General features: G+C 65.3%; 49 protein-coding genes and 1 pseudogene (1 of these 50 only partly in view). 34 read left to right on the top strand and 16 right to left on the bottom strand.

Features of this window, described 5'->3' with window-relative positions; genetic code table 11:
- Positions 1–330 precede the first annotated feature (330 nt).
- A complete protein-coding gene (locus ACHQ4I_RS27805; protein WP_420774802.1) occupies positions 331–1,062 on the top strand; it encodes a hypothetical protein in 732 nt (243 codons plus the stop codon).
- 837 nt (positions 1,063–1,899) lie between these two features.
- Here ACHQ4I_RS27805 and ACHQ4I_RS27800 read toward each other — a convergent pair.
- The 6 genes from ACHQ4I_RS27800 to ACHQ4I_RS27775 form a co-directional block, all read right to left on the bottom strand.
- Complete coding sequence (locus ACHQ4I_RS27800) at positions 1,900–2,154, bottom strand: hypothetical protein (protein WP_420774801.1); 255 nt, start codon at positions 2,152–2,154, stop codon at positions 1,900–1,902.
- Positions 2,155–2,209: 55 nt separating this feature from the next.
- A complete protein-coding gene (locus ACHQ4I_RS27795; RefSeq protein ID WP_420774800.1) occupies positions 2,210–2,788 on the bottom strand; it encodes a TetR/AcrR family transcriptional regulator in 579 nt (192 codons plus the stop codon).
- 152 nt (positions 2,789–2,940) lie between these two features.
- A complete protein-coding gene (locus ACHQ4I_RS27790) occupies positions 2,941–3,105 on the bottom strand; it encodes a phosphopantetheine-binding protein (RefSeq protein ID WP_420774799.1) in 165 nt (54 codons plus the stop codon).
- Positions 3,106–3,263: 158 nt separating this feature from the next.
- Positions 3,264–3,698: a hypothetical protein gene (locus ACHQ4I_RS27785; protein WP_420774798.1), complete on the bottom strand. Its 435-nt coding sequence runs from the start codon at positions 3,696–3,698 to the stop codon at positions 3,264–3,266.
- Between the two features lie 111 nt (positions 3,699–3,809).
- The gene (locus ACHQ4I_RS27780) at positions 3,810–6,266 is read right to left on the bottom strand and encodes an FtsX-like permease family protein (protein ID WP_420774797.1); all 2,457 of its coding nucleotides are present in this window, start codon (positions 6,264–6,266) and stop codon (positions 3,810–3,812) included.
- The gene (locus ACHQ4I_RS27775; RefSeq protein ID WP_420774796.1) at positions 6,263–6,964 is read right to left on the bottom strand and encodes an ABC transporter ATP-binding protein; all 702 of its coding nucleotides are present in this window, start codon (positions 6,962–6,964) and stop codon (positions 6,263–6,265) included. The genes ACHQ4I_RS27780 and ACHQ4I_RS27775 overlap by 4 nt, the downstream gene beginning before the upstream one ends.
- A 162-nt stretch (positions 6,965–7,126) precedes the next feature.
- Here ACHQ4I_RS27775 and ACHQ4I_RS27770 point away from each other — a divergent pair, with 162 nt between their 5' ends.
- Entirely contained in the window at positions 7,127–7,432 is a 306-nt protein-coding gene (locus ACHQ4I_RS27770; protein WP_420774795.1) for a hypothetical protein, read from the top strand.
- Between the two features lie 313 nt (positions 7,433–7,745).
- On the opposite strand, the gene ACHQ4I_RS27765 is transcribed toward ACHQ4I_RS27770, so the two are convergent.
- Positions 7,746–7,955, bottom strand: coding sequence for a transposase (locus ACHQ4I_RS27765; protein ID WP_420774794.1), 210 nt, complete (start codon positions 7,953–7,955; stop codon positions 7,746–7,748).
- Positions 7,956–8,212: 257 nt separating this feature from the next.
- On the opposite strand from ACHQ4I_RS27765, the gene ACHQ4I_RS27760 reads away from it, so the two are divergent.
- Both ACHQ4I_RS27760 and ACHQ4I_RS27755 read left to right on the top strand, forming a co-directional pair.
- Entirely contained in the window at positions 8,213–9,430 is a 1,218-nt protein-coding gene (locus ACHQ4I_RS27760) for an oxygenase MpaB family protein (protein ID WP_420774793.1), read from the top strand.
- Positions 9,431–9,573: 143 nt separating this feature from the next.
- Positions 9,574–10,245 carry a TetR/AcrR family transcriptional regulator gene (locus tag ACHQ4I_RS27755; RefSeq protein WP_420774792.1) on the top strand — a complete coding sequence of 224 codons (672 nt, stop codon included), beginning with the start codon at positions 9,574–9,576 and terminating at the stop codon, positions 10,243–10,245.
- Positions 10,246–10,307: 62 nt separating this feature from the next.
- On the opposite strand, the gene ACHQ4I_RS27750 is transcribed toward ACHQ4I_RS27755, so the two are convergent.
- Positions 10,308–10,859, bottom strand: coding sequence for a dihydrofolate reductase family protein (locus tag ACHQ4I_RS27750; RefSeq protein ID WP_420774791.1), 552 nt, complete (start codon positions 10,857–10,859; stop codon positions 10,308–10,310).
- Positions 10,860–11,208: 349 nt separating this feature from the next.
- Here ACHQ4I_RS27750 and ACHQ4I_RS27745 point away from each other — a divergent pair, with 349 nt between their 5' ends.
- Complete coding sequence (locus ACHQ4I_RS27745; RefSeq protein ID WP_420774790.1) at positions 11,209–11,712, top strand: hypothetical protein; 504 nt, start codon at positions 11,209–11,211, stop codon at positions 11,710–11,712.
- A gap of 264 nt (positions 11,713–11,976) precedes the next feature.
- On the opposite strand, the pseudogene ACHQ4I_RS27740 reads toward ACHQ4I_RS27745, so the two are convergent.
- Both ACHQ4I_RS27740 and ACHQ4I_RS27735 read right to left on the bottom strand, forming a co-directional pair.
- A pseudogene (locus tag ACHQ4I_RS27740) lies at positions 11,977–12,256 on the bottom strand (sigma factor-like helix-turn-helix DNA-binding protein); the annotation flags it as partial.
- 203 nt (positions 12,257–12,459) lie between these two features.
- Entirely contained in the window at positions 12,460–12,699 is a 240-nt protein-coding gene (locus ACHQ4I_RS27735) for a hypothetical protein (RefSeq protein WP_420774789.1), read from the bottom strand.
- Positions 12,700–13,852: 1,153 nt separating this feature from the next.
- Between ACHQ4I_RS27735 and ACHQ4I_RS27730 the strand changes: the two genes are divergently transcribed.
- From ACHQ4I_RS27730 to ACHQ4I_RS27715, 4 genes are all read left to right on the top strand, one after another.
- Positions 13,853–14,737: an SCO6745 family protein gene (locus tag ACHQ4I_RS27730; protein WP_420774788.1), complete on the top strand. Its 885-nt coding sequence runs from the start codon at positions 13,853–13,855 to the stop codon at positions 14,735–14,737.
- A gap of 259 nt (positions 14,738–14,996) precedes the next feature.
- Positions 14,997–15,710, top strand: coding sequence for a DUF8020 domain-containing protein (locus tag ACHQ4I_RS27725; protein WP_420774962.1), 714 nt, complete (start codon positions 14,997–14,999; stop codon positions 15,708–15,710).
- A gap of 173 nt (positions 15,711–15,883) precedes the next feature.
- On the top strand, positions 15,884–16,564 hold the full coding sequence (locus ACHQ4I_RS27720) for a TetR/AcrR family transcriptional regulator (RefSeq protein ID WP_420774787.1): 681 nt from the start codon (positions 15,884–15,886) through the stop codon (positions 16,562–16,564).
- Positions 16,565–16,752: 188 nt separating this feature from the next.
- On the top strand, positions 16,753–17,412 hold the full coding sequence (locus ACHQ4I_RS27715) for a TetR/AcrR family transcriptional regulator (RefSeq protein WP_420774786.1): 660 nt from the start codon (positions 16,753–16,755) through the stop codon (positions 17,410–17,412).
- Here the strand turns inward: ACHQ4I_RS27715 and ACHQ4I_RS27710 are convergent.
- Entirely contained in the window at positions 17,409–18,362 is a 954-nt protein-coding gene (locus tag ACHQ4I_RS27710; protein ID WP_420774785.1) for a right-handed parallel beta-helix repeat-containing protein, read from the bottom strand. The genes ACHQ4I_RS27715 and ACHQ4I_RS27710 overlap by 4 nt on opposite strands.
- Positions 18,363–18,796: 434 nt before the next feature.
- Complete coding sequence (locus tag ACHQ4I_RS27705) at positions 18,797–20,146, bottom strand: MFS transporter (RefSeq protein WP_420774784.1); 1,350 nt, start codon at positions 20,144–20,146, stop codon at positions 18,797–18,799.
- Between the two features lie 209 nt (positions 20,147–20,355).
- Here ACHQ4I_RS27705 and ACHQ4I_RS27700 point away from each other — a divergent pair, with 209 nt between their 5' ends.
- Entirely contained in the window at positions 20,356–21,483 is a 1,128-nt protein-coding gene (locus ACHQ4I_RS27700) for an enolase C-terminal domain-like protein (protein ID WP_420774783.1), read from the top strand.
- On the opposite strand, the gene ACHQ4I_RS27695 is transcribed toward ACHQ4I_RS27700, so the two are convergent.
- Both ACHQ4I_RS27695 and ACHQ4I_RS27690 read right to left on the bottom strand, forming a co-directional pair.
- On the bottom strand, positions 21,484–23,430 hold the full coding sequence (locus ACHQ4I_RS27695; protein WP_420774782.1) for a glycoside hydrolase family 15 protein: 1,947 nt from the start codon (positions 23,428–23,430) through the stop codon (positions 21,484–21,486).
- An 81-nt stretch (positions 23,431–23,511) separates the two neighbouring features.
- Entirely contained in the window at positions 23,512–24,402 is an 891-nt protein-coding gene (locus ACHQ4I_RS27690) for a DUF5996 family protein (protein ID WP_420774961.1), read from the bottom strand.
- A gap of 419 nt (positions 24,403–24,821) precedes the next feature.
- Between ACHQ4I_RS27690 and ACHQ4I_RS27685 the strand changes: the two genes are divergently transcribed.
- The 9 genes from ACHQ4I_RS27685 (at position 24,822) to ACHQ4I_RS27645 (ending at position 33,654) form a co-directional block, all read left to right on the top strand.
- Entirely contained in the window at positions 24,822–26,039 is a 1,218-nt protein-coding gene (locus tag ACHQ4I_RS27685; RefSeq protein WP_420774781.1) for an acetyl-CoA C-acetyltransferase, read from the top strand.
- A gap of 29 nt (positions 26,040–26,068) precedes the next feature.
- Positions 26,069–26,821, top strand: a complete 753-nt coding sequence (locus ACHQ4I_RS27680) for an SDR family oxidoreductase (RefSeq protein WP_420774780.1) — start codon at positions 26,069–26,071, stop codon at positions 26,819–26,821.
- Positions 26,822–26,831: 10 nt separating this feature from the next.
- The gene (locus tag ACHQ4I_RS27675) at positions 26,832–27,815 is read left to right on the top strand and encodes an NADPH:quinone oxidoreductase family protein (RefSeq protein WP_420774779.1); all 984 of its coding nucleotides are present in this window, start codon (positions 26,832–26,834) and stop codon (positions 27,813–27,815) included.
- 43 nt (positions 27,816–27,858) lie between these two features.
- A complete protein-coding gene (locus ACHQ4I_RS27670) occupies positions 27,859–29,052 on the top strand; it encodes an acyl-CoA dehydrogenase family protein (RefSeq protein ID WP_420774778.1) in 1,194 nt (397 codons plus the stop codon).
- Complete coding sequence (locus tag ACHQ4I_RS27665) at positions 29,049–30,161, top strand: acyl-CoA dehydrogenase family protein (RefSeq protein ID WP_420774777.1); 1,113 nt, start codon at positions 29,049–29,051, stop codon at positions 30,159–30,161. Before ACHQ4I_RS27670 ends, ACHQ4I_RS27665 begins: the two co-directional genes overlap by 4 nt.
- Positions 30,162–30,192: 31 nt before the next feature.
- A complete protein-coding gene (locus tag ACHQ4I_RS27660; RefSeq protein WP_420774776.1) occupies positions 30,193–30,516 on the top strand; it encodes a putative quinol monooxygenase in 324 nt (107 codons plus the stop codon).
- Between the two features lie 33 nt (positions 30,517–30,549).
- Positions 30,550–31,551 (top strand): NADP-dependent oxidoreductase, encoded by a 1,002-nt coding sequence (locus tag ACHQ4I_RS27655; RefSeq protein ID WP_420774775.1) that lies wholly within the window; start codon positions 30,550–30,552, stop codon positions 31,549–31,551.
- 15 nt (positions 31,552–31,566) lie between these two features.
- A complete protein-coding gene (locus ACHQ4I_RS27650) occupies positions 31,567–32,193 on the top strand; it encodes a TetR/AcrR family transcriptional regulator (protein ID WP_420774774.1) in 627 nt (208 codons plus the stop codon).
- 165 nt (positions 32,194–32,358) lie between these two features.
- Complete coding sequence (locus tag ACHQ4I_RS27645; protein ID WP_420774773.1) at positions 32,359–33,654, top strand: hypothetical protein; 1,296 nt, start codon at positions 32,359–32,361, stop codon at positions 33,652–33,654.
- 90 nt (positions 33,655–33,744) lie between these two features.
- Here the strand turns inward: ACHQ4I_RS27645 and ACHQ4I_RS27640 are convergent, their stop codons facing one another.
- The gene (locus ACHQ4I_RS27640; RefSeq protein ID WP_420774772.1) at positions 33,745–34,176 is read right to left on the bottom strand and encodes a hypothetical protein; all 432 of its coding nucleotides are present in this window, start codon (positions 34,174–34,176) and stop codon (positions 33,745–33,747) included.
- Between the two features lie 249 nt (positions 34,177–34,425).
- Between ACHQ4I_RS27640 and ACHQ4I_RS27635 the strand changes: the two genes are divergently transcribed.
- From ACHQ4I_RS27635 to ACHQ4I_RS27600, 8 genes are all read left to right on the top strand, one after another.
- Positions 34,426–35,658: an NsdA family TPR-like regulatory protein gene (locus tag ACHQ4I_RS27635; RefSeq protein WP_420774771.1), complete on the top strand. Its 1,233-nt coding sequence runs from the start codon at positions 34,426–34,428 to the stop codon at positions 35,656–35,658.
- Positions 35,659–36,218: 560 nt separating this feature from the next.
- Complete coding sequence (locus tag ACHQ4I_RS27630) at positions 36,219–36,815, top strand: toll/interleukin-1 receptor domain-containing protein (RefSeq protein ID WP_420774770.1); 597 nt, start codon at positions 36,219–36,221, stop codon at positions 36,813–36,815.
- Positions 36,816–36,818: 3 nt separating this feature from the next.
- A complete protein-coding gene (locus ACHQ4I_RS27625) occupies positions 36,819–37,139 on the top strand; it encodes a hypothetical protein (protein ID WP_420774769.1) in 321 nt (106 codons plus the stop codon).
- A gap of 81 nt (positions 37,140–37,220) precedes the next feature.
- The gene (locus tag ACHQ4I_RS27620) at positions 37,221–37,505 is read left to right on the top strand and encodes a LuxR C-terminal-related transcriptional regulator (protein WP_420774768.1); all 285 of its coding nucleotides are present in this window, start codon (positions 37,221–37,223) and stop codon (positions 37,503–37,505) included.
- Positions 37,506–37,829: 324 nt separating this feature from the next.
- The gene (locus ACHQ4I_RS27615) at positions 37,830–38,522 is read left to right on the top strand and encodes a vWA domain-containing protein (RefSeq protein WP_420774767.1); all 693 of its coding nucleotides are present in this window, start codon (positions 37,830–37,832) and stop codon (positions 38,520–38,522) included.
- Complete coding sequence (locus tag ACHQ4I_RS27610) at positions 38,519–39,460, top strand: PP2C family serine/threonine-protein phosphatase (RefSeq protein WP_420774766.1); 942 nt, start codon at positions 38,519–38,521, stop codon at positions 39,458–39,460. Before ACHQ4I_RS27615 ends, ACHQ4I_RS27610 begins: the two co-directional genes overlap by 4 nt.
- A gap of 3 nt (positions 39,461–39,463) precedes the next feature.
- Positions 39,464–41,413, top strand: coding sequence for a hypothetical protein (locus ACHQ4I_RS27605; protein ID WP_420774765.1), 1,950 nt, complete (start codon positions 39,464–39,466; stop codon positions 41,411–41,413).
- A gap of 19 nt (positions 41,414–41,432) precedes the next feature.
- Positions 41,433–41,786 (top strand): hypothetical protein, encoded by a 354-nt coding sequence (locus ACHQ4I_RS27600; RefSeq protein ID WP_420774764.1) that lies wholly within the window; start codon positions 41,433–41,435, stop codon positions 41,784–41,786.
- 54 nt (positions 41,787–41,840) lie between these two features.
- Here ACHQ4I_RS27600 and ACHQ4I_RS27595 read toward each other — a convergent pair whose 3' ends face one another.
- Positions 41,841–42,098 carry a hypothetical protein gene (locus ACHQ4I_RS27595; RefSeq protein ID WP_420774763.1) on the bottom strand — a complete coding sequence of 86 codons (258 nt, stop codon included), beginning with the start codon at positions 42,096–42,098 and terminating at the stop codon, positions 41,841–41,843.
- 741 nt (positions 42,099–42,839) lie between these two features.
- Here ACHQ4I_RS27595 and ACHQ4I_RS27590 point away from each other — a divergent pair.
- The 7 genes in view from ACHQ4I_RS27590 to ACHQ4I_RS27560 are tightly spaced (at most 7 nt apart) and all read left to right on the top strand, a layout consistent with a single transcriptional unit that may run on beyond the window.
- Positions 42,840–49,667 (top strand): SDR family NAD(P)-dependent oxidoreductase, encoded by a 6,828-nt coding sequence (locus tag ACHQ4I_RS27590; RefSeq protein WP_420774762.1) that lies wholly within the window; start codon positions 42,840–42,842, stop codon positions 49,665–49,667.
- Positions 49,660–54,156 (top strand): beta-ketoacyl synthase N-terminal-like domain-containing protein, encoded by a 4,497-nt coding sequence (locus ACHQ4I_RS27585; protein WP_420774761.1) that lies wholly within the window; start codon positions 49,660–49,662, stop codon positions 54,154–54,156. The genes ACHQ4I_RS27590 and ACHQ4I_RS27585 overlap by 8 nt, the downstream gene beginning before the upstream one ends.
- Complete coding sequence (locus ACHQ4I_RS27580; RefSeq protein WP_420774760.1) at positions 54,153–54,491, top strand: phosphopantetheine-binding protein; 339 nt, start codon at positions 54,153–54,155, stop codon at positions 54,489–54,491. Before ACHQ4I_RS27585 ends, ACHQ4I_RS27580 begins: the two co-directional genes overlap by 4 nt.
- Before the next feature lie 7 nt (positions 54,492–54,498).
- Positions 54,499–55,236, top strand: a complete 738-nt coding sequence (locus ACHQ4I_RS27575) for an alpha/beta fold hydrolase (RefSeq protein WP_420774759.1) — start codon at positions 54,499–54,501, stop codon at positions 55,234–55,236.
- Positions 55,229–56,068 (top strand): alpha/beta fold hydrolase, encoded by an 840-nt coding sequence (locus ACHQ4I_RS27570; protein WP_420774758.1) that lies wholly within the window; start codon positions 55,229–55,231, stop codon positions 56,066–56,068. Before ACHQ4I_RS27575 ends, ACHQ4I_RS27570 begins: the two co-directional genes overlap by 8 nt.
- The gene (locus ACHQ4I_RS27565) at positions 56,065–57,231 is read left to right on the top strand and encodes a glycosyltransferase (protein WP_420774757.1); all 1,167 of its coding nucleotides are present in this window, start codon (positions 56,065–56,067) and stop codon (positions 57,229–57,231) included. Before ACHQ4I_RS27570 ends, ACHQ4I_RS27565 begins: the two co-directional genes overlap by 4 nt.
- Positions 57,228–57,671, top strand: the beginning of a protein-coding gene (locus tag ACHQ4I_RS27560; protein WP_420774756.1) for a GHMP family kinase ATP-binding protein. Its footprint extends 648 nt past the window's final position; the window shows 444 of its 1,092 coding nt (coding positions 1–444); its start codon is at positions 57,228–57,230; its stop codon lies beyond the right edge, outside the window. The genes ACHQ4I_RS27565 and ACHQ4I_RS27560 overlap by 4 nt, the downstream gene beginning before the upstream one ends.

Here is a 57,671-nt window from a genome sequence, read left to right as displayed (position 1 = left end):
AGTCGACAATCTCCTCGGTCGCATCAGGACGGGGTCCTTCGCTGCCTGTTCCTGGTTCTCCGGCGAAATTGTCAGTGATCAAGTGCTCGATCGTTATCGGCATTCAGACGCGGGATGCCGACTCGGGCAATGATTCCCATTGGGTCGATCAGGCAAACATGCCAGATCCACTATGCATCCGGCGTTGCCGTACCTTTGGTCGCGACGTGTCGGGCAGAAACTCCTACCGCGGATAGATGTATGGCAAGCTGTGCCGATCCCGAGTGAATGTAGGGCTGGAACAGACGAGCGGACAGCAGCCTGTTCGCTGTCGCCCTACACTCGACGCACATGCATGCTCTCGACGGAGGTGATCGGCGGTTGAACCCCAGGGATCCGCGCGACCAGCACACTGCACGTTACGAAACCGGTTATCAGCCTGGGAACTACAGAGACCCCGCGTACAGCCAGGATCACGGATACGGCCAGGATCACGGATACGGCCAGGATCATGGATACGGCCAGGATCATGGACACGGCCAGGACCAGGGATACGGCCAGGACCAGGGATACCGCCCAGACCACGGATACCGCCCAGACCACGGATACAGCACGGATCAGCAGTCCGATTACCCGAACCGCCAGTCTCGGTCACACCAGGGGCCGGACGTCAACATCGGTACGTTCGCTGGTGGTGTGTTCGCGGCGGCGGTGGTGACCGCACTCGCGGCCTGGCTGTGCGCCTGGATCATCGAGATCATCGCCAACCGAGTGACAGAGAGCGGCAAGCTCGGGGTGTGGAATCCGATGGCCCAGGACGCGTACTGGTTCGCGGCCGTGGCCTTCATGTGCGCGCTGCTGGCCGGGGTGCTCTGGTATCTGCTGCGCCTGGGCACTCCGTCACCGGAATTGTTCTTCAGCTGGATCGTGGGAATCCTGACCGCCGCGGCAGTGATCATTCCACTGGCACTGTCCAGCCACCTCTGGGTGGGTATCTCCACCGCGGTCGAACATTTGGTGATCGGGCTCCCGATTCTCAGCATGGTGCGCATGGTGGGCGCGAAGAGCGTCGTAAACCGGTGAGGAACGGACGACTCGTTCAGAATTTCTGGCGTACCTAGACGAATACCGCGTGGCGCTTGCCGAATGGTCCGCCCCTGCATCGGTGGCGACACTGGACGGCAACGGTGGATCCGCTGATCGGGAGCATCGACATCCCGCGCGGGGACGGCGGCGTGCACGGGCGCCGATCTGGCAGCGTGCAGCACGCGCTATGCGACGCTGGATGTGCTACTCGCACCAGGGACCCGCTCCTAGATCGTTCTGGGTGCGGGTCCTCCGCATGTGGGGCAGGTCGTCCGGCGGTGTCGACCTCGGCGTCGGCCGCGTGGTCCTTATTCTGCGAACGCGGTGCGGCTGGCCCGGTTGCATGTCCTGTTCGACTGCGGGATCCCCGCAGTCGAACACCCGGCGGGAGGTTGCGACCCCGCGTCGGCGCTGCTCGTACGCCAACTTTTGGAAACCCCGTGCCGGTCGCGAATTTCGGCGGCTTCGCACCATGATGGACGGGAGTCCTCACGGTCTTCGTTTTCCAGTACGCTCCGTCTGGACCTAAACGGACTGTATGGATAATGCAGGGGGCTGCGTGCTTGGAGTCCATTCACCATGGATGCGAGAAGCCTTGAGGGCGAAAGGTTTTGCTATGCGAGTCAATGTTCTCGTGGCGACGGCAGCGGTGGCGTGCGCGGCGGCTGGAATCGGCACGGCCGTGGCCTCGGCCGCGCCGCAAGAGGTGTTCGCTACGTGGGAGGTCGGGGTGCATGGCGTCGGCGGCCATAGCGGGGGCAACCTGCAGACCGACGGCACCGCGATCGGCAGCGGAGCGTTGGTACGCCAGATCAATGGCGTCACCGACACCAGTCAGATCGAGGCGGTCAGTTGGCAGCGGCGGACTCGGGTCCGACCGCGATGGAAGAGTGTTGCGCCGTGTGTGGCGGCCAGTCGGCTGTGCAGGGCACGGCCTCCGAGCAACAGCACCCCGACCTTGATCAGCAGCTTGACGATCAGGCCGATACCCGCGCAGACGTCAGCCCAGCTGAAGTCGGCGACCGGCGTGCCGCCCAGTCCGACCTGGATGCCGACCGCGAGTACGCCGACCAATTCGATCCACGCCATGCGGTGATCGGTCGAGGCTTCGGCGTCGCCGGATGTGGGGGTATGGAATACGAAATCAGCGCGCGGGCCGCAGACCGGCCAGGGTCAGCGAAACGAGTCGCTGAACCGCCTCGGGTTCGGTCATCGCTGTCGCCGCGCCGAGTGCGTGGCGGCAATAGTCGGCCAATTCACCTGGATCGACATCGCCGCGCACCGCGCCTTCAGCCCGGGCCGCCGTGATCAGATCGGCGAGGAGTGTGCGCAGATGAGCATCGGCGTGTGCGACATGGTCGTCGTGGTGCACGATGTGCGCGAGTTCGGCCTCATGTCGCTTACGCGCCTGGAAGTTGTGCATCGCGCAGGCCAGCAGACCGGCTGCGAGCCGCTCGGGGGCGCCGTCGATACCGGCCATGATGTCGGTGAGTTCGTCGAGGTGTGCCGCGACTTCCCGCTCATGCCAGGCGATCAGGATGGATTCGACATCGGGAAAGTATTTATAGAGCGTCGCCCGGCTGATACCGGTGGCGTCGGCGATCTGTGACATCGTCACCGAGCGCAGGCCGCGGTCGAGCACCAGTTGGGAGGTCGTAGCCAGGATCGCTTCGCGCACTTCACGACGGTGGGTCTCGATCGTCGTGTTCCACAATCTCGGCATATCTGAATGATACGAGACGGACATGGTAAATACAGTCCGTCTCTGATCAAACGGACTGTACTCTAAAATATTGATGCGAGCTGGAGAGGGGGGCCCGCATCAACTCTCGGGTCGGGTGTGTCGAGCCCACGCCGCCAGCGTGGGCTCGGCAATCAGCTCATCGAGTTGACAACGCGCATCATCCCGAGCGAATCGAAGCCCGGCTCGATCAGGTCGGTGTCGTCCTGGATGGTCGCCGGTTCGACGTCCAGGTGAGTAGCGACCAGTGCGCGGAACTCGGCGAGGGTGGGTGGCTGACGGGTGGTGTTGGGCGACATGGCTATTCGACCACGCGAGGCTGAGATCCGCGGCCCGGAGCCGCTCCGGAAATAACCGGTCGAACTATCCTGAGCCGAAACAGCTGGCCGGGCCGAAACAACTGAGCGTCGCTACCAATTCGGAATTGGTAGCGACGCTCAGTTGTTTCGGCGAAATGTCAGGGCAGCAGGGTAACCTTTCCTGCGATATCGGATTCCGGTTCTGCATTGGCGCAAATGCCGTCATCGGCGAGGGAGACGCCGAGTTCGGGCCCCCCGTCGGAGGAATGCAGGACGATGCAACGGACGCCCGAGATTTCACCCTCCAACTCGACGTGGATCCCATAGGTGTTCGGCGACAAGGCCGTCCAGCTCACCGCCCTGATCCGCGAGGTGATCGCGCCACCGGTCGAGGAGTGGTGGGCCAACTCGCCGCTGCCGGTCGCGGACCCGTCGCTGAACAGGCTGCCGCCCGCCCGCCCCCCGGCATCCCTGGCCTCCACATTCCAGGTGGCGATTCTGGTGGTCGGCGCTGCCGCGGCGTCGGTCGAGTCCAGTCCGACCATTCCGAATGCCAGTGCCAGCGTGGTCGCGGCAAATACGCGAATGTTCATGTGTGCCTTTCGATGTGAATTATTTTATCGGCCTCGTTATCGCGATTCTGTGACGTGGCCGACGGCACTGATAATACGATATGTCTCTATTTGAAACGAAGTGTCTCGTGTTTACAGATAGGCCAGCGCCTCACGGACAGTGATTCGGGAGGCGCGGCTGGCGGCCGCCTCGGTGGCGAGGATCGCCCCGAGGATCACCAGGATCGTCCAGATTCCGACGGCGGCCAGCGAGACCCGGAAAGGCAGCGGAGCCTCCATGAACAGATTGCCGAGACCCGCACCGAGCAGCGCCGTCAACCCGAGGGTGGGCAGCACCGCCAGGATCAGGCTGGCCACAGCCAGACCGAGCCCCTCCGCGACGACAATGCGCCGCACGACCGCGCGACGCGCGCCGATCGCGTGCATAACGGCGAACTCGCGGGTGCGTTCGAGCACATTGGCGCTCATGGTCGAAGCCAGCCCGATAATGCCGAGAATGCCAAGCGAAATGGCGACCGCGACCACCACCATGATGATCGGTCCCAGATGCCCGCTGCTGACCGTATCGCGCACACTGACCGAATCCGCCGATTCCACCGAAAGTCCCGCACCGCGCAGCGCCGTCGCCGCGGCGGTCGCGATCGTGGATCGAGTCTGCTCGTCGTGGGCGCCGGTGACAATGCGCAGCTGGTTGACCATCGGCGCCTGCGCCATCGCCGCGGCAAAGCCTTCCGCGGTGACATAGAGGCCGCCCGCGCCGCCTTCGCGTTCCTCGACAAGCCCGACCACCCGCCACGTGGTGGCCTTGCCATTGACGGTCAGCTGTACGTCGTCATCGATCCCGACGTCGGGAAGTGATTTGTTGCGGGTGATCTGGTTGAGCACGATGGCTCCGGTCTCGCCCGGATTCAGCCAACGACCGGCCAGAAACTTGCTCGGGGGCCGAAATGTGGTGGTGTCGGCCGGGATCGCGGTGACGCTGACACCGCCATGACCTTGATCAGGGTAGGTCCGAGTGACCGGCACCTGGCCCGGACCGGCCAGCCCCGCCTTCGAAACGGCCAGGCCCTCGGCTCGGTCTATCCCGGACACCGATGCCAAGGCCGACTGCACCGCGCTCATCGCTGCAGGCTGGTCCAGCTTCACGTCGACGTCCCAGATGCGCTCCTGCTTGGCGATCTGGCCGACCGCGTCGACACCCGCGCTCAGTGATATCCCCGCGACGAAGACGGTGCACGCACCCGCCATCAAGCCCGCGGCGAGCACGAATCTCGTTGGCCGTCGAACCGTATTGCGCAGCGCGAGCAGCAGACCGCGATCGAGGCGGGGTATGCGGCTGAGCCGGGCCAGCCAGCCGCTCGCGGTTCTGGGGCCGGAGGCGCCGCCGTGATGGTTTATGGCCTCGCGTACGGTGATTCGGCTGGCCCGGACCAGCGGAATCAGTGCCATGACCGGAGCGAGCAACAGACCAGCGGCAATCGTCACCAGATACACCCAGGCCGGGGCGGCGAGAGTGGCGGGCTCAATGCCGATGAAGCCGAAGATGATCTGATCGAGCATGCGCCCGATCAAGACGGCCGGTCCGATCGCGAGCGCGGTCGCGGCGATCGCGATGAGCATGATCATCGTCAGGTAGTGGCGTCCGATCCGCCCGGTCCGCGCGCCGATCGCCTTCATGATCCCGATCTGCGGAACCTGTTGGCTCAGAAGCGTATTCAGCATGTTTGCCACTAGAATTGTGCTCAGCACCAGAGCCGCGGTGCCGCCGGCGAGCAACGATTCGAGCAGCGCGTTGGTCTGCCCCTGATGCGGGTGTGCATAGGGCTCGGGAACCTGCACTTCGCGCACCGAAATACCCCGCTCGGTCTGCAGCCACCGGCTGATCGCCCCGGCCGCGGCGACGACGGTATCGCGATCGCGGGTCGGTGTCTGCCCGCCGGGATCGGCCACCTGAAACTTCAACTGGTCCAGGCGAAGTGGTTGAGGACCCGTTCCGTTGGTGGCCATGAAGGCGTGGCCGGTTTGATGCTGCGGCGCCGGTGCCAGGCTCGGGTCGTAGACCGTGCCCGCAACCCGGAGCGTCACACGCTCGCCGCTGGGCAGCATGGCCATAACGGTGTCGGCGACCGCGGTATCGAGCAGTGCGAGCGAATCGCGACCGATGTAGATGGAGCCCGGTGGCGGTGGCCAGACCCCGTCCTCGACTCGGAATTTCGCCATCCGCATCGGATCGTCCGGTGCCGCGGCGAACACCTGCAGCGGCACATCGCGCATTTCACCGTTGACGGCCAACTTTTCGCTGGTGAACTGAGTGCGCCCGGTGGCAGCGAGAATATCGGGCCGGGTGGCGACCTGCGCCGCCAGTGCCGCCATCTCGGTCGCATCGATCGAGTTGTCGAGCAGAATCGTCGCCGACGCGGGTTCGGTGCCCACATAGGCGTTTCCGGTTTCCCGTGAGCTCACTGCCCAGGCATAGAGCACGCCACCGAATACCGTGAGGCATACGGCGATCGCGACGACCATCATCAGAACTCGGCTCCAGGTCGCGGCCAGATCGCGACGGAGCTTGACGGCAAGCAGGCTACTCACGATCGCACCGCGGTGAGTCGCTCATCGCTGACGATTCGGCCGTCTACGAGCGTTACCTCGCGCTTGACGATGGCCCGGATATCGCGTTCGTGCGACACCACCACGATGGTCCGGCCGTCGTAGTTCAGGTCGGTGAACAGCTCGAGCACCGCCTCGGCGGTGGCCGAATCGAGGTTGCCGGTCGGCTCGTCGGCGAGCAGCAGCGGCGGCTCGTTGGCCAGCGCCCTGGCGATGGCGGCCCGCTGCTGCTGCCCGCCGGACAGTGTCGCTGGCAGTTTGTCGGCCTGGTCGGCGATCCCGACCCGATCGAGCAGCATCCTGGCCCGTTCGAGCCGGTCGCTCGCGGTCACGACCTTCGCGAAATCCATTGGCAACATGACGTTTTCGAGAACCGTCAGGGTCGGCAGCAATTGGAAGAACTGAAACACCAGCCCGACGTTGCGGCCGCGCCATTCGGCGAGTCCGGACTCCGAAAGTGTGCCGAGATCAGCGCCAGCGGCCCGGATGTCGCCCGATGTCGGACGGTCGATTCCCGCGAGCATGTTCAGTACGGTCGTCTTGCCGGAGCCGGAACGTCCGACGATGGCGACGAAGTCTCCTTCGTCGATCTCGAGGTTCAGGTGATCGACGGCGACCACCGTGCTGTCACCCAGGGGATAGGTCTTGACGACGTCATCGACCTCTATCGCGAATCCCATTGTCCGACACTCCTAATCGATGCGAAGGATGCCCGCTCGCGTGCGCGCTAGGCGACTCGTTCCAACGATACGATATGTATTGACTAGAACAAAGTGTATTGATTAACTCGGTGTCGCTGGGTCGTCGGTGCGCGGCGGCCCGATGTGGAGAGGAGGCATGTGATGACGGATCTGCCCGGCCGCACCAAGCGCAAACGCGAGGGTGGCCTGCCCAGATGGGTAGTGATCGGCGGGATCGTGTTGGCCATCATCGTGGTCTTGGCCGTGGTGATGATGATGCTGGGTGGTGGGGGTGGGCACGGCCCGGCTCGGCATATGCCACCGGCGGGTGGGCACGGCGGTCATTCGGCATCGGTAGCGCCGTCCGCGCCGGTCACCTCACCGGTCGAGTCCGTGCCGTCGGCCAATAGTGCAGTGCCGACCGGTCTTCCACCCGGCCATGTGCCGCCGTCCGGTGGGCACGGCTGAGGTCGCGTCGCGGCCAGTTGCCTCCGGGATCGTGGGGCCCGGAAGCGTCGTAGCGTTGTCACGCCCGGTTAGCCGCGGGTGTCCTGGTTCGCTCGGGCTGGCGGTCCGGTCTGCGCAGTCCGTGGGCCGACATGCCCTTCTCGACTACGAGTTCGAAAAAGACCTAATAGTGCAGGAACAAGCCCCATCTCGTGCCGCCCCGCACTGACTGGGAGTCGATGATCGCCGCGGTCGGTGTGGCCTTGCGGCCGGCGCGTACTCGGGTCCGGTCTCGCAGCACGTCGGTGATCCGTTGCCGCACAACGGCTTTGGTTCATCGACGGAAGATGTCGTAGACCGTCGTCGGAGGCGGGAAGTCCGTGGGCAGCGCCCGCCAGGTGATGCCGCCATGTGCCAGGCAGAAGATGGCGTCCGAGACCAGGCGGCGGGGAGGGTTTCTCGCCGCGACCGCCCTTGCCGCCGGTGATCTTGTCCGCGAGCGTTGACGGCAGTTGTGCGTGAATTTCGGGGGTCTTCGAGCCATTCCTTTCCGGTCCCTGTGATCAAGCCTCCGTCGAGGCGGCAGTGTGCAGTGCCAGTGCAGTGGGGACGCTGATCCCGGCCGAACCCAGGTCAAGGCGGTTGAGGAGGTTCTGGATAACGACGTACAGGTTCATGGACCGATCCTTCTTCCGGAAATCCGAGCCAATTGGTTGTGACTGCTGTCACTGTGTGCTCTCATCAAGATACACAGATACATGATAGATATCTGCGTATCACCCAACGAAGGGGAGCATCGGCATGGACCGCATGAGCAGACGTGACGCATTGAGAACTGGTGGCGGATTGCTGGGGGCCGTCGGTGCGATAGCGCTGACCGCACGCACTGCGAGAGCGGAGCCATGGAAATGGTCGCCTGCCGATTCGGTGGTCGGCGCCGGTAGTGACGCTGACCCGATGACCGTCTACGACCCCGCCGCCGACTCCGTGCTGGCGGATGTGATCGACCATGCCGACGTGCCGCAGATCAACAGGTTGCTGGCGACCTGGGTCTACAACGACCAGCCCCTGCCTGCCGGCCTGCCGAAGGGGTTGGCCGACTTCATCGAAGAGGCTCGTCAGCTGCCCTCATGGGCCGATCATGGCGCACTCGCCAGCTCCTTCGAATTCACCAAGAAGCGAGGAACGTATCTCGGCGTGCTCTACGCCTTCGCCAGCGGCATGATGTCCACGGTCATCCCACACGAGGCACTCGCGGTGTACTACTCACGCGGCGGATCGCATCTGAAAGAACGCATCGCCAAGACCGCGAAGTTCGGGTACGACATCGGTGCGGTCAACGCCTACGGCGACGGCGGCGAAATGATCGTGACCTGTGTGAAGACCCGGATCATTCATGCGTCGGTGCGCCGTCTGCTGCCGCAGTCGCCGCACTGGCCCGCCGACGTTACACCGATCAGCCAGGACGACTTGATGGTCACCTGGCACAGTCTGGCTACCACCATCATGCGGACCCTCACAGCGTGGAAGATGCCCATGACCGTCGCGGAATCAGCCGGCTATCTGCACAGCTGGCAGCTGGCCGCACACCTTCTCGGCATCCGCGACGAGTACATTCCGGCGACCTGGGATCAGGCCAACGCACAGGCCGCGCAGCAACTCGATCCAATCCTCGCCCCCACCAGGGAGGGCAACGACCTGGCCAATCAGCTGCTCAATCTGGGGGCTGATCTCGACTTGACCCTGCTCAGCCGCGGTGTTCTGGGGGCATTCACCCGATTCATTTTGGGAAACAAGATCGCGGACTGGCTCAACATCCCCCGGGAACCGGTCTGGAGCCCGCTGCTGGAGGTCTCATGGGGCCCGTATGTCGCCGTTCGGGAAGGAGCTTTGTCAATCGCTCCGGTGCTCGACGCCCCCTACTGGATGTTCGATGAGTTCCTGCGGCAGTTCGTCCTCTGGTACATGGCCGAACTGCGGATGCCCCTGAGCATCGAAATCCCGCTGACCAACCGCTGATTCGCCATTCTCCACCAGCGACCGCGTCGGCATCACAGCGGCTCGCGTGATGCCGACGCGAAACCTTCAGATCCAAAGAAACAGCTAACGTACCCATGTATCGGTAACGATGTGGAGACGTGGAACGCGATCAGGAGGACGCCGTGGAATCTGCTCCGCTCGCCAATGAGCTCCCGCTCGGTCAGTCCTTGATCGAACGCGCCTACCTGCAGGCCGTTCAACAGGTCGATGACACCGACGGATTCCGTACCCGCATCCTCGACGCGGCCGCCGAACAATTCCGGCAGTGGGGTATTCAGCGCTCGACCATGGAAGACGTGGCTCGAAGGGCGGGCGTCTCACGCATCACCGTCTATCGCCGATTCAGCACCAAAGAAGAGCTGGTCGAACTCGTCATCCTGCGTGAGTTCCGTCGGTACTTCGATACCTTCCTCGTCGATATCGCCGCGGCGACAGATGTCGGCGATCGCGTAGTCCTGGGATTCGTGAGCTCCCTGCGCGCTCTGCGCGGCAACCCGCTCATTGGTGCTCTGATCACCGCCGAACCCGACTACGTCGTGAGCTCACTGGTCGGAGACGGTGGGCGGGCGGTAGCCATGGTCCGCGAATTCGTCGCCCGTCAACTGCGCCAGGAGCAGCGGGCCGGCACCATCTCACCGGACCTGCGGGTCGAGTTGGTCGCCGAGGTGATGGTTCGAATCTGTGCCTCCTTCCTGGCGATCCCGAGCCAAGTCGTCGACCTCGACGACGACGAACAACTCGCGGCGATCGCTCGTCAATTTCTCGTCCCCATGCTCGAGCCGCCGGGTCGATAGACCATCACCCCGGAATCCGGCTATCGCGGCCTCGGTGCCCAAGGCGATCAGCAGCTGGGGCGTTAGTCGGCCACGTAGCGCAGCATCACAACCTTGTCGAAGTGCTTCGTCTCGGCCAGCCGGAGCTGAATTCGCTTGTCCAGCAACGGGAAGAGTGGCGTGCCGCCGCCGAGGACCACCGGATAGAGGAACAGCCAGTACTCGTCGATGAGCCCGTGCGGCATCAGCGAGGCTGCGAGGCTCGCGCCGCCGACCTCCATCACCCCGTCACCTCCGGCCTTGAGCCTGCGGACCTCCTCGACCGCGTTCTCGCTGATCAGGGTGCTGTTCCAGTGGACCTCGGTGAGCGTCCTGGAGAAGACGACCTTGGGCTTGTCCGTCCAGAGCCGGCCGAACTCGCGCGCGATGCGCGGCGCGTCCTCGGGCACGTGGGGCCAGTACTCGGCCATCAGCTCGTACAGGCGACGACCGTGCAGCGAGACCTCGATCTCGCGGTACCTGTCGTTGTGGAACTGGTGCAGCTCCTCATCCGGGACAGTCCAGTCGATGCTGCCGTTGCGGTCGTTGACGTAGCCGTCCAGGGACACGCCGAATGAGTAGATCAGTTTCCTCATGACTGGGTAGACCTCCCGAACGTGGAGAACTCATCGGCCTTCCGGGAACTCCTCCTGCCCAGTGTCTCGATGCGGATCGTCGCCGCCACGATATGCCCGACACCGGATACGCATCCGTCGCGGGTGCGGTCACCGCGACCGTTCGTGGGACCAGCGTGAACCGGGCTTCAGGTCTTGCGGAGCAGGCCGGTGACGCCGGCGAGGAGGATGGCGGTGAATATCCAATTCTCGGCGTGGGCCGACGGCAGAGCTGAGACCAACTCGTCATCACCCACCCGCCTGTCGCGTCGTTCCCGGGTTGCGCGGACCACGGAGACTTGTCGTCGTGCTCTCGGTGAGGATGAATGATTTGGCGGCTGAAGCCGTGGGCGTGCTATCGGTTGGGCTCATCGAGCCCCCGGGAGGGCTGAGCGCCGGTCTTCGCGAGCAGGCGGCGCGCGGGATCGTCCACCGAGGTCGAGTAGTTACCTGGGCCGACTCCACCGGCGACGTTGACAACGCGCCGTCGTTCTTCTCCGATCTCACCGGTTGGGAATGCAGCGACAGTTCGCTCCATCTAGAGGACTTCGTCCCGGTCGATATCGCCATCATCGATGATCAGCCGCACATCGGGGAGGACGACCAACGGCTTCTACTCCTGCACGGCATTGCGTTGGCGCGGGTGGTGGGCCGGCTTGTCTACGAACTCGACCCACCCGCTCCGGTTCGCTGCATCATCGGCGTGAACCAGACCAACGCCACGTTCAGGTTCCACCGAATCCGTGTCGGCGAATGCTGGAACACTCCCAACCTGGACGACTACCGACAGGACAAAATGATCGTCATCGACGTCGAGCCGCCCGGCGGCACGTGAACGGATGCGGGACCGGCGGCGGCCATGGCCAATCCTCGCGCGGGACTCGGCCGGTCGGCGGTGTCCGAATTCGGCGATAAAGGGTTGTTCAGCACTGGAATTCGAGCATCGGCTCTCGCTCGGTCGGCGTGTTGCCGAGTCGGTCCGACTGAACCGCCTCGGGCTGCCCGATGATCGGCTTACGGAACACTCCGCGGGAAAGGTGCCCGCAGCTGGCTGGCTGCCTTATTCAGGTGGCTGTTCGTCCGCCGATGTTCAGCAGCACACCGACCGGGGGAGGCTGGCATCGACGTGCCCGGCGGGCACGGTGCGCGATCTGACGAACGGCCGCGGGGGTTTTGTCGAACGGCTGCGGCGATTCCGTCGTAGCCGATATCGAGTAGATCGCGCAGCACGAACACGGCGCGTTCGGTCGGTGACAGCGTCTCGAGGACGAGCATCAGCGCGATCGACATGCTCTCGGCGAGCTCGAGGTCAGCGGCCACGTTCGGTGTGGTGAGCAGCGGCTCGGGCAGTCAGGGACCGACGAGGATTCCTTGCGGCGGCTTGAAGAGCCGGGCAACACATGCTGGCGTTGACCGAGTTCTCGCCGGACCGGGCAACATACCGGTCACCGAATAGATGGCAGGACGACATCCCCATCAGTTGACCGGTGTCCAGCCGATCCGAGACGTCGCCGGTTCTGGACCGCTCGGTTCGCGGTGCTCATCGACCGTTCACATGCGCAGGTCGATTCGGCGGTGTGGTTCAGAGCAGAGCGTATTCGGACTTCGCAGTTGTTCGCGTCCGGTCGATTCTTTCGCACCACTGGTCGTGCAGTGTTCTCCAGTCTTCGGCGGCGGTGCGGATCCACTTCATTTCCAGCTCTGCCGCAGCCAAGGCGGGTCTCTCCCTTTCGAATTCGTTATCCGCGTGGGCGGCGCGGTCGACCAGCTCGCTCCAGCGATTGAAATCCTGATGTAGTGCGTCTTCGACCTTCGTGCGCATTGCAGCTCCTTGGTGGTTGTAGTGATCTTGTGGATCGGTTTCTCGGACAAGGGGTATCGGGTTCCGGCAACGTGGTCGGGTAGCGCGGACCCTGGAGGCAAGAGCCGTTGAGGCTCGCCGATGCAGCAGTTCTGGTGTTGTGGAAACGCTCAGCTGTTCGGCAACGTCACGCAATAGCGGCTACTGTCCCGTTATTGCTGTCCGCCGCGGTGTCGCGGAGGTCAATCTTCAATGTGATGACGCGGGAGTTCGCGAGCCATTGGCGGGCTTCCGCTCGCCGACCTCGTGGGCAACTTGCGGGGCGTGCGGTCTCTTCGACCTGGCGCTTGCAGGCTGCCGACCTTCCCGGCCGTCTTATTTGATATCAACTTGGTCACAGTTTACGCACGGTCGGTTAACTATGTACAGGGAAATGTGGGAGTTGCTGCAGAAAACCGCAGGACGCCGCCGCTCTGTCGCGGATCCAGCGAGTTTGCTAGATCGAAATGGGTTCAGGCGACCGAATGCACCGCGCGATCGTGAAGGCCACCAAGCCTGTGAACCTCGACGCCGCGCCCGGCGCGGTCCGCTGCGGGCGTGAACCTGTTCGTAGCCGCGGGTCGATTCGGCTCACGCCGCCAAGGGGGGCGGACAACGGCGGAGGCCGCGACCCGCTGTCGAACATTCGGGCCGACTGTCGTTTTCGATCGGGTTCGCAAGGGCAACGCGAGACTGCGACTCTCCTCTGTGGAGTGAATCGGCCTGCGGGCCTCGCGTAGTGCGCTGAGGGTCGATCACCACCGGTTATGCCGGCAGGACGCCACGGTAGATGAAGTTGAATTCGGATTCAAGACTTGACGTAGGTCACAACTTGATGTTGAGTTCAGTTTCAATTCGTTGGTCGAACGGTCCGCGCAAACCGGTCTCGGACCCGAGCCAGACATGACGATTGAGGGAACTGCATGACCCCACTTCTGACTGTGGACGATCCGTCTTCCAGGCTTCCAGTCGCGAGCAGGCTTCTTCGCGCGGTCGGTGTGGAACTCGACGCCGGAGAAGTCCGGCCGAGCCTTGACGCCCAGCGAATTCAGTGCCGTCGCCGCACCGGTGGTCTGTCGAAGCGGCGGTGAGTTACGTGTCCCTTTCTCCGATAGTTCAACTCTAAAGAGCGATAATGCCCAGTGTTTCGCCGGAAACCGCCCGGCTCACCTTTCGTACACTCGAACCGATTCACGGGATGATCTACTTCAGCCCGCATGGACAGCAGTGCTACGCCGAAATCGGCCTGACCGGACGGGCCATGACATATTTCGCGCCCCGTTCGGCAGCAATGGGACCGGTACCCGCGGAAGTCACCATCGCAACATTCTTCAACTTCAATCCCGTGGCCGTCCGTTCGGCACTGCCTGCGGCCTGGCAGATCGCCACGCCTGCGGACGTCTTGGCAGCGAGGTACGAAGCCGTCGACCGCTCGCTGCGCCAAGCATGGGGTGAGGAGGTCGACGGCAGCGCGGTGCGGGAGGCGGCCGATCTTGCCCGCCGGGCCGCGGAACGCGCATGTGATCGGCCTCAGGGCCGTCCGTTGTTCGCCGGACACGCGCAGCTGCCGTGGCCGACCGCTCCGCACATGGTGCTGTGGCATGCGCAGACTCTGCTTCGCGAGTTCCGCGGAGACGGCCACGTCGCACTGCTGCTCAGCGAAGGTCTCGACGGTAGGGAGGCGCTGATCACACACGGCGCGGCGGGGATCATCAGCGCGGAAGTCCTCCGTGTCAGCCGGTATTGGAGTGAACAGGAGTGGGCTGAGAGCATCGAGCGGTTGCGTTCTGACGGTTGGCTTCTCGCTGGACCCGACCTCGCCTTCAGCGAGGAAGGGCGGCGGCGCCGGCAATCGATCGAGGACCGGACCGACCAACTCGCGGTGTATCCGTACGAGGAACTCGGCGAGGAGGGCTGTGCGCGTCTGCGCGAGCTGAGCTTGCCGCTGACAAAGGCGGTTGTGCAGGCCGATCTGGGTTTCCCGGCGGAGCTGGTTGCCCGCCACGCAAACGCCCACTGACCGAAGCGCAGCGGTCCTCGCGGATCAGCGCGCACACATTGTGGTGGATGGCGCCGGTCATCGGATTCAGCAGGAGCGACCTGACGCGGTCAACGAGGCATTTGTGAAGTTACTCGACTCCATTTGATGCGAATGGAGTAGAGCGCGATAGCGGGAGCGGCCGCAGACGGTTTCGCCGACGGGACCGAATCGGATCGCACCCGTGCGTATTCGCATTCTCTCGAACGTGAGGTTCGAGGCACAAAGAAGAAGGAAACAGATGAGGAAAACGATTGCAGCAGCGACGCTGCTCGTCTCGACGCTCGGCGTCACGGCCGGAACGGCCGGAACGGCATCGGCGGCACCGGCCGATGCCGGGGCGGTGGGTTACAAGGTATCGGTCGGAGAGCGATCGTCGGTGATCGATCTCGCTGCCGGCTCGATTACCGTCGAAGAGGGGGTGCTGAAGATCAAGGCGCCCGGCGGTGCTGTGCTGGCCGGTTCGGAATTGTCCTTCCGGGTGGATGACTACGTCTTCCCCATCGCCGCCGAAATCCGCGACCGCACCGCTACTTTGACGCCGCAGCTCGACCTCGAGCACGCTGTGTACAAGCCGGTGGCCCTGCCCTATGAAGATCAGGCTCCCTGGAAGACCCAGTACGACCGGGAACAGGCCGCCTGGGCGCGACTGTCCTCCACGATCCTCATGGGCGCGACCATCGGCACCACCGTCGGCGGCATCGGCGGCGCGGCAGTCGGTTGCGTGCTGGGCGGGATCGCCGGGGCGACCGTCGCTTCCGCGGCGATTGTCGGCTTGTTCGGAGCCTTCATTCCGGCAGCCGCCATCGGATGTATAGGAGGAATCGTCGCCCTCGGTGCGCTGGGGTCGTTGGCGGGCCAGCTTCTCGTCACCGCTCCGGTCGCGATCATGGCGGCTGTCCAGTACTTCACGACGATCAATCAGCCGGCGCCGGCGCCGGCGCCGGCGAAGTAACGCCAACTCGCACAGCGGCTATCGCCCTGCCCAGTCGGTTCCAACCCGGCTGGGCAGGGCCCTGGCTTTTCACGGCCGACGCCGTGACCGCACGCCGCGGCGCCGAGTGCAGACCGACAACGGGTGTGCGACGATCACTTCGAGAATGCACGGCAGGACAGGGAGGGTGGTTGATGGCCAGGACGGCCGACGACGAAGCGGTATCCGCGCAGATCCCCGCACTGGCCGATACCCCTGTCCTGCGGGAGCCTCCGCTTACGGCCCGCGGTTTACGAACGCGGGCAGCGCTGGTGGCCGCGGCCCGAGTCGTGTTCGAGCGCGACAGCTACCTCGATGCGCGGCTATCGGACATCACGACCGAGGCGAAATGCTCCACCGGTAGCTTCTATACGTATTTTTCGAGCAAAGAAGAGATCCTGCAGGCGGTGCTGGAAGCGTCGCAGCACGAGATGATGCATCCGGGGATGCCGCGGCTGAGCGCCAACGAGTCATCTCCGGTCGCGGTAATCGAGGCGAGCAACCGCGCCTACTTCGAGGCGTACAAGCGAAACGCGAAACTGATGCTGATCCTCGATCAGGTGGCCGCGATCGATCCGAAGTTTCGCGAGATACGCCGACGCCGCGCCCGCGCCTTCAGCGACCGCAACGCTCGGTCCATCAGGGATCTACAGGAACGAGGCCTCGCCGACCGGGAACTCGATCCCTACGCCGCGGCACGTGCGCTGTCGGGCATGGTCGGCCGAATGGCGTACTACGCGTTCGCCCTCGAAGAGGAGACCTCGCTCGATGATCTCGTTCGAACAGCTACGCGCCTGTGGGCCAATGCGCTGAAAATCGACGTGGCCGCCGACTGAGTCAACTGGCTGGGGACCGCGGTCTCCGGACATACCGGCGGTTCCGCCGGCGCTGGAACCGGCTAGAGGCCACCGCATCCGAACTGCGAGACGGCTGCCTCGCCACGGGTGATCTCTGGAAGCGTCGGCGCCGATCGACCGGCGGAGTTCGTACGAGGTCGGTGGGTGCGCCTGATATGAAGGTGTGAATGGGACGTAGGAACTTGCTGGAACCGACACTGACGACCTTGCCGCACGGGCCGCACGGTCTTGCTCGTGATCTGGTGACAGGGTCGCAGCGTCAGCGGCTGTTGTACGGGGTGACGGTCGTCGTCGCGGACCGCGGCTACCTCACCGCGACGGTCGCGGATATCGCTGCGACAGCAAAGGTTTCGCGGCGGACGTTCTATCAGCACTTCCCGGACAAGGAAGCATGCTTCCTCGCCGCGGCCGAGACGGGGCGCGATCTGATGATCGATCATCTCGAGCAGGTAATGGCGCGGGTATTGTCCGAACCGGTGGAGCCGCTCGAGGCTCTCCGGCGCGGCATTCGGGAGTATCTCACCCTGTTGCGTGACGAACCATCATTCGCGCGCTCGTTCTATCTGGAGACCGCCGTGGCCGGATCGCGCGCGATCGAGTCGTTCGAACGATGCCAACGCTGGTTTGCCGGATTCATCCGATCGTGGCGTACAACGGCAGACCCCGTCGATCCATCGGTCCCCGATTCCGCATATCTGGCGGTGACCGATGCGACCAACGAGGCCGTGCGCCGAACCCTCCGTGCCGGAGGTGATTTGCTCGAGCTCGAGGACAGCGTGATGTACATCCACCGCGCGCTGCTCGGGCTGGCCGTGCCTGCCGACTAGGACACGACTCTGTCGCCTGCCCCGGTGAGGTCGCAGGAAGCGTCGTTGCTGGTGTTGCCACCTTCGGACACGATCTTCGCGAACACCTTCGCGCAGTTGGCCGAAGCGGTGTTCGCCATGATGGTGGAGTTCCGCAAGACGACGGTGCCCAATGGGGCATCGACCCGATCCGTCACCTGGTGCGGAAGGGTGTCGAGGTAGGCCGGCGCCACATTGATGCCGCTGCCGCCGTCCGGGGCAGTGTTTCCGGTGATGGTGGCGCGCTCGAAAGTCACTACGCCCCGGCCACGCACATCCACACCGCCACCACGACCGGCGAATCCACCAGGGCGGTACCACTCTCCGGGGTTGACCACGCGGTTGTCGGAGATCGTCGAGTCCGTGAAGGTGCAGGTGTTGTCACACCGCACGCCGCCCGCCTCACCGGACGTATTACCGGTGATAGTCGTATTTTTCGTCTGCAAATCCGACCCGGGCACATTGAAGATGCCGCCGCCGTACCCGGCGCTGTTACCTCGAACCATGACGTCGTCGAGTACGAGGTTCGACGAATTGGCTATGCCGCCCCCTCCGGTGTCGTAGAACGGGATCTCATGTTGGGCGGTGACTCCGCCGGTCACGGTCAATCCCGCCACCATTACGGGAGCGGCAACACTGAGGACTCGGTCGATCCCGTTGGCGTCCAGCACTGTCTGGTCGCGCCCGGCGCCACGCAGCACCGTCGGCGCGGTGAGGTTCAGGTCACCCGTGGTCGCATCGGGGTTGCGGCCCTGCACTTTCTGCGGATCGGGCCGTATCGACAACACGTACTGTCCGGCCGGCACCACGATCGTACTGCCTGGACGGGCATTGGCCGTTTGCACTGCGGCGCGCAGTGTGCACGTGCCAGAGGCCGTGCGGCACAATCCACTTCGGGGGTCGGCCGCGATCCCGTCTGCTGTTGTGTTCACAGTGATCACCGCTGGAGCATCTCCGCCGGGTGCGTTGTCCGCGTTGGCCGCTCCGGGGAATCCGACTGCGGTTCCAACGATTAGTGCCGTGATGGCGACGGCGCTGGCCGTCGCAGCAGAGGTGTTCGTCGTCATGAAGTCTCTGATCCGATCATGGAATGAAGTGGGGTACGCCCGCGTATAAGTGGGGTACGCGAATGTTTACAACTTCTAGCAGAGTGACGACCCATCGGTGGCGTTTCCGGGAATCTTGTTGGCAGTTGACGATTCGCTCACCCGGCGTCTCCGGAACGACTGGCGGCGACTCTCGAAAAGCCGGTCACCGGCAGCGGCCAGTCACGCCCTGAGCGTGCAGCGCGCCTGGCCATTGACGCCGACAACCTTCGGAGCGGCGATGTCATCAGACATCGCCGCTCCCTCGGGATCGGTCAGGGTTATACGGCGACGGACGCGCTCTCGCCGGCCGTCGCGGACTGCTTGCGTACCACCGTTTCTGGCAGTGCCCAGGTGCTGCCGAGCGTGCACAGCGCCATGATCATGATGAAGACGGAGACCGACGTGGTCGATCCGGTCGTCGCGAGCAGCGCGGTCATGAGGAATGGTGTGCCGCCACTGACCAAGATGGCGGCCAACTGGTAGGCCAGCGTGATGCCCGAGTAGCGGATTCGGGGCTCGAACAGCTCGGCGAGATACGCCGCGAGCGGGCCGTACACCAGCCCGGAGCCGAGGCCGCTGCCGACCACGGTGGCGATCAGGATCGCACCGAGCGAGCCCGTCTCCACCAGCCAGAAGAACGGAAATGCCCAGAGCGCCATGATCGCTGCTCCCGCGAGCATCAATGGACGGCGACCGTAGCGGTCGGACAGCGAGCCGGCGAAATAGATCACGGGCACGCTGATGGCAGAGGAGATCAGCGACACCATCAACAGGCCGTGGCGGTCCAGTCCGAGTTTCCGGACACCGTAATCGAGAACGCCGGCGACGCTGATGTAGAAGATGGCGTTGCTTCCGAACAGCAGTCCGGCGCCGAGGACAACCCGCTTCGAATGCTTCTTCAACACTTCGACAATCGGGGCCTGGGTGACCGCGGTCGAGGCCTCGTCGGCACGGGCTCGCAGCCGACGGAACTCAGGGGAGTCCTCGATGCGTAGCTGAATGAACAGCACCACAAAGAACAGCACGGCGCTGGCCAGGAAGGGGATCCGCCAACCCCAGGTCAGGAAGTCGCGACCCTTGACGAACTCGCTGACCAGGAGGAATGCGCCCGTGCCCATCATCAGGCCCAAGGGCACGCCCATCTGACCGAAGGTGCCCGCCTGGCCCTTGCGGTTGGGTCTGGTGGTTTCGGTGAGCAGCAGGGTGACCCCACCCCACTGGCCGCCCACGGCAATGCCCTGCAGGAACCGCAAGGCAACAAGCAGAATCGGCGCGGCCACCCCGATCGATTTGGCGGTGGGCAGCAGGCCGATCGCGCAGGTGGATGCCGCGACGAGGATCAGGCATGAGACCAGTGCTGGCTTGCGGCCGAAGGTGTCGCCGATGTGTCCGAACACCAGTCCGCCGAGCGGGCGGGCGATAAAGCCCGCCCAGAAAGTGCTGAAGGACAGCAGCGTGCCCATGAGCGGTGACGAGTTGGGAAAGAACAGCTTGCCGAATACCAGGGCAGCTGCCGTTCCGTAGATGAAAAAGTCGTACCATTCGATCGAACTGCCGACCAGGGCAGCGCCCATGAGTCGCCGCAATTTCTTTCGATCCGGGCTGCCGGAATCCGAGTTCGGAGTCATACCTATCTCCAAGTTGAGAGCGAACCTGATGTGACGCCAGTCACGATCAGTCACTGATGTGATGCCAGTCACGGTCAGTGCTCGGGGACGCTACTTGAAGTTGACGTCGGATTCAATAGCTGGCGGAGAGGCGGCTACGGACGTGTAGGAGCAGGCACCCCGGGTATCCGCGCGGCAGGGACACGGCCAGGCGAGGCGAAGGAGCGGCGGTGGGTGTGGACGCGGCCAACAGAACCGGTTCGAATGTCACCGTCGAACGGATCGAGGCCTGCGCCTATACGATTCCCACGGATGCGCCGGAGGCCGACGGAACGCTGAGCTGGGATTCGACCACGATGGTCGTCGTGCGCGCGCAAGGCGGCGGACGAACCGGGTTGGGGTGGACCTACGGTCCGGCGGTGTGCGCTCGGTTCGTCAATGACCAGCTCGCCGGGATCGTGCGCGGTGCCGACGCGATGAACGTAGCCGGTGTGTTCGATCGCATGGTGACCCAGACCCGCAACGCGGGACGCCCCGGTGTGGTCGACTACGCCATCTCCGCGGTGGATGTGGCGATGTGGGATCTCAAGGCGCGGCTGCTCGATCTCGCGCTGCACCGGCTGCTCGGCGCGGTGCGCGCGGAGGTACCCGTCTACGGCAGCGGCGGTTTCACCACCTACGACGCCGACCGGTTGCGTGAGCAGCTGACCGGATGGGTCGATCGGCAACAGATCCCCCGCGTCAAGATCAAGATCGGTGAATCGTGGGGTGGCGACGTCGAGCGCGACCTGGCCCGGATGCGCCAGGCTCGCGAGATCATCGGCGACGCCGAACTTTTCGTCGACGCCAACGGCGCCTACGGCCGCAAGCAGGCGATTCGTGTGCTGCGCCGCGCCGCCGATCTGGACGTGCGATGGTTCGAGGAGCCGGTGTCCTCCGACGATCTCGACGGGCTGCGCGAGGTCCGCGACGCGGTGACCGCCGACGTCGCGGCGGGCGAATACGGTAGTGATCTCACCTACTTCCGGCGCATGTGTCAGGCGGGCGCGGTGGATTGCCTGCAGGCCGACGTGTCTCGCTGTGGCGGCATCAGCGAGTGGTTGCGAGTCGCGGCGTTGGCCGCGGCCCACAACCTGCCGTTGTCGGGGCATTGCGCGCCGCATTTGCACACGCACGCGGCAGCGGCGATCCCGAACCTTCGGCATCTGGAGTGGTTTCACGACCACGTCCGCATCGAATCGATGGCTTTCGACGGGACGCTCGATCCCCACGGGGGAGTCATCCGCCCCGATCCGACCGCCCCCGGTCATGGTCTGACCCTGCGTGAGTCGCAGATCGAACGTTTCCGAGTGCAGTAGCTAGCGGTGCATGTATCCCAGTGTGAATGTCACATCGTCCAGTCGTGGGGCGATCGATTCCCCGCCGAGTGCCTGCCGCAGTACGGCTTGTTCGTCCTGGATGATGTGCATTACGGCGTTGATCAGGGCGAGGTGGGTGAACGCCTGGGGGAAGTTGCCCCAGTGCCGGCCGGTTCGGGGGTCGATCTCCTCGGCGTACAGGCCAAGGGGGCTGGCGTAGGCAAGCAATTTCTCGCACAGCTGTTTGGCTCGTGTCTTTTCGCCGATCTCCGACAGCGCCGAGACCAGCCAGAACGAGCAGATCGTGAAGGCGCCTTCTTCCCCCGCGCATCCATCGTCGGTTTCACCGACGCGGTATCGCAATACGAGGCCGTCCTCGGTCAGTTCGTCGGCGATGGCCAACACCGTGTTGCGTACCCGGTCGTCGTCGGGGGGCAGGAAACGAACCAGCGGGATGAGCAGGGTCGAAGCATCCAGCGCCGTGCTGCCGTAGTGCTGGGTGAACACCCGCCGGGAGTCGACCGCATGAGCGCATATGTCGGCGCGGATGTCGTCTGCGGCCTGTTGCCAGCGCTGGGCGTGTTCGAAGTCCTGGTGGATGCGGGCCAGCCGCGCGCCACGATCGGCGGCAACCCAACACATCACCTTGCTGGAGGTGAAGTGTTGGGGCTCCCCGCGTACTTCCCAGATGCCATGGTCGGGCTCGCGCCAGTAGGTGAGGGCGCTTTTGACCGCCCGGCCCAGCACCAGCCAGGCTCGCGCGTCGATTTGGTCCTGGTTGCGCGCGTAGAGATAGACCGCGTCCAGCGCAGCGCCCCACACATCGTGCTGGCGTTGCCGGTACGCGTCGTTGCCGATGCGCACGGGGCCGGCGTTTTCGTAGCCCCGCAGGTGGGTGAGAGTCTGCTCGGTGAGGTCGCTTTCGCCACCGATGCCGTAGACGATCTGCATGTCCCGGACGTCTTCGGTCAAGCTGATGATGTAGGAGAAGAAGTCGTTCGCCTCCCAGCTGAAGCCCAGTGTGTACAGGCCCCACAGCGCGAAGGCGGAGTCGCGTATCCACGAGTAGCGATAGTCCCAATTGCGTTGTCCGCCTGGGGTTTCGGGCAATGACGTGGTGGCGGCGGCGCTGATGGCGCCGGTGGGTGCGAAGGTCAGCCCCTTGAGGGTCAGCGCGCTGCGGGTGAGCTGGGCGGCCCACGGGTGGTCCGGAAACCGCCCGCCGGCCAACCAGTGTCGCCAATGGTGGATTGTCTGCAGCAGACGTTCATCGGCCTCGTCAACGGCGCGGGGCGCGTCGCGACTACCCCAGGAGAGCGCGCAAAAGCGTGTCTCGCCCGCCTTCAGCAGGGTGCGAGCAAGCGCGTGCGTGCCTTCCAGCCCCAAGCGCAGGTCGGTGCTCAGCGTCAGCTGCAGATCGATCCCGTCAGCGCTGGCCTGCGCGATGTGGTAGCTGTCGAGGTATTCCCAATGCGCGCGATACCTGCCGTAGTCGAAGGACGGTTGGCAGTCGAGCGCGAACTGGATTTGCCCGGTCTCACAGTGCACCGTCCGCAGCAGAATGTGCTCGGCGTCGTAGTCGGTGGGGGTTCGACGATGGGCGCTACGGCCGGGTGTCTGGTGCCGCCAGGGCCCGACCAGCAGCACATCGCGAACCGTCGCCCACCCTTCGCCGCTGCGCCAACTCGTCTCCATGACCATCGTGCCAGGGACGTAGCGGCGATCGGTGGGCACCATGAAGTCGGCGGGAGCGAACCGAAACGAACCGGCCGAACGATCGAGTATGGCCGCGAAGACGCTGGGGGAGTCGATGCGGGGCAGACACATCCATTCGATGGCTCCGCTGGGCGCGATGAGTGCGGTGACCTCGCAGTCGGAGATGAAGCCATAGTCGTCGATGCGTGGGAATGCCGTGAGATGCGGTGTGCGTTCGATGTCGTCGTCCATGTGGTACTCCATCGTCCTGCTGAAATCTGGTCGGCTATTCCACCCGCAGTTTCGCGACCGGCAGTGAGCGGCGCCGCCGGGTCATCCCACGCCCCCTGTGGTGCGGGTCTTCGCCTGTTGCCGGGCCCACCGGTCCGGGTCGTCCTCGAGCAGCCCGCGGTCCCAGCCGCCGCATTCGGCGGCGGCCTCGTAGGAGCTCTGCAGAAAGTCGAGCAGCGTGTGATCGGGGCTCTCGGCGGTGCGCACGGCCTCGTAGGGAAGGACGAACTCGCCCTTGTCTCGGTGGTACGACGCCGCGGCCGGGGGCACCGGGTAGTCGGCGAAACCATCCGGTTCGGGATAGGCGTAGCAGTAGAAGGCGCCTTCCTCGCCGCCGCCGGGCCAGAAACCGCAGCTGCTCAGTTCTCGGGAGTAACCTTCGACCATTACCCAGTCGCCGCAATTCGGTGCGCCGCCGGGATGTATGGGCGCAGGTCGACCGGAGAACCGGGTGCAGGCGAGGTCCATTGCGCCCCAGAAGAAGTGCACTGGGCTCACCTTTCCCACGAAGCGCGAACGAAATTCGCCGAGTACGCGATTGGCCTGCACCAACTGGCGCCAGAACAATGTGGCCGCGTGATGGTCGTAGGAGCGGTGCTGTTCGTCCTCGGTGAACGGGATCGCGGGGGCGACCTCGTTGGGATGGGGTTGGATCCGGGTGTCGATGCCGAGCTGTTCCAGAGCGCGGAAGACCTGCGCATGGAATTCGGCCACCGATTCGGGTTGCAGCGGTATCCGCAGGACGTCGGCGGTGGTGGTGCGGATGACCAGCTGGTGATCGATGAAGTCGAACTCGATGTCGAAGGCTCCGGTCCGGTAGGGGATTGTCGAGGTGCTCAGCCCCCGTGGGGTCACATAGAGCGTCACCTGCCACCAATGATTGAGCAGTGGGGCGTGCCGGAGGCGGATCTTGCCGATGATCTGGGTCCACATGTGCAGGGTGTCGCGGGTGGGAGTCCAGTCGTCCAGCCGTAACCGCGGCCACGCTTCGATATCGGAAAACGTGTCACCTGCCACCGTCCCATTGTCGATCACCATTCGATCGAGCACCACCACGATCGTGGTGGTGCGGTTCGAGCAGATTCGGATTACCGCGGCTTTGCGGACGCCTCGAGGCCGGGCGCTCGGCGATCCGACGGCCATCAAAAAGATGAATATGAATTCGAAATCGAGTTAAGAACGCACAGGTAGAGACCGTATTCCGAACTGGCCACTCGACGAGACCGCGCCTCGGCAATGTGCCATGTGTCACAGTCCGAATTGGCTGTGACGTATTGACCATCGCCGATCCGTCCAGCATGGTGGCGGGAGGTTAACAAGCGCTCAGTAACTTGCCTGAAAGGTTCACAGTCATGCCCGAAGCCGTCATCGTCTCTGTCGCCCGGTCGCCGATCGGTCGCGCTGGCAAGGGGGCGTTGCGAGACCTCCGGCCCGACGACCTGGCGGCTCAGATCGTGCAGGCCGCGCTGGCGAAGGTGCCGGCCCTCGGCCCGAACGACATCGACGATCTGATGCTCGGTTGTGGCCAGCCCGCCGGTGAGTCGGGCTTCAATCTCGGGCGCGTGGTTGCGATTCTGGCGGGCCTGGATCGGGTGCCCGGCACCACGGTCAACCGGTACTGCTCGTCGAGTTTGCAGACAACCCGAATGGCGCTGCATGCGATCCGTGCCGGAGAGGGCGACGTCTTCATCTCCGCCGGTGTGGAAACCGTGAGCCGCTACGTCAAGGGCAGTGCCGACGGCGTGCCCGACACCGAGAACCCGCTGTTCGCCGACGCGGTTGGCCGGACCGCGAAATTCGCTGCGGGAGGCGAGATCTGGACCGATCCGCGCACGGAGGATCTGCTGCCCGACGTCTATATCGCGATGGGGCAGACCGCCGAGAACGTCGCGCAGCTGTGTGGCGTGACCCGTGCCGAACAGGACGCTTTCGGTGTGCGCAGCCAGAATCTCGCCGAGGCCGCCCTCGCCAACGGCTTCTGGGAGCGTGACATCACCGCGATCACCCTGCCCGACGGCAGCGTTGTCTCGAAGGACGATGGCCCGCGGCCCGGAGTCACGCTGGAGAAGGTCGCTGAGCTGAAGCCGGTATTCCGGCCCGACGGGACGGTGACGGCCGCCAACTGCTGCCCGCTCAACGACGGTGCCGCCGCGGTCGTGATCATGTCCGACACCAAGGCCGCCGAGCTGGGCCTGACGCCGCTGGCTCGGATCATTGCCACCGGAGTCAGCGCGCTGTCCCCGGAAATCATGGGCCTGGGGCCGGTGGAGGCGTCCAAGCAGGCGCTGGCTCGCGCCGGGATGACCATCGGCGATGTCGACCTGGTCGAGATCAACGAAGCCTTCGCCGCCCAGGTCATTCCCTCGGCGCGGGAGTTGGGTGTCGAATTCGACAAGCTCAACGTCAACGGCGGCTCGATCGCGGTCGGTCACCCGTTCGGCATGACCGGCGCCCGCATCACCAGCACGCTGATCAACTCCCTGCAGTTCCACGACAAGCAGATCGGTTTGGAAACCATGTGCGTCGGTGGCGGTCAGGGCATGGCAATGGTGCTCGAGCGCCTGTCGTAACCGCACACATTCCTCAAAAGGACCTATTTGTGAACAGATTCGAAGGCAAGACAGCGATCGTCACCGGTGCCAGTCGAGGCATCGGGCTCGGCATCGCGCAGCGCTTGGTCGACGAGGGGGCGAGGGTCGTGATCACCGCCCGCAAACAGGACGCCCTCGACGAAGCGGTGAAAGTACTGGGCGGCCCCGACCGGGCGCTGGCCGTGGCGGGTCGCGCCGATGACGTCGACCACCAGTCCGAGACCGTCGAGCGGGCGATCGAAACCTTCGGAAGCGCCGATCTCCTCGTCAACAACACCGGCATCAACCCGGCTTTCGGGCCCATGGTCGATCTGCCGTTGGAGGTGGCCCGCAAGATCGTCGAGGTCAACTGTCTGGCCTCGCTGTCGTGGGTTCAGCAGACGTATCGAGCCTGGATGAAGGACTACGGTGGCGCGATCGTGAACGTATCGTCGGTCGCCGGTCTCAAGCCCGCACCGGGCATCGGCTTCTACGGTTCCAGCAAGGCGATGCTCACGCACATCACCCAGGAACTCGCGGTCGAGCTCGGCCCGAAAGTGCGGGTCAACGCCGTCGCCCCGGCGGTGGTGAAGACGAAGTTCGCCACCGCTCTCTACCAGGGCAGGGAGGAGGAGGTCGCCGCGGCCTACCCGTTGAAGCGGCTCGGCGTGCCCGAGGACATCGCCAGTGTGGTGGCGTTTCTGCTCTCCGACGACGCGAGTTGGCTGACGGGGCAGTTGCTGGTCGTGGACGGTGGCGTCACGCTGACAGGCGGGGTCTGACATGGCGCGGATGAAGGCATGGCGCGTCCACGAACTGGGCGAGCCGGCCGCGGTGCTGCGGCTCGAGGACGTGGACCGTCCCGAGCCCGGCCCGAGCCAGGTTCTCGTGCGGGTCGCCGGTGCCGCGGCGAACTTTCCCGATGTGCTGATGTGTCGCGGCGGCTATCAGGTCCGGCCGCCATTACCGTTCACACCCGGCGTCGAATTGTGTGGCGAAGTGGTGGCGGTCGGTGCCGACGTGGCCGGGATCGCCATCGGTGAGCGGGTGCTCGGCGGCGCGGTGTTGCCGCACGGTGGTTTCGCGGAATTCGCCGTGCTGGATGCCGCCCAGACCTTCCCGGCGCCGCCGTCGTTGGATGACGCGGAGGCGGCCTCGCTGTTCATCGGCTACCAGACCGGCTGGTTCGGGTTGCATCGGCGCGCCGGATTGAAGGCGGGGGAGACTCTCTTGGTGCATGCCGCGGCAGGTGGCGTTGGCAGCGCCGCGATCCAGCTCGGCAAGGCCGCCGGTGCCCGGGTGATCGGAGTCGTCGGCGGTGCCGAAAAGGCCTCCTACGCTGGGGATTTGGGTGCTGACGTGGTCATCGATCGGCAGCAGCGGGACTTCGTCGAAGTCGTCAAGGACGTAACCGGCGGCCGTGGTGCCGATGTGATCTACGATCCGGTCGGCGGCGAGGTCTACCAACGTTCCACGAAATGTATCGCCTTCGAAGGCCGCATCGTGGTCGTCGGGTTCGCCGGCGGCGAGATCCAAACGGCCGCAATGAATCACGCGCTGGTCAAGAACTATTCGATCGTCGGTCTGCACTGGGGTTTGTACAACACCCAGGATCCGGGCGCCGTCGCCGAATGTCACCGCGAGCTCACCGCACTTGCCGCCGACGGTGCGATCCGTCCCCTGGTCAGTGAAGGGCTGGGACTGGCCGACGTTGCCGACGCCGTGCAGCGGCTCGCGGACGGCAAGACCGTCGGCCGCGTGGTCTACACGCCCTGAGACCAGCAGTTTTCACAGCAATCACATCCTTCGAGGAGCATTCATGACCAATCCCGACGCGGTTCGTGATGATCTGCGCTGCCGGGTGGAAGCCGTACTCGCAGAGCATGATCCGGCCACCACCGATGCCGTGACCTTTCACCGAGCCAGGTTCGACGCGGGTCTGGCCTGGGTTCACTTTCCGATCGGGCTCGGTGGCCGGGCCGTCGACCGGGAACTGCAACCGTTCGTCGACGCCCTGTTCGAGCAGGCCGGATCTCCGGATAACAATGCGGCGATCAACGGTATCGGCCTGGGTATGGCCGCGCCGACGATCCTCGCCCACGGCACCCCGGAACAGCGCCAGCGCTTCCTGCGTCCGCTGTGGAGCGGGGAGGAGATCTGGTGCCAGCTGTTCAGTGAACCGGGCGCCGGCTCGGACCTGGCCGCGATCGCCACTCGGGCGGTGCGCGACGGCGACGACTGGGTCGTCAACGGGCAGAAGGTGTGGACCTCGGTCGCGCACAAGGCGCAGTTGGCAATCCTGGTGGCGCGCACCGATCCCAGCCGACCCAAGCACGCGGGGCTGACCTACTTCATCTGCGATATGACCGCCCCCGGAGTCGAGGTTCGGCCGCTGCGGCAGATCACCGGCGAAGCGGAATTCAACGAAGTCTTCCTCACCGACGTGCGGATCCCCGATGCGCACCGCCTGGGCAAGGAAGGGGAAGGCTGGCGAGTCGCCACCACCACGCTGAACAACGAGCGTGTCTCGATCGGAGGGCGGGCGCTACCTCGCGAGAGCGGAGTACTCGGTGTCGCCGCCGGCCTCTGGCGCGAATTCCCGGAAAAGCGCACCCCTGAACTGCACCACCGGTTGTTGCGATTGTGGGTGGACGCCGAGGTCTCCCGTCTGGCGGCAACCCGGCTGCGTCAGCGGGTGGCCGGCGGCCAGCCCGGGCCCGAAACCTCCGCCGTCAAGCTGTCCTTCGCCCGCATCAACCAGCAGGTTGCCGGATTGGAGGTCGAACTGCGCGGTGAGCACGGCCTGCGATACGACGATTGGACAATGGTGCGCCCGGACCGCGTGGATTTCGCCGGTCGGGGCGCCGGCTACCGCTTCCTGCGGGCCAAAGGCAATTCGATCGAGGGCGGAACCTCGGAAATCCTGCGCAACATCATCGCCGAACGGGTCCTCGGCCTGCCGGGCGAACCCCGCGCGGACAAGGACATCCCCTGGAAGGACCTGAGCCGATGAGCGACATCCTGTTGCTCGACACCGATGTCGAGACCTCCTTGCGGAGCGCGGTGCGCGACCTGCTCACCTCCCGATGTGATCCGTCCGCGGTTGTCCGGGCCTATGAAGGCGATCGGACACTGACCCGGACGCTGTGGAAATCGATCGCTGACGACCTCGGGCTCGCTGGTCTGCTCATCCCCGAGGACCGCGGCGGGGCCAGCGGTACGGCGCGTGACGCCGCCGTCGTACTCGAGGAGTTCGGGCGGTTCGTCGCACCGGTACCGTTTCTGACCAGCAGCGTGATCGCCGCGACCGTCCTACTCGCGGGCGACTCCGCGCTGGTCGGTCAACTCGGCAACGGTGAATGCAGCGCAGCGTTGCTGACGCCGTTCTCCGCTGCGTCGGTGACGCAGGTCCCGACGCTGACGGCTGATGCGCAGGGCCGGGTATCCGGCCGCGTCACCAGCGTCGCCGGTGCGCTCGACGCCGATGTACTGCTGGCCGCCGTGCAGACGGCGAGCGGTACGGAGGTGCACGCGTTGGCGGCCGCCGCCGCGGCGATCGAGCCGGTGGTCTCCCTGGACATGACCCGTCCGCTGGCCGACGTCATTGTCGACTCCGTGCCCGGCCGAGTCGTCGTTCCCGCCGAATCCGGTTGGGCGGCACTGCAATCCGGCTTGACGATCGGCGCCGCACTGCTGGCGTCCGAGCAAGCGGGGCTGGCCGCCTGGTGTCTGGAGACAACCGTCGAGTATCTGAAGCTGCGACGCCAGTTCGGCCGGGTGGTCGGCGGATTCCAGGCGCTCAAGCACCGCCTCGCCGACCTCTACGTCGAGGTCGACTCGGCCGCGGCCGCGGCGCGGTATGCGGCGGGAACATTCGCGGCGGGCGACCCCGACAGCGCGATCGCTACCGCCGTCGCCGCGTCCTACTGCAGCGATATCGCGGTGCGGGCCGCCGAGGAGGCCGTCCAACTGCACGGCGGGATCGGCATGACCTGGGAGCACCCGGCGCACCTGTACCTCAAACGTGCCAAGGCCGACCAGATCGGGCTGGGAAGTCCCGGCCACCATCGCGGGCTGCTGGCGGACCTCGTCGGACTGCCATCGGCTGAATCCGCCGAGTAACCGAGAACGACCGAATACAGAGGAGTAACCAGTGGCCGATCCGTATGTGGTGGTAGCGACCATGATTGCGAAGCCGGGGCAGGAGGAACTCGTCGAGAAGACCCTGACAGCCGCGGCTGCGGAAGTGCACGCCGAACCGGGCTGCCTTCTGTATGCCTTGCACCGGAAGGCGGGGACAACGGGCCATTTCGTCATGATCGAGAAATGGGCGTCGAAAGAGGCCCTGCATGCGCATGGTCGAGGCGCCGCACTGCGCCGTATCGGGGAAGCGCTGGGCAACGCACTGACCGGCGCGGCCGAGGTCCTGGTGTTCGACCCGCTTCCGGCTGGCGACCCGGAACTCGGCGCTCTCTGACCCTGTCTGTTCGGCGAAAAAGAGGAGGTTAACGTGACAACAACCCAGCAGGTGCGGCTCGCGGAACGGCCGTCGGGGCTGCCCGAGGCGAGCACATGGAACCTGACGACCGAGCAGTTGCCCACGCTCTCCCCGGGGCAGATCCTGGTCAAGGTGGATTTCATCTCCCTGGACCCGGCGATGCGCGGCTGGCTGAACGACGTGCGATCGTATGTGCCGCCGGTAGGTGTCGGGGAGGTCATGCGTTCGCTGGATATCGCGACCGTTGTCGAGTCGACGCATCCGGACTTCGCCATCGGCGACACCGTCAGCGGTACTTTCGGCGTGACCGAATACGCGATCCATAACGGCCGGGGGGTGCAGAAGGTCGATTTGAGTACAGCGGGCGGACCGACCTGGTTGGGTACGCTCGGAATGCCGGGGATGACAGCTTATTTCGGTTTGCTCGAGGTCGGTGCGCTGCAGGCCGGAGATACGGTGGTGGTTTCCGCGGCCGCGGGCGCCGTCGGCAGCATCGCGGGTCAGATCGCGAAGATCAAGGGCGCGAACGTGATCGGGATCGCGGGCGGCGCCGAGAAATGCCGGATGCTGACCGAGGAACTCGGCTTCGACGCGGCCATCGACTATCGGCAGGAGAACGTCCTGCAGCGGCTGCGGGAGCTCGCTCCAGACGGAATCGACGTCTATTTCGACAATGTCGGCGGTGACATCCTCGATGCCGCGCTTGCCAATCTCCGGCGCGGTGCCCGCGTCGTCATCTGTGGTGCGATTTCGGCATACAACGCGGAGAAACTACCTCCTGGACCTTCCCGGTATATGTCGCTGCTGGTTTCCCGGGCGTCCATGACGGGTTTCGTCGTTTTCGACTATGCGGATCGTTATGGTGAGGCGGTCGCGGAGATCTCCGATTGGCTGGCCGAGGGCAGGATCAAGAGCAGGGAACATGTCGTGGACGGCGGTGTCGCCCGTTTCGGCGAAACCTTGAACATGCTGTTCACCGGTGCCAACACCGGCAAACTCGTGCTCGCCGTGTAGAGCCATACTGTCCAGGTGACCGATACAGAGGACCTCTCGCGCGCGGACCAGACCCGAGCGCGGCTGCTCGACGCGGCGGTGGTTGCCTTCGCTGAGCGTGGCTTCCATGGCTCGACGACCCGCGACATCACATCGATCGCCGGGGTGAGCACAGGGGCGATCTACGTGTACCACCGTTCCAAGGAAGAGTTGCTCTACCAGATATCGCGCACCGGTCACCTGGACACCTTGGCGCGTATTCGCGCTGCCATCGCTTCGGCACAAGACCCCGCCGACCAACTGATCGCGTTGATGCGGGAATTCACGATCCATCACGCACGCGCCCACACCGTGGCCCGGATCATCAACTATGAGCTCGCCGCTCTGAGCCCGGAACATCAACAGGAGATCAAGGAAACCCGGCGCGCGATCGAAAGTGAGGTCCGGAGCTTGATCGAGCGAGGTGTCGCTACCGGCGTGTTCGAGAACTCGAATACCCACATGGCCGCGACCGCCCTGCTCTCGCTGGGAATAGATATCGCGCGCTGGTATCACGAGGGTGGTTCCTGGTCACCGGAGGACATCGGTGACTATTACGCCGACCTCGCGCTACGGATCGTAGGCAGTCGGAGATCGAACCCGCCCGGGCCCGCTCGATCGTGAACATGCACAGCGACGCCGCTGCACTGGTCGCCGTGGGACGGCCATGATCGGCGCCCGCCCTGTCGGCCGAACAGCCGACTGCGTCCGTGATCGATGGTGCCTACGCTCGTGCTCGTGCAATCGGGTGATATCGGGGCGCGGAGATATCGGGCACGATCGGCTGCGGTGCGGTGCTATGCGGCTGTAGTGGTGCTGGTCGGCGCGCTCGGCGCCTGCGCGTCGGAGCCCGCAGCGAATCACGCGGCAACCTCGGTGCCGCGCACCGCGCAGCCGATATCGACCACGGTGATGTCGTCGTCGCCGCCGCCGGCTGTCCCGACCAGTGTCCGCCTGCCCGCCGAGGGCGATATCCGACGCAGCCTCGACACTGTCTCCGTCAACTGCACCGGCGAACGCGAATCGAAGGTGCGCAAGGCTTCGGTATTCGACGCCGGCGCAGGACGATTCGTCGACGTGCCAGCGCCGCCTGTGTCCGCGCGCGCGGAGTTGATCGACTATTTCTGCGCGATCATCGGCCATGGGCAGCAGGTCCGCGCGGTCTATGTGGTCAGCACGCGCACACCGGCCGAGGGATTGAAGCCGGAGACCAGCGAGACCTCGGTCGTCTCCTTCGCTCTCGGGGCGAGCACCCCCGCTACGCGGGCTGCGTTTCCCGGCGGTCGGAGCGCGAGCCAATCGGTCGACAGGTTGTTTCCCACCAACGCCGGTCTGCTGGTCACCGGTACGAGGCTGTCGATGGTGCTCGACCCCGAAACCCTGCTCCCCAAATGGCAGGCGGATTTTCGGCCCGAATACGTCACCGATGACGCCGTCGCGCACAGTATCGACGACGGTGTCCGCTTCGTGAGCGTCGAAACAGGTCAGGAAATAGGGCGTTTCGACAACGGTGTACTGGTTCGGGAATCCAGTGGCCATGTGATGGAGAACGTTCCACAGGGCCTGCGCGGCGGGTTCGTTGTGCAACGCACCGCGTACCCCGATAACAGCGCATGGTATTTCGACACCCGGACCAATCAGCTGATCGGTCCGCTCGCCCAAGACGGCAGTGCGGTACGCGCCACCGTCGCCGACGGTAACCGTCTGATGGTCTACGGCGGAGGGATCCCCGCCCAGCTGCTGCGGATCCACGACCTGTCGTCACATACCGTCCCGGTGGACAAGGTCGGAGTCGCCGCGCAGGGGCTCAACATCGAGAACGCCTACATGGCAGGCAGTTATCTCTATCTCGTGACTCGGGAATACGGCCGGTCGGTGGTCGATGTCGAGTCGAACGAGAAGGTCGCCGACAGCTGGTCGCTTTTGCCGATGGATCGGGTCGGCGATTGGCGCCTGGTCATCGACGGGCCGAAGATCACGAACGGCTACGCGAAATGCTTCGACTATCTGATGGACTACCTCTGCTACGAGCGCGGCCGCCTGGTTCGCACGGTCAACGGTAACTATCCCGGACCGTGGTACTGAGAATCCGGTGCGTCGACCGCGTCGTCACCGGGTTGCGCTCGGTGCAGGAGCGGGATGGCAGGGCGGATACCCGTGCCCGCACCGGCGGATCTAACTGATAAAGGTCGCGACTATCCAGTAGCCGACAATCAGCGCGGTTAGAACAGCGGGAATCGCGGCAACGCCGGGGGAGAGGACCGCACGCGCGAAATCGCGAAAGGCCCGTCCGGAATCGGGAATCATGTCGAATGGGCGCGGCCCGGTCGGTACCGGATCGCGTAGCTGCTGTGCCGCAGAGACGAACAGTGCGCGGTAGCGGCGCTCGAGACTCAGGTAGTAGCCGTCGAGTCCCCAGAAGATCCAGGTCGGGGCGATGGCCAGCAGAATCAATGCCGAACTCGGGCGGGACTGGGCGGTGACGATCGCGAGGACCACTGATACGAGAGTTACCGACCACCCCCGCACCGTGAACGACTGCTGACTCAAGCGCGCGATGACCGACTGCAGCATCTCGAGGTGCTTGACGCGATGATCTGTATCCATCTGTCCCCCAACTCCTTTCGGCATACCGAATGATCAGCCTAGCCCGGTATGCCGGGTATCGGTGCGGCCACAACTCGACCGCACCGACGACTACCGGTGCCGATCCGGCGCCCGGCGTCCGGTTTTCGTATGCCCGGTGAAGTCCCCGGCCGGTACATTTTCAGCAATAATGGGCGGTGTCATCGGATCTGGCTCGAGGGAAGCGTCTCGAGGACGCGTCGAGCCATAACGAGTTCTGAGGAAATGGCCATGGGGAGTGCGGATTTCGGTCGAGAACTGCGAAGACGCCGACTGGAACGCAAGCTGAACCTCCGCGAGTTCGCCATGCTGGTGCACTACAGCAAGGGCTATCTGAGCAAGATCGAGAACGGGCGCAGGCCGCCGTCGGAGTCGCTTCGGCGCGTGTGCGACGATGCGCTATCCGCCGGTGGGGAGCTGGTCGAATTCGCATCACCGCAGCCGGACAGGGACCAAGATCTCGGCCCGGACACCGCTTTGGCCATCGAATTGCATCCGGATGGTTCCGGGACGATCCGAATCGGGGAATCTCATATGCGGGCGGCGACCGTCCTCCCGTCGATGGCCATCGGATCCGCCGAGGTGCTCACTTGCCTGGGCTCCATATTCGATTACACGAGACATCTCGGCCGGATAAGCAGTCCCAGCATCGTCTTGCCCATGGTGGTCATGCAGTACCACGCCGCGTCCGCGACCGCCGAGCAGCGGACCGGACGCCAACGACGGGAACTGCTGCTGCACAGCGCGCACACTGCGGAGTTCGCGGGATGGATGGCTCAGGAATGCGGTGACGACCGAGGCGCTCTGCAGTGGACCGATCTCGCGGTCCGACGCGCTGGCGACGCCGGGGACCGGCATATGACCAGCTACGCGCTCGTCCGCAGGGCGATGGTCAGCCTGTACAGCGGCGATTCTTCGGCGACAACCACTCTCGCTGAGACGGTGCTCGCCGACGACGCCGTCCATCCCCGCATCCGCTGGCTTGCCGCGCTGGGAGCCGCGCAGGGCTATGCCATGGCTTCGGATCACAAGGGTTCGATGCGTGCGCTGGACACAGCCGCGGGTCTGCACGACGCCGCGCACCGCTCGACGGATGGTCAACAGCTCGGGCCGTCGACGCTGCACGAACGCCCGGCCCTCATCGAGGCATGGTGCCAATACGATTTGGGAAATCTCGACGATGCCGCCGTCCTCTTCGACCAGGCGATGTCGGAGAACCCGGAGCAGTCGGACCGCGCTCGCGCCAGATTCGGCACCCGTCGAGCACTGGTGTATGCCGCGCTCGGTGAGCCGAACCAGGCGTGTGCGCTGATCGAGCCGTTGCTCGACGTCATCCGCTCCGTCGACTCGGAGACCATCCGCATCGATCTGCGCGAGTTCATCGACACGATGGGCCGATACCGCGGGCTGTCCGCGCTGCGCGATATCCAGCCTGCTCTCGACTCGGCGCTGTCCGGACGCTGAGCGGCCGAGTTGCCTGTTGCCACTCGCGTTGGCAACGGGCAGTCTCTTTCGCCCGCATGGTGTCTCGATGGATGCTGAAGGCAGGGTCGAGATTCACGGACTGGAGGTGTCGAGGAAAGTGGTCGTCCACATGCCCATCGAGTTCCCGGGCGGAGCCGCACAGCAAACCGGTCGCCGGTCGGGGATCGTGGGGCCGGAGAATTGTTGTCACGGAATGGGCGCTGCAGCAGGGTAGCCGAGGCAGTTCGCGCAGCCGTTCGATAGTCGCGGAATAAACCGACCGGACTCGTCTGTAACGATGCGTTGAACGTATGCGGTATTGTGTCCGACTATTTGTTACCGATCATCCCGCCCTCGGATATATTGGCCAGCAGGCTATTAGCTGAATGCCATGTCGTTTTGGTCGCCGACGCGAGCGCCCACTGCGGTATTGGAAGCGGGGGGTGGTCGCGAGGAGAGGATAAGAAACTGTTCGGCATTATTGTTCTGCTGCGCTATCGGCGGTGCGTCGAATGGCGCATTGCCTGTTCTGAAATAAGTCCCACGAGGGGTGTGCGTTGATGGAAATATTTCTGAGCTACCGCATAGTCGACAGTGTATATGCGGTCAGGGAGATATCGAAGCAGATGGCGCACCGCCTCGGGAGGACGCGTGTCTTCCGTGACCAGGACTCCTTGGGCTTGGGTGCCTTCTATGCCCGCCGAATACGCAAGGCCGTCGCGGAATGCGACATGATGGTGGCGGTGATAGGCCCGCACTGGCTCGATGTACGCGACGAGCTGGGCCGCCGTCGTATCGATGACGAACGCGACTGGGTGCGCATGGAAATCCGCACTGCGTTCGCACGCGGAATACCGGTCATCCCGGTGCTGCTGGACGGCACCCCGGTGCCGCCCGAGGAGAAACTGCCCGCCGATATCCGCCAACTGGTGCACGTGAATTTCTGGGAAATCAGCCATCAAACGCTCGAGGCAGACGTGGACGGCCTGATCGACCGCCTGGTTCCGTCCGTCGCCGGACGGTCGGACGACCGCAGTCGCGCAGCCGATCCCAGCGCGGGCTACACCCAAACCAATGTGGCGACGAATGGCGGCGTGATAACTGCCAATAACAACGGAAACCAGACCGTCGAGGTCAATGGGCCTCGCAGGAGATGATGAATGCACCCCTCGCCGGGATCGAACAATAATCCCACCCCGCACAATCAACACAACGTGGCATCCAACGGCGGCAACATCATCGCCAACAACGGTGGCAATCAGAAAGTCAGGATCAACCATGGACAACGCCCACGTGTGTGGACGTGGTGGGCGCTGCTGATTCTGGTGCTGGCCGATGTCGCCTTCTTCTTCTACGGCCAGGCCGCCTATACCGGCGTGGCCGGAAACTCTGACGATGTATCGCGAGCGGCGATATTTCTCGTGCTGTTCGTGATGACCGTGGCCATGCTACGAGTGTGTGTGCGCAGTCTGTTCCGTTGACAGCGGTTTATTCCGTATCGCCATGAGGGTCTTCGCCTATCCCGAAAGAATGCGAAGAGTATTGCAGCAAAGGAAAGTTTCATGAGTGTCGCATTCGGCCACGAAAACGTCCCGCCGTCCGCCGTGCTCGAGCCGGGTCAGCGTCCGGCGCTCAGTAGTCGTGAGATCGAGGTTCTACTGGCTTGGATCGGCTCGGACTCCAAAGTCGAAGTCGGTCGCCGCCTTTACATTTCGCTGGGCACGGTGAACACGCACCTGGCTCGGATCAGGGACAAGTACGCCGCCGTCGGCCGTCCGGCCCACACTAAAGCCGCCTTGGTTTCCCGGGCATTGCAGGATGAACTGATAGGCCTCGACCAGTTGTGATCGCCGCTCGCATGTGGTTCGAGTAGCTGGCTCAATCGTCGCATCCAGTTCGGCTTCCCTATTCGAAGATCATCGTTCACGATACTTCCATCGACCGTGGACGGTGTCTGTCGGTCGAATGCTGGACACCGCAATCGATTCGACGGTGATTACAGTTGTACATGCGGGTCGCATGCGCCGGAGGAACGCGGACGCTCGGGGCAATAGCAAATGACCTGCCAGTGGATCTGCCTGCGGGGGCGCATGATTCACGCGCCGACGTATCGGTGACTCGTGTCACCGATATCTTGCCTTGCTGAGGCCTTGCTAAGGAGTTGAATCCCGTTGTCAGAATTGACCATTCCGCTCAATGAAGCCAACCCGGACCCTCGGGTCGCCTGCATTGTTCTCGCCGACGTATCGGGTTCGATGTCGGGACCGCCGATCGCTGCCCTGGAGGCGGGATTCGAGGCTTTCGTACGCTACGTCACCACCGATGACCTGGCGCGAAAGCGCGCTGAAGTCGCGGTGATCACCTTCGGCTCCTACGCGGAGGTGGCGGTGCCACTACAGGAGGCGCGCATGCTGCAGCCTGCCCGGTTCGCGATCAACGGGTCCACCAATATGGCCGCCGGCATAGATCTCGCGATCGATATGATCGAGGAGCGCAAACTGGAGTACAAAGCGGCCGGCATCCAATATTTTCGCCCGTGGCTGCTGGTGCTCACCGATGGCGAGCCGAATCCGGACGGATTCGATGCGGCGGTGGCCCGGCTCAATGCCATGGAGGCTGCCAATGGTGTCACTGTCTTCGCGGTCGGCGTCGGTGAGAATGTCGATTATGGGCAACTCAAACGACTTTCGCAGCAGCGCACACCCGCGCCGTTGGCCGGGTTGAAGTTCGAGGAGTTCTTCGAGTGGTTGTCCGCCTCGCTCGGGAATATGGCCAGCTCCTCGAGCTTCGGCAAGTCCGACGACCAGGTTGCCGCCAACTCCCAGCAGGTGGCACTCGCCCCTATCGGCTGGACGTCCGCATGACGATCTCTGTTTCCGCGGGCAGCGGCGACACCGCGAAGGCAGAGTCCGCTACGCCGCCGGTGCCCGGTGGCCTCGGACGCCAGTGGTCGGTCTGCGGCGCATCGGTCACCGGTCGTGAACATCGGAAAAATGGTCTCGGATGCGATGACGCGTTCGCCTACGGCACCATGGGCGATTTCGTCGTAGCCGCTGTCGCCGACGGCGCCGGAAGTGTCACCCAGACATCCGCGTGGGGCTCCCACACCGTATGCGGCGGCGTGGTCGCGGACGTCCTCACCCCATGGTTCGCCGAGCGGTTCGCCTCCATCGAAGGTGATGGCCAGGCTGCCGAGGATCTGATGGAGTCGCTCTTCCGTCACGCACTCGGCAGACTTCGCCATCGAGCCGAGTACTACGGGCAGCCCCTCGGTGAGCTCGCGACGACCTTGGCCGTCGCGCTCGCCCGCCCGGGTCTGGCCGTCTTCGGCCAGATCGGCGACGGCATCATCGCGGTGGAGCGGACGGGCTGCGTCGAGACGATCCTCGTCGAGAAGAAGGCGGAGTACGCGAACCTGACGTGGTTTGTCCAGTCCGACAACGCTTTCGCCGACTCCTTCCGCACGCACACCGCTACCGATGTCACGGCGTTCGCCCTCAGTACCGACGGTATGAGCTACAAGATCACCGACATCCCGACCGGAGCGGCATTTGTCCCGTTCTTCCAGGGCGCTTGGTCGTCGTTGGCCGCAGGTCTGCGCGACGAGGACTTCGCTCAGTGGCTCGACAGCATCGAGGAGGATCAGACCGAGGACGACAAGACATTGGTGCTAGCCCGGCTGCAGTGCAGCGCCGAGAGCGGATCGGTATTCGGAGCGTCGTTGACCCGTCGGGTGTCGTCGCGGTGGCCTGCGATCACGCCGCTGAGACCACCGGTCACGGAGAGTGCAGCCGAAGGCTGAGGCATGCAGCGACTTCATCTCGGCGACGGACGCACTATCCGGCTCGGCGCCCAGCTGGCCAAGGCCGGCGAGGGAACCATCAGCGACATAGCCGGCCACCCGGAATGGGTCGCCAAGATCTTTCATCCGCACCTCACCGCGCTCGCCGCCAAACGGACGAAGGTGCAGGCGATGGCGAAGGCGCGGCCTCCCGATGCCGTGCAGCCGGACGGTTTCGTCGTGCTGACCTGGCCGGATCAAACCATTGTCGAGAGCGGGACCATCTGCGGCTTCGTCATGGGCAAGGTGGATATGTCGACCGCGGTCGAGGTGCACAAGCTGAGCAACCCCGCCGATCGTCAGCATCCGAACCCTGCGGGGCCGCAGTGGCCCAAACAGGTGACTTGGACCCACCTGGTCAACATCGCCACCAATCTGTGCCTCGCCGTTGACACAGCGCACCGTGCCGGTGCCGTCATCGGTGATTTCAACGAGCGCAATATTCTCGTCTGCAATACGACGCGAGTGACTCTGGTCGATTGCGACTCCTTCCAATTCCGTAGTGGCAATAGGATATTCCTGTGTGATGTCGCGCGGCCCGAATTCCTTGCGCCGGAACTCGCCGGTGTCGACCTCAAACGGCATGCGCGAGAAAAGAACTCGGATCTTTTCGTGCTCGCGATCCATATCTACTTGCTGCTGATGGCCGGGAATCACCCGTTCTTGCGCGGAGATTGGACCGGACCGGGGGATAAGCCGGAGGCGCTGGTTCTTGCGGCCGGCGGACAGTGGGCTGGTGGTCTGAACTCCCAGCTGAAGGCGCATCCCGCCGCGCCACCGATGACGATGCTGCCTCGAACAGTGCAAGCATTGTTCGAGCGTGCACTCGGTACCGGGGCGAAGAATCCGTCCGCACGCCCTTCCGCCGCGGAATGGCAACGCGCCCTCGCGGCGATTACGACCGTCCAGTGCGCGCGGGATAAGGCGCATGTGTACCCGTACCACAACAAGGTGTGTCCTTGGTGTCGCTTGTCCGAGCGGCACAGCCGCCCCGTCGGCGCCACGGGCCGGACGGTCCGAGGAGCCGCCACGACCTCCCGTATTCCGGTGACGACGCCGGTCAGGAAACCTACCGTCGTCGCGCCAACGATGACGGCCCCCGTCACCCGGCCTGCACCCCCGATCACGGCGCCGTCGGCGTCCGTGCGGCAGGCGAGCGCGATACGGCGGCACCGCGCGATCGACGGAACGGTTGCGAGCGTGGCGATCTTCTCCGCGTTGACGGTGGTCGTGCCTTGGCTCATCGGCCACTTCCTGCTGCGTGGTCGCTATCTACAGACCTCGAGTCTCGTTTATGACGATCAGATCAGGGCGATCTGGCCTTACTTCTGGGCGGAGCTGCGCGGCGGTTGGGCGCTGATCGCGTTGATCTCGGGCGCGTTGTTGGCGCTGCGACCCTGGCAGGGGCGCAGGCCAGCGGTGGCGACCGGTGTGGTGCTGCTGTGTGTCGCCGTGTGGCTCGGGACGGGCGCCCGCGCAGGCTTCGGCGACGCCGAAAGCGACTCGGTGCGCAAGCTCGCATCGACCACCTTCCCTTTCAAAAGTCGATTTCTCAGCTGTGGTGGCGGGCTCACGCTCGGTTTTCAGAGCACCAAGTCCGGGCCCGTGGAAAGTATGTGGCAGTTGTACCTGGGCTCCGAGCTGGGCTATCGGGGCAGCGGCTGCAACCGCGTCTCCGTATACCTGGGCTGGCAGCGGGTGGGGTATCTGACGCTGCCTGCCGGAGTGGAATTCGAGTACGGCTCCGACGATCTGTGGACCTATATCGAGGCCTCGAAACAGTCACTGGCGAGCGGCTACACGATCTGGGGATACGAACCGTCGCAGGTATGGCTCAATGCACGGACGAGCGACGGGAGGATCGTCTCCACCAATCTGCGCGACGCCGCCTCCCAGGGTTTGGCCATTCGATAATGAAAACAAGGAGAAATAAATGCGCCTGAACATCCAACGCAGTCAGCACGAAGTTCGCGGAATGCTCGGCGGCAGTAAAGGATTCACCTTCACGCTGAGCTATCGGCTGGATTTGACACCGGCGGAACGCGGCGTGGTCGACAAGTACAAGCTCTTCGACTACCCCGTCACCTTCAGCACCTTTCAAGGTACGAGGGTGCCCGACGACACGATCGGCAAGATGCTGAACGGAGCCAGCCAGACCGTGAATTCGGTGGAGACCTTGCTCGAGAACGAAGAGGTCATCAAGCGGGCCTGCGACAGTCTGCCCATCCTGTTCAGCGTTATCCAGAGTTTCGGTGGCACAGAAGTTATCGACTACCCCCGGAAATGAATCGACAATGTTCGTGGCCCATCCCGATCCGAACGGCATGTCCCACAGCGACTTTCAGCCCCACGGTGCCGGTGGATAACCCTGCAACCAGTCCGACGACAGAGCCCCTTGCGCCGAGAGGCGCACGGCGCGTTCGGTGAAAGGCCCGCGGAAGCGGACCGGGAGCAATCCCGGCACCGCGCGCGGGGCCTGGTCAGCGGTGACGACATTGCCGTGACGGCACAGTGTTTCGGTGTGTGAGATGAATATGCGTGCCGCCGTGGTGTTTTCGGGGCTATCGCCGCTGATGGTCGACGAGAGAGGGAAGGTCATCGCGTGGGCGCGGCCCCCTGGGGGACCCGGCTGAGCGCTCGAGCTGCGGAGCTGAGTCTGCGCCGGTGCACGGATATCGCCGGTCGGACGGTGGCCGACGTGCCTGTCGACGGGCGTCCGGTGACGATGCGGGTGCGTGTTCGCCGGTTGATGTGTGCGTTACACCGAGCTGCCGCAACACTTTTCGGGAGTGGGTGCGGGGCATCCTGGAGCGTTACCAGCTCGCGCCATGCGATTGACTTGCCAGGTGCGGGAGTGGCTGGCCCGACGCTGTCCGGCTGCTGATGAGGCAGCCGGTCCAGCTGTCGCGGCACAGGGTCATCCGCGCGCTGCTGCGTATTTGCTGAAACGCGCGAGACCACCAAAATATCAGATTGATGTGCTGCCGCCGCAGCCTCGGCGAGGACTATAGTCTGATAAGGGCGACAGGGGTTTTGACGTCGCCGGGAGCTGTTCGACGATCCTTGGCGTAGAACGTTCGACTCCTCCGTTGAGTCGGCCACAGCAATGGCCGCGCAAACGAGGGGCCAGGCGGTACTCGAAGGGAGCGGGCGCATGCTTGGTGCACTTGGTTCGAACGACCTGATCATAGGTATGGATCCTTTCGATGAGCCGAACGCGCGGCTGGCCGTCGCTGTGGAACGAGCAGGAGGCTTGGGTGTCCTGGCTCTGGGAGGGGAAACGCCACAGGCGGCCCTCGCGGAGGTGTGCGCCTGGTGGCCGGGAACTTTCGGAGTTCGGGTGCCGCGAGACTGCAATCTCACCCCGAAGGATCTGCCTGAGCGCGTCGTCACCGTAGTACTGCCGTGGGTTCCCGGCCCGGACTCGCCCTGGTGGCCAGAGCTCGTCGAACCATGTCAGCGGGTATTGATCGAAGTCATCTCGCACGTCGAGGCGCGCGCCGCTGTGGCGGCCGGAGCGGACGGCCTCATCGCACGTGGCTGTGAAGGCGGTGGGCGAGTCGGTCGTTCGACCACTTTCGTGCTGATGCAGCAACTGCTGGCGGACTCGCGGATCACGGTGCCCATCTGGGCCGCGGGTGGCATCGGCGTACGCACCGCCGCCGCCGCGATCGCCGGCGGGGCCGCCGGTGTCGTATTGGACGTCCAGCTCGCTCTGACCACCGAGATGGATCTCCCGTCGGAGGTGTCGAGCGCAATTCGGGCGATGGATGGCAGCGAGACTGCGGTGGTCGGCGGCTACCGCTTCTACGTCCGACCGGACCTTCCGCTGGCCAGGAGCATGGCCAGTTCCGGTGATGCCGAACCCGAGACGATCGCAGCGCGATTGGGCGCAAGAGACCTGCGCGAACAACTGCTCCCGGTCGGTCAGGACGCCGTCACAGCATCGCAGCTGGCGTCGCGCCACGTCACCGCGGGCGGTGTGGTCCAGGCGATTCGCGGCTCCGTTATGGCCGCGTTGGCTACCGCGCAGACATGCCGGCCGCTCGATTCGGGCGCGACCTTCGCCGCCGCGCACGGACTGCGCTTTCCTATCGCGCAGGGACCGATGACGCACGTGAGCGATAAGGCCGGCTTCGCGTCGGCGGTTGCGGACGCAGGCGGACTGCCGTTCCTCGCGCTGTCGCTGCTGTCCGGGGAGAAAACCCACGCGCTGCTGGAAGAGACCGCCGGGCTTCTGGGCGATCGCCCTTGGGGCGCGGGAATCCTCGGGTTCGTACCGGCCGCAATCCGCGAGGCGCAGCTTGCGGCGATACTCGCGGTACGTCCACCTTTCGCGCTCATCGCCGGTGGGCGGCCGTCGCAGTCGGCGGAGCTGGAGGCGGCCGGCATCCCGACCTTCTTGCATGTGCCATCACCAGGCCTACTCGACCAGTTCTTGGCCCAAGGCGCCCGTCGGTTCGTATTCGAGGGCAGTGAGTGCGGCGGCCACGTTGGTCCACGCAGCAGCTTCGCGCTGTGGGAGACCCAGATCGAACGCCTGCTGGCGTTCGGCACAAGCTCCGCTGCCGGTGGCGAGCGGTACTTCGAGGAGCTGCAGATCCTGTTCGCCGGCGGCGTGCACGACGAGCGGTCGGCGGCGATGGTCGCTGCGCTCGGTGCTCCCCTGGCCGAACGCGGCGCCGGGATCGGCGTGCTGATGGGCACCGCGTACCTATTCACCGAGGAGTCCGTTGCCTCCGGCGCGATCACACCCGCATTTCAGCGCGCGGCACTGGGGTGTGAGCACACCGTGCTGCTGGAGACCTCGCCCGGACACTCCACCCGGTGTGTGGACACGCCGTATGTGAGTACCTTCCTGGAAACCAAGCACCAGCTGATCGCCGATGGCGTCGCACCGCAGCAGATGTGGGCCGAGCTGGAGCAGTTCAACCTGGGTAGGCTGCGCATCGCAAGCAAGGGGCTGCGCCGACAGGGCGCGGAAATCGTGCCGGTCGACGAGAATTTTCAGAGCGCCGACGGCATGTTCATGATCGGCGACGTCGCCACCCTACGGTCGGCCACGACGACGGTTGAGCGACTGCACAACCAGGTGAGCGCGGGCGCCACCGACATGATCGCGGCCAGGGGCGCCGAGTTGGGGCTCACCCCGCTATCAATTCCGGCCGGGGAAGGGGAGGCGGGCGCATCGCCGCTCGACGTCGCGATCGTCGGCATCGCAGGTGTCTTTCCGCAGGCGGGAGATACCGCACGGTACTGGTCCAACGTGGTCGGCGGCGTGGATGCCATAACCGAGGTCTCTGCGGACCGCTGGGATCCGGCCATCTACTACGACTCGGATGCGGTGGGGCGCGTCGGCGGAGGTAAGTCGCCGTCGAAATGGGGCGGATTCCTGCCGGACGTTCCGTTCGACGCGCTCGCGTACGGAATCCCACCCGCGTCCCTCGCAGGTATCGAACCGGTCCAGCTTCTCGCGTTGGAGGTAGCCACCAGGGCGCTGCGTGATGCGGGATACGGTGACCGCGAGTTCGATCGGAAACGCGCCTCCGTGGTGTTCGGAACCGAGGCGGGAACCGACCTGGGGACGGCATACGGGTTCCGCTCGCTTTTCCCCGCCTATTTCGGTGCGCTGCCATCAGCCCTGGACGCCCACTTGCCCGACTTGAGCGAGGATTCCTTCCCGGGCGTGCTCGGCAACGTGATCGCCGGTCGCATCGCCAACCGGCTCGACCTGCGTGGCGTGAACTACACGGTGGACGCGGCCTGCGCCTCGTCGCTGGCGGCCCTCGACTCGGCCTGCAAGGAACTGCGGGCCGGCACCAGCGACATGGTGCTGTGCGGGGGCGCCGACACGCACAACAGCATCTATGACTACCTCCTCTTCGCCGCTGTGGGCGCCCTGTCCGGCAACGGACGGTGCCGGACGTTCGACTCGGCGGCCGATGGCATCGCTCTCGGGGAAGGGGTTGGTTGCGTAGTCCTCAAACGTCTGGCCGACGCCGAGCGCGACGGCGACCGCGTGTACGCGGTGATCAAGGGGATCGCCGGCTCCAGCGATGGACGTTCGTTGGGGCTGACGGCCCCGCGGCTCGAGGGGCAACAGCTGGCGATGGATCGTGCCTACAAGATGGCTGGCCTGTCGCCCGCGAGCCTTGGGCTGGTCGAAGCGCACGGCACCGGAACCGTCGTGGGGGATCGTACCGAGCTGGCCGCGCTGACCCGCCTGCTGACCGACGCCGGCGCCCCCGCGGGTGTCTGTGCCCTGGGATCGGTGAAGTCCCAGATCGGCCACACCAAATGTGCGGCGGGTATCGCAAGCCTGATCAAGGTGGCGCGGGTGCTCTACGCGGGCGTACGTCCGCCGACAGGCAACATCACGGCGCCGAACGAGTACTGGGAGCGTGAGTCGAGCCCGTTTTTCTTCGATACAGCGGCTCGGCCATGGCTCGCGCCACCGGCCGAGCGGATCGGTGGAATCAGCTCGTTCGGGTTCGGTGGCACCAATTTCCATACGGTGCTCGCGGGGTACGGCGGCGCCCCCGAGCCGGCCCATGGACTCGACGAGTGGCCGGCGGAACTGTTCCTTTTCCGCGGCGCCGATGCAGCCGAGGCAGTGCGGGAGATGGACCGCATATCCGAACTGATCGCGGCCAATGACGTCGCCGGGCGGCCCTGGCGGCTGCGGGATCTTGCTCGCACCGCATCGGCGACGCCTTCGCAATGCCCGGTTCGAGTCGCGGTCGTGGCATCGGATCTGGACGAACTGGCGGCCAGACTGGCTCGCGCTCGGGATTTCGAGCCCGCGCCCACAGACGGGATCTTCTTCGCGTCGGATGGCACCGAAACCGGTCAGGTGGCGTTCCTTTTTCCCGGCCAGGGATCGCAGCGAGTCGGGATGCTCGCCGACCTTTTCGTGGCCTTCCCCCGGCTACGGCGCTTCCTGCGCTTGGGGGACCAGTGGTATGGAGCGATGTTTCCGCCGGCGGCCTTCTCGCCGGAGGAGGCCGCTCGCCAACGTGCCACCCTCACCGATACCCGGGTTGCCCAGCCGGCGCTCGGTGTCGCAGAGCTCGCAATGTACGACCTGCTCGCCATGGTGGGCGTTCGGCCTGATGTGGTCGGGGGCCACAGCTACGGCGAACTTGTTTCGCTTTGCGCAGCCGGTGCGCTCGACGAGGAGCAGTTGCTCGGGTTGAGCCGGGCGCGTGGCGAGGCGATCCTGTCCGCGGCCGGGGACGACCCGGGCCAGATGGCGGCAGTGAGCGCCGCCCCCGAGCGGGTCCGCGATTTCCTCGCGCGCGACGAGTCGTGCGCCGAACTGGTTGTGGCCAACCACAATGCGCCTGAGCAGACTGTCATCGCCGGCACGACTCGAGCGATCGAAGCGGCGCTGGGCAGGCTCGGCGAGCACGGGATTTCCGCGACGATGTTGCCCGTGGCGTGCGCGTTCCACAGTCCGGTGGTGGCCGCCGCCGGTGACCGGCTGGCCGTCGAACTCGGCCGTTGCTCGGTGCGAGCGCCGACGATGCCGGTGTGGTCGAACGCGACTGCCTCGCCGTATCCCGCCGATGCGGACGGCATCCGGGAGCTGCTTGTGCGCCAGGTCGCCGAACCGGTTCGCTTCGTCGAGCAGATCGAGGCGATGTTCGATGCCGGTGTTCGCGTTTTTGTCGAGGCCGGGCCCGGGCATGTGCTGACCGGACTCGTCGACAAGATCCTCGACGGTCGCCCGCACAGGGCGGTGGCCTGCGACATTCCTGGCGAGCCCGGGTTGCGTCGGATGTTGCTGACACTCGCCGAACTCGCGGTGGCGGGGGTGCCGGTTGATCCGGTGCCGCTCTTCCGCGGGCGAGACGCGGCCGTAGTATCGGCGACCGCAGTGCCCCACCGACCTGGCTGGGTTGTCAGCGGCTATCTGGTGCGCACCTCCGATGGCGAGTATCTCCCCGGCGCGTTTCAGCCGGCACGCGAGCTGGAGATGCAGGCGGCCCCCACCGTTCCGGGCACGCCGGCCGAGGTCGGAGCAGCCCGCGACGCCGCAATGATGGACTTCCTTCGGTCCACTCGCGAGCTGGTGGCCGCGCAACGTGACGTGATGCTGGGCTACCTCGGCGCGTCGGTTGAGCCGCGCCCCGCCCTGAACCCCGCGCCGAACAACGCGGTCCCCGCTGCCGTCGGCGCCCCCTTACCCACTCGCGGCAGTGAGCATCAACCGGATACCGCGCAACCAGGTACCCCGCAACCGGATGCCCCGCAATCGGATGCCCCGCTGACGCCGGACCACGCGCTGGCGGCTCTGCGGACAATCGTCAGCGAGCGGACCGGATACCCCGAGGACATGCTCCAAGCAGATCTGGACCTCGAAGCCGATCTCAGCATCGACTCCATCAAGCGCACCGAGATCCTCGGCGCCTTGCATGAGCGAGTGAGTGCGTTCGGTGGCGGCCTCGAATCGATGGACCAGTCCGGTGTGGAGGAGTTGGCCCGCCTCAAAACGCTGCGCGCCATCGTCGACTGGCTCATCGCGCGCTCGGGCAGCTCGGTTGGGTCCCCGGCCCTTGACGGTTCGCCCGAGGCCGGTGCAGAGGTGGCCCGCAGCGGTCAAGCCGCGCCAGCGCTGGAGGGTCTTTCCCCCGCTGCTGGGTGCGAGCGCTTCGTGGTAGAGGTCGCCGAGCTCGAGGCACCCGTCGTGCCGGCGAACAGCAATGGTTCGGCCCTCGCGGGTCGCCGGTTCGCAATCGTCGAGGCGGGGCTGGGCATCGACCGCGAACTCGCTGCCCTGCTGGAGCGGCACGGCGCGCAGGTACGCGTTGTGCCGGGCGACGGGGATGATGACGCAGCGCTGCGAGAGGCCGACACGGTCGTGCACCTCGGTGCTGTCGTACCAGGGGCGAAGCCGGTACTGCCGGATGGGTTTTCCGGGATCCGCGACATCGTTCTGGGCGGAACGCGTGAGTTGCTGATTGCGACCGGGTTGGGCGGCAGGTTCGGTCGGGAGGGCGCCGAGAGCGAACGCGTCCACGACGCGGGACTGGGCCTGCACGGATTGGTCCGCTCGCTTGCCCGCGAGTTCCCAGAGCTCGTCGTTCATGCCGTCGATGTCGACATCAACGACGAGCCGCACCGGATCGCTTCATACCTTCTCGCCGAACTGCAACACACGAATGGGGATGCCCCCGCCGTCGTCGGATACCGCGACGGCAAGCGTGCCGCACCGCGTGTCACCTCGGCTCCACTGCCGGTCATGCCGACCGATCGCGAGCTCGCGGCGCTCGGGCTCGGGCCCTCCTCCGTTGTTCTGCTGACGGGAGGCGCTCGCGGAATCACCGCGGGCGTCGCGATCGGCCTGGCCCGAGCCACCGGATGCCACATCGAGCTGGTCGGCCGTACTGCTGCGCCGACCGGCCAGGAGGATCCCGAGACGGCGAAGGCAACCGACCGTGTCTCCCTGCGGCGCGCGGTGATCGAGCAGGGTGTCCGGTTTCCGCCCGAGGTGGAGGCGGTCACCAGTCGGTTGCTGAAGCAACGGGAGATCCGGGCCACCCTGGCCGAGCTGAGCCGGTATGCCGGCTCGGTGCGCTACCACACGGCCGATGTCCGAGATTCGGCCGCGATGCGCGGTGTTATCGAGGATATCTACGGTCGGCACGGCCGCCTCGACGGTGTGGTCCACGGTGCGGGCGTGCTGGACGACCGGCTGCTACGCGACAAGACTCACGCCGGGTTCGAACGAGTCTTCGCGACCAAGGTCGACGGTGCCCGGGCACTGATCGCCGCAGTCCGGCCCGACCTGCGTTTCCTCGTCCTCTTCGGCAGCATCGTGGGTGTATACGGCAACCGCGGCCAGGTGGACTACGCGGCGGCCAACGACGCCCTCGACACCATGGCCCACTCGTTGGCAACGCGATTCGCAGGGCGCGTCGTGTCGGTGGACTGGGGCCCCTGGGCGACTGCCGATGGCGGTATGGTCTCGGCCGAACTCGAGCATGAGTACGCCCGTCGGGGGCTCGGGGTCATCGACCACGACGACGGCGTGGCCTGCCTGCTTCGCGAACTGGCTCATGGCGACGGCTCGGGCGCCGCGCAGATCATCTATGTGCGCGGCCATCCCGAAGCGATCGTCGGGAACGGGCAGGTCCACAGTAGGCAAGAGCGGATCGATGCCTGAGTCGCCACTCAGCGTGGCCGCGGCGGTTGTCGGATTGGGCGCCCTATTCCCGGGGGCGCCCGACACCCCGACGTTCTGGCGCAACATTGTCGAGGGCGTGGACGCCATCACCGAGGTGCCGGCGTCCCGCTGGGACCCGACTTACTACGAGCCGGATGCACCCGCCGCGAGTGACCATATGTACTGTCACAGGGGCGGCTTCATCGACGAACTGGCAACTTTCGACCCCGCGCGACATGGCATTATGCCGTTCGCAGCCGCTGGCACCGAGCCCGACCAACTCCTGGCCCTGCGGGTCGCGACCGAAGCGATCGACGATGCCGGTGGCGAAGACCGGTTACCGGATCGCAGCCGGGTAGGGATCATCTTGGGTCGCGGCGGATACCTGTCGGCGGCCGGAGTCCGCTTGGACCAGCGGGTACGAACAGCACACCAGCTCGTCGCGACACTTCGTGAGCTTGTTCCGGGTCTTGCCGAGGCAGAGCTGACCAAGGTACGGGAGGCCTTCCAAGCGTGCCTGGGACCTGAGCGGCCCGAAGCGGCGATTGGTCTGGTACCGAACTTGGCGGCCTCCCTCGTCGCCAGCCGGCTCGATCTGGGAGGTCCCGCATATGTCGTGGACGCGGCGTGCGCGTCCGCTCTGATCGCCGTGGATCAGGCCATCCGCGAACTCGCCTCAGGGCGGTGCGACGCGGTAATCGCCGGCGGCGTGCACCACACCCACGACATTGTGATGTGGAGTGTCTTTACCCAGCTCGGCGCTCTGAGCCGCAGCCAGACCATCCGCCCGTTCCACCGTGCCGCCGACGGCATGCTGATAGGCGAGGGAACCGGGATGGTTTTGCTCAAACGGCTGGAGGATGCCCAGCGCGACGGCGACCGCATTTATGCGGTAATCCGCGGCACCGGCGTGTCCAGCGACGGGCGGGCTTCTACTCTGATGGCGCCGCGGACACAGGGACAGGTCCTCGCGCTGCAGCGCGCCTGGCACATTGCCGGCCTGGATCCCACGGCTCCAGCGTCGATCGGCCTGCTCGAAGCGCATGGCACCGCGACGCCGCTCGGTGACGAGACCGAGCTGGCCACGCTCACTCGGGTCTTCGGACCTGGTAACGGCGCTCATGAGGGGCGCGCGGCGGATCCGGATATCGGCCTCGGCTCGGTCAAATCCATGATCGGCCATGCCATGCCCGCCGCTGGCATCGCGGGACTGATCAAAGCCATCCTCGCGGTCCACCACGGTGTGCTGCCGCCGACGCTGCACTGCGAGGAGCCCCATCGCGCCATCGCCGGCACCCGGTTCGCGCCGGTCACGCAAGCCCGGCCCTGGGATGGCCCAGCCCACATTCCGCGCCGCGCTGCGGTCGACGCATTCGGATTCGGCGGGATAAACACACACGTGATCGTCGAGCAAGCGCCGGCAGCCTCGACAGCCGTCGCCGCCGTTGGAGTGCGGCGGGCCGCCGAAATGCCGCGCTCCACCAACCGGCATTCGGATATCGACGGCGAGCGCCTGCTGCTGTTGACCGGCGCTGACTCCGATGAGATCGCCCGCAGCCTGGCTGTTGATGACGCGCGGCTGCTCGAGCGCGACGATGCCGCAAGCCTCGCGGTGCCCGGCGGACCGAGTCGGCTCGCGATCGTCGCCCCGGATCCGCGGCGGCTGGCCGTGGCGCGCAAAATCGTCGCCCGGGGAACCCCATGGCGAGGGCGCAACGACATCTATTTCGAACCCTCGCCCCTGCTCAACGGGACCGGCGGGATCGCCTTTCTCTTCCCCGGGCTGGAGCCGGACATCGAGTACCACGTGGACGATGTGGCCGAACACTTCGGTCTTGCGGTACCGCGACTGCGCCGTGGCAGCCACTTCATCGAGCAAGCGGTCGACGCCATCACTGTCGGCCGTCTGTTTGCCACAGCCCTCGGCGAGTTGGGCGTCGTGCCGAACCTCGTGGCCGGGCATAGCCTCGGCGAGTGGACTGCCATGGTCGTCGGCGGGATCTACACACGCGAGAGTCTCGACGGTTTTCTGCAGTCGCTCGGCCCTGACTTCGCACAGCCGCCCGACCTTGTGTACGCGGCGCTCGGCTGTTCCGCCGAACGGGCCGTTACGATCCTCGGCGACTTGGCGGGCGCGACCAGTGTCGTTGTGTCGCATGACAATTGCCCGCACCAGTCGGTTATCTGCGGTCGCCCGGACCGCATCCGAGCCGCGATGGCTCGCTTCCGTGACCACGCGGTGCTCGCTCAACTGGTTCCGGTCCGGACCGGCTTCCACACGCCGATGATCGAGCCCTACCTAGCCCCGGCTCACGACGCGCTGCGCCAGTTGTCCCTGCAGCCGCCCGACGTACCGGTCTGGTCGGCAACCTCCCTCGCCCCATTCCCGGACGCACCCGAGGAGATCAGGGGTCTGGTGATCCGACACCTGATCCAGCCGGTGCGGTTCCGCCAGCTCATCGACAAGCTCTACGACTCCGGGATCAGGGCGTTCATCCAGGTGGGACCCGGCAGCCTGCCCGGATTCGTCGAGGACACGCTGCGCGGACGTGAGCACCTGGTGGTGGCGGCCGATGCGCCGGGTCGAACCGGTCTCGACCAACTGCGCAGGGTCGCTGCTGCGCTGTGGGCCGCCGGCCGGTCTCCGCATTTTCATCGTCTGCCCGGTGCGCGAATGTCGACCGCGCAATCGGCTACGGTCATGCAACTCGACCTGGGTAATCCGCTTGTGCACATCGACGGAGCCGTCGAACCGCTCAGCATCTCGACAGGACAGAACTCCCGCCCCGTCGATCACGCGCACGACCACCCGGTTCTCGCCGAATTCGACACCCTGCTGACCGATGTGACCGCGGAGGCGAGATCGGTAGTCGATGCCTGGCGCGCCGGCGGGATTTCGACCGCGCCGGTTGCCGGGGCCCCCGTCGCGCCCACCGCCGAGATCACGATCACCCAAGTCTGCTCGCTGGAAACGATGCCCGAGTTGGTCGACCATTCCCTGGCCGCGGTGCCCGCGGGGTGGCCCGACCCATCCGATGCCTTTCCCGTGGTTCCGCTGACAGTGATGCTCGAGATGATGGCCGACGCCGCGCGCGCCCTGCTCCCGGGCCGGGTGCTGGTCGGCTGGGCGAGGGTTCGTGCCATTCGCTGGCTCGTCGCCGCCCCACCGACGACGGTGACGATCCATGCCGAGGTGGACGGTCATGGTCCCGACGGCGTCGAACGGGTCACTGTGCGAATTGAAGGCCATGCCAGCGGCACAGTCCTACTCGCCGGGAGCTATCCAGTACCTCCCGCCCCGAGCACCGAGCCGCTGACCGGAGAACGGCCGCCGGTAGTCGACGCGCCAGCGGTGTACACCGACCACTGGGCATTCCACGGCCCGCGCTTCGCCGGTATCGCCGACATCTTGTGTAGCGCGGACAACGGCCACCGCGGCGTGCTCGTGAACCTGCCGACCCGGGGCGCGCTATTGGACGCCGCGGGGCAACTTATCGGGCACTGGGCACAGATCAGTCTGGACGCCAACCGGGTTTGCTTCCCGGTCAGCGTCGAGGCGATCCACGTCTTCGGGCCATATCCCGAGGTAGGAGCGCGGTTGACCCAGACTGTGCGGACTCGGCAGATCACCGATACCGAGGTGTGCGCCGACTCCGAACTCGTCGACGGGACCGGCCGCCTCTGGGCTCGGATCGAGAGCTGGACCGACCACCGCTTCGCCAGCGATGAGGTCACCTGGCCGATGAAGTTCGCCCCGGAGTCAACCGGGATCGGCGAGATGCAGCCGGGAGACTGGTGTCTGGTCCGGGAACGCTGGCCCGACACCGGGTCGCGTGAGCTGGCGATGCGCCGTTACCTGCGAGCTGCCGAGCGCGCCGAGTACGAACGACTGACCCCGCTGGCCCAGCGACAGTGGCTGCTCGGACGAATTGCCGGCAAGGACGCGGTACGGAATTGGTATTGGGGTCGCGGCGGCGGTCCGGTTTACCCGTGCGAGATCGGTGTCGGCACAGACGAGCGGGGCCAGACGTATGTGGTCGGCAGACCGATCCCCCCAGACCTACGCGTCTGCATCGCGCAGAGTGAATGTCGGGGGCGGGCACCTGGCCTCGGCGTCGCGCTCGCCGGAACAGGGCCGGTCGGCATCGACATCCGAGCCGTAGCCCAGCGAGCCGGCACAGCCGATTTCCCTCTCACCGACGGCGAGCGGGCGCAGTTGGATCGTCTGGCCGGGGATCGGACGACATGGTCGACCCGGTTCTGGACGGCCAAGGAGGCGGTCGCCAAAGCGCGGGGCACCGACCGGCGTGCCGAGGATTTCGTTGTTTCGGCCACGGGCGAGAGTGATGACGGTGACGAAGTCCTCACCGTGAAGGCAGTCGGCGGCGACTCCACGACCTGGCGAGTCCGCACTCGCCTCGTCGGCGGCCCGAATGAAGCACACGTAGTCGCCTGGACAGGTACCGACGATCGAGAGGACGCTCAATGACAGTCGACAGCAGTGAGATTCGTGTTTTCGACGAAGTAGTCAGCCTGCTGACTCAGGTGATCGGTCCGGACTTCCTCATGGACGTCGAGATCGGCCCGGCTACGACCTTCAGCGACGACCTGGCGATGGAAAGCATCGAGATGGTGGCCTTGGGGGAGAAGCTCCAGGAGCGCTTCGGTGCGAACGTCGACTTCGTGGCGTTCGTCGCCGATATGGATATCGACGAGATTATTTCGATGAATGTGGGTCGCCTGGTGACGCACATCGAACGCAGTCTCGCGAATCCCGCCGCTGACGTCGTGCCGGACCAGGAGCCGGTCCGGATGCCGGAGTAAGCGACCGATGGCATTCGTAGTCGCGCGCGGGGCGCGTTTCCACACGGTGGAGCTGGGAACGTCGGGGCCGTTGGTCGTGATGCTGCATGGATTGTTCACCGGCAGCGTGGCCTCCTGGTACCTGACGGTGGCCCCGCTGCTCGCGGCTCGGTGCCGGATCCGACTCATCGACTGGCGCGGCCACGGGCTCAGCGAGCGAACGCCGTCGGGTTATGGCTCGACGCAGATGGCGTCGGATCTCGACGCGTTGACGGCGGATCTGGAGCCGTTCGCAGTCGTGGGACACAGCTTCGGTGCGATCGTCGCGTCGCGTTTCGCACTCACCCATCGCGACCGGGTCACCCGAATCGTCATGGTCGATCCGCCATTAGCGGAACGGGCCCGGCCGTGGTGGACGTCGGACGAGAGTTCGCAGGCGCTCGAGCAAGCGCGGACGGCCGCGGTTGCGTCCCGCGGGAACCGCAGGGCCGGACTGGCTCTCGGCTTGGTCGAGGAGACGACATTGCTGGCGGAGCTCGAGGCGGAACCCGCACTCACCGCCGCCGACCTAGCCGAATTGGCTCGGATTCCGACGCTGATCGCGGTGGGATCCCAGTCCAGGTATCGCGCCGTAGCCGAAGGGATGGTCCGTGACCAGTCCGCGATGACCTGCCGCGTCCTGCCCGGCGGCCACGATCTACACATCGAATCCCGGCGTCCGCTCGCCGACGTCGTGAGTAGCTTCCTGGGGGTAGCCGATGGCTGAGATCGTCGCCAATCGCCTTCGGTTCCACGTCCAACGGTTGGCACCGAACGGCTCGACCTCGGCGGACTACCCGACCGTGGTGTTCCTGCACGGCCTTGCCGTCGATGACCTGTCGAGCTTCTACTACACGCTCGCGGGCCCGGTGTCGAAGGCCGGTGCCGAGGTGATCCTGTACGACCAGCGTGGCCAGGGCCGGTCGGAACGACCCGCGACCGGTTATCGCCTCGAGGACGCCGTGGGGGATCTGTTCGCGATTCTCGACACCTTGGACCGATCCCAACCGGTACATCTGGTCGGCAACAGCTACGGCGGCATACTGGCCGGGCTCGCCGCGCTGGAGCGCCCGGATCGGGTCGCGGGCGTGGTCTTCATCGACTCCTGCTGCGCGGGCGCGGCGGTCGAGGCGTGGTTGGAGAGCATGCTCAACACCCTGAGCGCGGCGGCCCTGCTATATGAATACGACCGGCTCGACGAGCAGTGCGCCGCCGTTGGCTGGCGCAAAATAGCCAGGCAAGTGCGCGGCATGTCGGGACTGCTGAGCGAGACCACACTCATCGAAGACTTGGCCGCCAGCCCACCGGTCGACCCGACCCGTTTGGCCGAGATCGTCTGCCCCGTGCTGGGCATATTCGGAGAACGGTCCGACATGGTCGCCGCAGCCGGCGATCTGACCCGCCATGTACCGGACTGCACTTTGGCGATCCTGCCGGGAATGGCGCACACGGTGCTACGCGAGTCGACCGCTGTGCTCTGTGAGGTTGTGGTGTCGTGGCTGCGCGAGCACGGACCCAGCCCCCGCACTGCCGCCCTGGGGGGCGGTGAGAGCCGTTGAGTCGCTTTCTCTTTGTCGTACCGCCGCTGACCGGGCACATCAACCCCACGGTATCCGTGGGAGGGGAGCTGGCCCGGCGTGATCATGAGGTGGCCTGGGTCGGCCACACCGAGGCTCTCCGAACCCTGCTGCCCGGGAACAGCCGGATATTTTCGGTCGCCAACGACTTCTCCGCCGAGCGGCTGCGCGCCTTCGGGGATCGATGGTTGCGCCTGAAGGGGTCGGAGGAACTGAAGTTCTTCTGGGAGGAGTTTCTGGTCCCGCTCGGGCATGTGATGCTCCCCGCCGTCATGGCGGCAATCGACGCGTTCGCCCCGGACGTGATCGTGTCCGACCAGCAGGCGCTCGGCGGTGCGGTTGCCGCACGCCGATCGGGAGTGCCGTGGGCGACCTCGGCCGTCACATCCTCCGAGCTGGTTCGCCCGCTCGCCGCCATGCCCAAGGTCGAGGACTGGGTGACCGAGTGCATGGCTGGCTTCCAGCGAGCCCACGGCATCGCCGATCCGATAGATCTGCGCTGGTCCGACCGGCTGGTGCTCATTTATTCGACCGCGGCGCTGATCGGGCCGCTCGACGCTGTTCCCGCACACTACGAATTCCCCGGCCCGGTGCTCGCCGCCCGGCCGCAAACAACTCCTTTCCCATGGTCGTGGCTGGATCCGCAGCGGCGAAGGGTGCTCGTTTCGCTCGGGACGCTGAACACCGACGTAGGTGGCCGCTTCTTTCGCACGATGCTGGACGCGGTAGCCGATGAGGGCGAGCGGTTACAACTGATCGTCGTCGCCTCGCCCGAGTCGATCGGCCCCACCCCGTCGCATGTCCTCGTCCGGGAGTCCGTTCCGCAGTTGTCGCTTCTTTCCCACATCGACGCGGTCGTGTGCCACGGCGGGCACAACACAACCTGTGAGGCGCTCTCTTATGGGTTGCCGCTGGTGGTGGCGCCGATCCGCGACGACCAACCGATCGTCGCGCAGCAGGTCGCCGATTCCGGTGCGGGAATCCGGGTGAAGTTCAGTCGTGTGCGGGCCACAGAGCTGCGCGAGGCGGTACTAGCCGTTCTCGACGAACCCGCCTACCGCCACGCGGCCCGCCGCGTGCAGGCGTCCTTCGCGGCGGCGGGCGGTGCCGTTACGGCCGCGGACCATCTGGAGAAACTGATATGACCGATCTCGTCTCGCAGCTGGACGCGGCCCTCGACCTCCGCGTTGTCGGCCATTTCTACAAAAAGCTCCACGGCAAGCTCCCTGCTGGATACTGGCATGCCCCCGGTGCGATCACGCTGCTCGGCGACGACGATGCCGCGCTAGCGATGGCAGTGCGGTGGGGCGCGATCGTGGCTGTCGAACCCCGCAATGACGACACCGTCGTGCTGCGGTCGATCAATCGCCTTGGTGAGAAGTACAAGTCGAACCTCGCCAACCTCGCCCCGGACGCCTATGGCGTCGGTGCGACCACGCGAGACTGGGTCGTCGAGCCGCTGGCGGTCCTGTGGGCCATGCGCGAAGCCGGGCATAGGTTCGGCGGCGCAACCGTCACCGTCATGACCGACATTCCCCGCGACTCAGGACCGGCGGTATCGGTGGCCGTAGCCTGTGCGACCGTC

This window comes from Nocardia nepalensis, assembly GCF_048910785.1.
Lineage (GTDB): Bacteria > Actinomycetota > Actinomycetes > Mycobacteriales > Mycobacteriaceae > Nocardia > Nocardia nepalensis.
This window is presented reverse-complemented; position numbering and strand designations above follow the sequence as displayed.

Bases quoted from the DNA above. Each gene is read 5' to 3' on its own strand.
- ACHQ4I_RS27805 (WP_420774802.1), top strand. From the start codon at position 331: ATGCATGCTCTCGACGGAGGTGATCGGCGGTTGAACCCCAGGGATCCG.
- ACHQ4I_RS27800 (WP_420774801.1), bottom strand. From the start codon at position 2,154: ATGGCGTGGATCGAATTGGTCGGCGTACTCGCGGTCGGCATCCAGGTC.
- ACHQ4I_RS27795 (WP_420774800.1), bottom strand. From the start codon at position 2,788: ATGCCGAGATTGTGGAACACGACGATCGAGACCCACCGTCGTGAAGTG.
- ACHQ4I_RS27790 (WP_420774799.1), bottom strand. From the start codon at position 3,105: ATGTCGCCCAACACCACCCGTCAGCCACCCACCCTCGCCGAGTTCCGC.
- ACHQ4I_RS27785 (WP_420774798.1), bottom strand. From the start codon at position 3,698: ATGAACATTCGCGTATTTGCCGCGACCACGCTGGCACTGGCATTCGGA.
- ACHQ4I_RS27775 (WP_420774796.1), bottom strand. From the start codon at position 6,964: ATGGGATTCGCGATAGAGGTCGATGACGTCGTCAAGACCTATCCCCTG.
- ACHQ4I_RS27770 (WP_420774795.1), top strand. From the start codon at position 7,127: ATGACGGATCTGCCCGGCCGCACCAAGCGCAAACGCGAGGGTGGCCTG.
- ACHQ4I_RS27765 (WP_420774794.1), bottom strand. From the start codon at position 7,955: ATGGCTCGAAGACCCCCGAAATTCACGCACAACTGCCGTCAACGCTCG.
- ACHQ4I_RS27760 (WP_420774793.1), top strand. From the start codon at position 8,213: ATGGACCGCATGAGCAGACGTGACGCATTGAGAACTGGTGGCGGATTG.
- ACHQ4I_RS27750 (WP_420774791.1), bottom strand. From the start codon at position 10,859: ATGAGGAAACTGATCTACTCATTCGGCGTGTCCCTGGACGGCTACGTC.
- ACHQ4I_RS27735 (WP_420774789.1), bottom strand. From the start codon at position 12,699: ATGCGCACGAAGGTCGAAGACGCACTACATCAGGATTTCAATCGCTGG.
- ACHQ4I_RS27730 (WP_420774788.1), top strand. From the start codon at position 13,853: ATGCCCAGTGTTTCGCCGGAAACCGCCCGGCTCACCTTTCGTACACTC.
- ACHQ4I_RS27725 (WP_420774962.1), top strand. From the start codon at position 14,997: ATGAGGAAAACGATTGCAGCAGCGACGCTGCTCGTCTCGACGCTCGGC.
- ACHQ4I_RS27720 (WP_420774787.1), top strand. From the start codon at position 15,884: ATGGCCAGGACGGCCGACGACGAAGCGGTATCCGCGCAGATCCCCGCA.
- ACHQ4I_RS27715 (WP_420774786.1), top strand. From the start codon at position 16,753: ATGGGACGTAGGAACTTGCTGGAACCGACACTGACGACCTTGCCGCAC.
- ACHQ4I_RS27705 (WP_420774784.1), bottom strand. From the start codon at position 20,146: ATGACTCCGAACTCGGATTCCGGCAGCCCGGATCGAAAGAAATTGCGG.
- ACHQ4I_RS27695 (WP_420774782.1), bottom strand. From the start codon at position 23,430: ATGGACGACGACATCGAACGCACACCGCATCTCACGGCATTCCCACGC.
- ACHQ4I_RS27690 (WP_420774961.1), bottom strand. From the start codon at position 24,402: ATGTGGACCCAGATCATCGGCAAGATCCGCCTCCGGCACGCCCCACTG.
- ACHQ4I_RS27685 (WP_420774781.1), top strand. From the start codon at position 24,822: ATGCCCGAAGCCGTCATCGTCTCTGTCGCCCGGTCGCCGATCGGTCGC.
- ACHQ4I_RS27675 (WP_420774779.1), top strand. From the start codon at position 26,832: ATGAAGGCATGGCGCGTCCACGAACTGGGCGAGCCGGCCGCGGTGCTG.
- ACHQ4I_RS27670 (WP_420774778.1), top strand. From the start codon at position 27,859: ATGACCAATCCCGACGCGGTTCGTGATGATCTGCGCTGCCGGGTGGAA.
- ACHQ4I_RS27665 (WP_420774777.1), top strand. From the start codon at position 29,049: ATGAGCGACATCCTGTTGCTCGACACCGATGTCGAGACCTCCTTGCGG.
- ACHQ4I_RS27640 (WP_420774772.1), bottom strand. From the start codon at position 34,176: ATGGATACAGATCATCGCGTCAAGCACCTCGAGATGCTGCAGTCGGTC.
- ACHQ4I_RS27635 (WP_420774771.1), top strand. From the start codon at position 34,426: ATGGGGAGTGCGGATTTCGGTCGAGAACTGCGAAGACGCCGACTGGAA.
- ACHQ4I_RS27630 (WP_420774770.1), top strand. From the start codon at position 36,219: ATGGAAATATTTCTGAGCTACCGCATAGTCGACAGTGTATATGCGGTC.
- ACHQ4I_RS27625 (WP_420774769.1), top strand. From the start codon at position 36,819: ATGCACCCCTCGCCGGGATCGAACAATAATCCCACCCCGCACAATCAA.
- ACHQ4I_RS27620 (WP_420774768.1), top strand. From the start codon at position 37,221: ATGAGTGTCGCATTCGGCCACGAAAACGTCCCGCCGTCCGCCGTGCTC.
- ACHQ4I_RS27610 (WP_420774766.1), top strand. From the start codon at position 38,519: ATGACGATCTCTGTTTCCGCGGGCAGCGGCGACACCGCGAAGGCAGAG.
- ACHQ4I_RS27605 (WP_420774765.1), top strand. From the start codon at position 39,464: ATGCAGCGACTTCATCTCGGCGACGGACGCACTATCCGGCTCGGCGCC.
- ACHQ4I_RS27600 (WP_420774764.1), top strand. From the start codon at position 41,433: ATGCGCCTGAACATCCAACGCAGTCAGCACGAAGTTCGCGGAATGCTC.
- ACHQ4I_RS27595 (WP_420774763.1), bottom strand. From the start codon at position 42,098: ATGACCTTCCCTCTCTCGTCGACCATCAGCGGCGATAGCCCCGAAAAC.
- ACHQ4I_RS27585 (WP_420774761.1), top strand. From the start codon at position 49,660: ATGCCTGAGTCGCCACTCAGCGTGGCCGCGGCGGTTGTCGGATTGGGC.
- ACHQ4I_RS27580 (WP_420774760.1), top strand. From the start codon at position 54,153: ATGACAGTCGACAGCAGTGAGATTCGTGTTTTCGACGAAGTAGTCAGC.
- ACHQ4I_RS27575 (WP_420774759.1), top strand. From the start codon at position 54,499: ATGGCATTCGTAGTCGCGCGCGGGGCGCGTTTCCACACGGTGGAGCTG.
- ACHQ4I_RS27570 (WP_420774758.1), top strand. From the start codon at position 55,229: ATGGCTGAGATCGTCGCCAATCGCCTTCGGTTCCACGTCCAACGGTTG.